This window comes from Streptomyces sp. NPDC030245, from assembly GCF_055572995.1.
Genome location: NZ_JBVICF010000019.1, coordinates 1 through 57,671 on the forward strand (window position 1 = coordinate 1; position 57,671 = coordinate 57,671).

The following is a 57,671-nucleotide window of genomic DNA, read 5'->3' on the forward strand; positions in this document are numbered from 1 at the left end:
ATGTGCGCGGGGGCGCGGCCCGGTTCGAGGCGCACGTAGTTGGCCCTGCCCCAGTGGTAGGTCTCGCCGGTGAGCTCGTCGCGCACCGGCACGGACTCGTGCCATTCCAGGCCGAGTTGCGGCATGTCCAACGAGACCGTGGCCTCCTGGGTGTGGTGCGGGTCGAGGTTCACGACCACCAGAACCGTGTTCGATCCGTGCTCGTCCGCGGCCGTCTTCGAGTACGCGATCACCGCGTCCTTGTCCGTGTCGTGGAAGTGCAGGTCGCGCAGTTGCCGGAGGGCGGGGCTGGTCCGCCGGAGCCGGTTCAGCGCGGTGATCAGCGGGGCGATGGTCTCGCCGCGGCGGGCGGCGCCTTCCCAGTCGCGGGGCCGGAGTTGGTACTTCTCCGAGTTCAGGTACTCCTCGCTGCCGCGCCGCACGGGGGTGTTCTCACACAGCTCGAATCCGCTGTAGACGCCCCACGTCGGTGACAGCGTGGCGGCGAGCACGGCCCGCACCTCGAAGGCGGGCCTGCCGCCCTCCTGGAGGTAGGCGTGCAGGATGTCCGGGGTGTTCACGAAGAAGTTAGGACGCAGGAAGTGTGCCGTCTCGCGCGACAACTCGGTGAGGTAGTCGGTGAGTTCGGCCTTGTCGTTGCGCCAGGTGAAGTAGGTGTACGACTGCTGGAAGCCGATGGCCGCGAGGGTGCGCATCATCGCGGGCCGCGTGAACGCCTCGGCGAGGAAGATGACGTCCGGGTCGGTGGCGTTGACCTCGGCGAGCACCCGCTCCCAGAACACGACCGGCTTGGTGTGCGGATTGTCGACGCGGAAGACGCGGACGCCGTGGGCCATCCAGAACCGCAGCAGCCGCACGGTCTCCGCGATCAGCCCCGGCATGTCCTTGTCGAAGGCGATCGGATAGATGTCCTGGTACTTCTTCGGCGGATTCTCGGCGTACGCGATCGAGCCGTCCGCCCGCCGGCGGAACCACTCGGGGTGCTTCTCCACCCACGGATGGTCCGGCGAGCACTGCAACGCGAAGTCCAGGGCGACTTCGAGACCGAGCTCACCGGCCCGGCGCACGAACGCGTCGAAATCGTCGAGCGTCCCGAGGTCCGGGTGGACCGCGTCGTGACCGCCCTCGGGGGAGCCGATCGCCCAGGGCACGCCGACGTCGTACGGCCCCACCGAGAGGGAGTTGTTGGGCCCTTTGCGGAAGGTGGAGCCGATGGGGTGGATCGGCGGGAGGTAGACGACGTCGAAGCCCATCGCGGCGATGGCGGGCAGCCGCTCGGCCGCGGTGCGGAACGTCCCGGAGACGGGCGCGGCGCCCTCCTCGACGACGGCACCCTCCGAGCGCGGGAAGAACTCGTACCAGGACCCGAAAAGAGCCCGCTCCCGCTCCACCAGGAGCGGCAAGTCCTCGGAGGACGTGACGAATTCGCGCAGCGGATACCGCGCGAGCACCGACCGCACCTGCGGGGTGAGGGCCGCAGCGAGACGGGCCGCCGGTGAGCGGCCCGTGTCGCGCAGCGCCCGTGCCGCGTCGAGGACGGCGGCCCGTTCGGCGCGGGGGACCCCGGAAGCGGCTCGCTCGTGGAGCCGGGCGCCCTCTTCAAGGATCAGGTCCGTGTCCTGGCCCGCGGGAATCTTGATCTGCGCGTGGTGGCGCCAGGTCGTGACCGGATCGCCCCACGCCTCCACCGCGTACGTCCAGCGCCCCTCGGCGTCCGGTGTGACGTCGGCGCCCCACCGGTCGGTGCCGGGCGCGAGCTCCCGCATGGGGGTCCACGGGCCGGGCCGCCCCCCGGGGTCGCGCAGGACGACATTGGCGGCGACCGCCTCATGCCCTTCACGGAAGACCGTGGCGGTGACCCGGAACGTTTCTCCAGGCACCGCCTTCGCCGGTTTTCGCCCGCCGTGGACGGCGGGTCGTACGTCCTGGACGGGGATCGTGGGCTGCGCTGACGTGTCTGGCGGGGGTGAGCCTAGAGGCATGTCCGAACGCTCCTGTCCGCGTGCACGGATACGTGGGTGTGGTGGCTTCCGCGGTGCGTGCCGGCCCGTGGGCCGAGTGCGTACCGGAGGAGCCTTCCCACAGCCTTCGGGTGCGCAATCCGGCGCTTTGTTAACTACTAGTGCGTAAGGGCGCATGCAAGACTGGTCCCACCATGAATGACGGGACCGGACCCAATTCGCATATGCCGTACGGGTCGTTGAGCCGGAACGGGTCGACGGCGCCGGTCGTCGCCACCGCTCACGGCCCCGTCCGCGGCGAGCGGCGCGCGAGCGGCGAGCGGTTCCTCGGCGTGCCGTACGCCGCGCCGCCCGTCGGCCACCTCCGCTTCGCGCCGCCCGTGCCGCCCGACCCGTGGACCGCGCCGCTGGACGCCACGGCCCACGGGCCGACCGCGCAGCGCCGCGGCTTCGGCGACGGAGCCACCATCCCCGAGCCGTCGGTCCCCGGCACGGACATCCTCAACCTGAACGTCTTCACGCCCGCCGCGGACCCGGCGGCCGCGCTGCCCGTCCTGGTCTGGATCCACGGCGGCGGCTACGTCGCCGGGTCCCCGGCGAGCCCCTGGTACGACGGGGCAGCGTTCAACCGCGACGGCGTCGTCCTCGTCTCCCTCGGTTACCGGCTCGGCATCGAGGGCTTCCTGCACCTGGCCGACGCCCCCGACAACCGCGGCGTACGCGACTGGCTCGCCGCCCTGGAGTGGGTGCGCGACAACATCGCGGCGTTCGGCGGCGACCCCGCCAAGGTGACGGTCGCCGGGCAGTCGGCGGGCGGCGGCGCCGTCCAGACGCTGCTCGCCACCCCCGCCGCCCGCGGCCTGTTCCGCGCGGCGATATCCATGTCGGGCTCGCTGATCGACCCCCAGGAGCGCTGGGTCGGCCCCGCCGTGGCCGAGCTCTTCACCCGGCGCACGGGCGTGCCCGCCACGGCGGCGGCCCTGTGCTCCCTGCCCGACGACCGGCTGCTCGCCCTCCAGGACGAGCTGACCGCGCCGGGCCCCGGCCGGGAGCGGCTGCCCGGCCCGCTGCTCGGGCCGGTCGCGGACGGCGACCTGATCCCGAGGCCGACGCTCACCGAGCTCACGGAGGGCACCCTCGCCGCCGAGGTGCCGCTGCTCCTCGGCCATACGCGGCACGAGTTCCACGCGTTCGGCGGGCAGCGGCTCACCGATCTCGTCTTCCGCGGCCCGACCCTCGCAATCGCGCGGGCGCGCGCCCGGCGCGCGCACCCCACCTGGCTGTACGAGTTCGCCTGGCCCACACCGGTGCCCGGCGACACACAGGGCCTCGCCTTCCACTGCCTCGACCTGCCCTTCGCCTTCGACCTGCTCGGCGCGGAGGGCGTCGCCGCCGCCGCGGGCGACTGCCCGCCGCAGCGCCTGGCCGACGCGATGCACGCCGCCTGGGTGAGTTTCGTCCGCGATCTCGACCCGGGCGGCGGATGGCCGCGTCACACGGCCGGGCGGCGCGCGGTCCGGATCTGGGACGCCGAACCGGCCCTCAGCCACCGCTGACCACGGCCGGAACCGGCCGCCCCGCACCCCGCGGGCCCCGCCCCGCACCCCGACTGCGCCCGTTCGCGCGCCGTAGTTGCCGAGGGCCGATCACCGCTACCGTCGAGGCGTAGGTCGATACGTGTCGTTACGTAAGGCATTCCCCGCAGAGGTGGAGTCGCAGTGAAGGCCATCCGTCGGTTCACCGTACGTCCCGTCCTTCCCGAGCCCCTCGGCCGGCTGGCCGAGCTGGCCCGCAATCTGCGCTGGTCCTGGCACCCGCGCACCCGTGACCTCTTCGCGTCCGTCGACCCCCGGCTGTGGGCGGCGTCCGGCTGCGACCCCGTGCGGCTCCTCGGCGAGGTGCCACCCGAGCGGCTCGCCGAGCTCGCCGCCGACGCGGAGTTCCTGCGGCGGCTCGACGAGGCCGCCGACGACTTGCGGGAGTACGTCTCCGGGGACCGCTGGTACCAGGAGCAGGCCAGGAACGACGGGCACCTGCCACGTGCCGTCGCCTACTTCTCGCCCGAGTTCGGCATCACGGCCGCCCTGCCCCAGTACTCCGGCGGCCTCGGCATCCTCGCCGGGGACCACCTGAAGGCCGCCAGCGACCTCGGCGTCCCCCTCATCGGCGTCGGCCTGCTCTACCGCCACGGCTACTTCCGCCAGTCCCTGTCCCGCGACGCCTGGCAGCAGGAGCACTACCCCGTCCTCGACCCGAACGAGCTCCCCCTCACCCTGCTCGGCGAGGACGACGGGACCCCCACGATCGTGGCGCTCGCCCTGCCCGGCGGCCGGCAGCTGCGCGCCCACGTCTGGCAGGCGCAGGTCGGACGCGTGCCGCTGCTCCTGCTCGACTCCGACGTCGAGGAGAACGACCCCGGCGAGCGCGACGTCACCGACCGGCTCTACGGCGGCGGCAGCGAGCACCGGCTGCTCCAGGAGATGCTCCTCGGCATCGGCGGAGTGCGCGCCGTCCGCGCGTACTGCCGCCTGACCGGCCACCCCGAGCCCGAGGTCTTCCACACGAACGAGGGCCACGCGGGCTTCCTCGGTTTGGAGCGCATCCATGAACTCGCCCTGCGAGACGTGGAGTTCGACGCGGCACTCGAAGCCGTCCGGGCCGGCACCGTCTTCACCACCCACACGCCCGTCCCCGCCGGCATCGACCGCTTCGACCGCGAGCTGGTCGCCCACCACTTCGGCCCCGGCGCCGAGCTGCCCCGCATCGACGCCGGCGACGTCCTGCGGCTCGGCATGGAGACCTACCCGGGCGGCGAGCCCAACCTCTTCAACATGGCGGTGATGGGCCTGCGGCTCGGCAGCCGCGCCAACGGCGTGAGCACCCTGCACGGCACGGTGAGCCGGGAGATGTTCGCGGGCCTGTGGCCGGGCTTCGACGCCGAGGAGGTGCCGATCGCCTCCGTCACCAACGGCGTGCACGCCCCGACCTGGGTGGCCCCCGAGGTCTTCCGGCTCGGCGCCCGCCAGATCGGCGAGCGCCGCACCGAGGACGCGCTCTCCGTCGGCGGCTCCGACCGGTGGGACGCGGTGGCCGACATCCAGGACGCCGACATCTGGGAGCTCCGCCGCACCCTGCGCGAACAGCTGGTCCACGAGGTCAGGCGGCGGCTTCACGACTCCTGGCGGCAGCGTGGCGCCGCCACCGCCGAGCTCGGCTGGATCGACGGGGTGCTCGACCCGGACGTCCTCACCATCGGCTTCGCCCGCCGCGTCCCCTCGTACAAGCGGCTCACGCTGATGCTGCGCGACCGCGACCGCCTCATGGAGCTGCTGCGCCACCCCGAGCGGCCCGTGCAGATCGTCGTCGCGGGCAAGGCGCACCCGGCGGACGACGGCGGAAAGCGGCTCATCCAGGAGCTGGTCAGGTTCACCGACGACCCGCGGGTGCGCCGGCACATCGTGTTCCTGCCGGACTACGGCATGGCGATGGCGCAGAAGCTCTACCCGGGCTGCGACGTCTGGCTGAACAATCCGCTCCGGCCCCTGGAGGCGTGCGGCACCTCCGGCATGAAGGCCGCGCTGAACGGCTGCCTGAACCTCTCCGTCCTCGACGGCTGGTGGGACGAATGGTTCGAGCCCGACTTCGGCTGGGCCATCCCCACCGCGGACGGCGCCGGCGGTGACGACGACCGCCGTGACGACCTGGAGGCCGCCGCCCTCTACGACCTCCTGGAGCACCGCATCGCGCCCCGCTTCTACGAACAGGGTCCCGGCGGTCTGCCCGACCGCTGGATCGAGATGGTCCGCAGGACCCTGACCCGGCTCGGCCCGAAGGTCCTCGCGGGCCGCATGGTCCGTGAGTACGTCGAGCAGCTGTACGCACCCGCCGCCCGCGCCCAGCGCACACTCGACGCGCGGGCCGCCGGTGAGCTGGCCGCCTGGAAGACCCGGGTCCGTGCGGCCTGGCCCCGGGTCGCCGTCGACCACGTGGAGGCGTCGGCGACCGGCTCCACCGCGGAGCTGGGCGCCACCTTCGCCCTGCGGGTGCGCGTGCATCTGGGCGAGCTGACGCCGGACGACGTGGAGGTGCAGGTCCTCGCGGGGCGCGTCGACCCGGAAGACCACATCGCCGACGCGTCCGCGGTGCCGCTGAAGCCGACGAGCGGGCCCGACGCGCAGGGCCGCCGGGTGTACGAGGGCCCCCTCGCGCTGGACCGCACGGGACCCTTCGGGTACACGGTGCGGATTCTGCCCGCGCACCGGCTGCTCGCCAGCGGCGCCGAGCTGGGGTTGGTGGCCGTGCCGTCGGAGGCGACGGGGGAGGAGGCGGGGGTGCTGATGCGCTGAGCGGAACGCGCCCTCGTGAAACCATGAGGCACGTGAGTGGCGTCAGGTTTTCAGACAACGTCGAACTGGGCCTGATCGTCAACCGCTGAACGCGGAGCGTGCGCAGCATGGCTGGTGTGCGCGATTTTTACCAGCACGGGGGAAACAAGCAATGTCGTACCGTCCGGCCGATTGGCACGTTCTCGACCTGGACAAGGATCCGACGCCGGGCGATCCGCACCGGGTGCGGTCCCTTGCCAAGAACCTGCACGACTTCGCCGACGACGTCGGCAAGGTGCTGCGGGACATCAAGGGGATGGCGGGCGAGGACGCGATCCTTCAGTGGGCGGGCAAGACGGCGGACGCGTTCACGGAGAAGTTCGAGCACGCGCCGGACAAGCTGAAGAAGCTCAAGAAGAGCTACGAGATGGCGGGCGACGCGCTGTCCGCGTACTGGCCGGAACTGGAGCGTGCCCAGAGCTTGGCCGACAAGGCTCTGGTCAAGGGCCGTGAGGCGCAGGCCGATCTCAGCAGCGCCAAGTCCCGCCTCTCCTCGGCCGATTCGTGGGTGGAGAAGGCGGGCAAGGAGGCCGACAAGTACAAGGACGGTGGCTCCAAGGGCAAGGACGTGCCCAAGCCGGACGAGGACAAGGTGCGGGCCGCCACCCGCAACGCGGCCTCGGCGGAGAAGGCGCAGAAGTCGGCGCAGGGTGATGTGGACTCCGCCAAGAGCGCGCTGGACGCGGCGAAGAAGATGGCCGAGGACGCGCGCAAGATGCGTCAGGAGGCTGCCGGGACCGCGAAGCGGAAGATCGACGAGGCGTCCGACGCGGGGATCCGGAACCGCAAGTGGTGGGAGGAGATCGGCGACTGGGTCACCGACAACTGGGACGCCATCGTCGCGGTCTGCAAGGTCGTCGTCGCCGTCGTCGGTGTCATCGCGATCATCATCGGCGGCCCGATCCTCGCCGCGATCGTCATCGTCGCCGGCGCCATCGTCCTCGCCGACACCCTCAACAAATACCGCAAAGGCCAAGCGAGCCTGACCGACGTGGCGTTCGCCGCCCTGGACTGCATTCCCGGCGCCAAGGGGCTCACCACCGCCGTCAAAGCGGCCAAAGGCCTCAAGGTCGCCGCCCGCGGCCTGCGTTCCGGTGGACTGCGCAACGCCCTCTCGGGCGGCATGAAGAAGGTGGCGGGCAAGGGCAAGCCGGCCAAGGGCCGCTGCAAGAACGGCGACCCCATCGACATGGTCTCCGGCGAAATGCTCATGGAGCACACCGACATCGAGCTGCCGGGCCTGCTCCCGCTCGTCCTGCGGCGCACACACCTGTCCACGTACCGCTGGGGCCACTGGTACGGCGACTCCTGGGCCTCGACGCTGGACGAGCGGGTCGAGATCGACGACAAGGGCCTGGTCCACGTCACCGAGGACGGCCAGCTGCTGTCCTACCCCCACCCCGAACCCGGTGGTGAACCGGTGCTGCCCGCCCACGGCCCCCGCTGGCCGCTCGGCATCGACGAGGCGGGCACGGTCACGGCCACCGACCCGTACACCGGCCGCGTCCGCCACTTCCTCCCGGCACCCGAGCTGACGGACCCGGTCGCCGGTGAACGACACGAGATCCTGCCCCTGCGAGCCGTCACCGACCGCAACGGCAACCGCATCGACATCGACCGCGACGCCACCGGCGCGCCCACGGCGGTACGCCACACCGGCGGCTACCACCTGAAGGTGGACACCGACGACCACCGCGTCACCGCGCTGCGTCTCCTCGCGCCCGGCACCGGAAATGAAACCGGAACCGAGGACCCCTCCGGCGGCACACTGGTGACCGCGTACCGCTACGACGAGGTCGGCAACCTCTCGGAGGTCCACAGCCCGGCCGGTGTCCGGCTGCGTCTGGAGTACGACGACCGGGCCCGCATCACGTCCTGGACCGACAGCAACCACACCTGGTACCGCTTCACCTACGACGACGAGGACCGCTGCGTCCGCGGCGAGAGCACCGCGGGCCACCTGGCCTGCGCCGTCGAGTACCGCCCCGACGAGCACGAGACCCGCTACACCGACGCGCTCGGCCGGACCACCGTCTACCGCTACAACGACCTCAGCCAGCTCCTCTCCGAGACGGACCCCCTGGGCGGCACCGTCCACACCGAGTGGGACAGCTGGAACAACCTGCTCGCCCGCACCGACGCGCTGGGGCACCGCACCGAGAACACGTGGGACGAGCACGGCAATCTCACCGCGACACGCGCCCCGGACGGCACATGCGCCAGCGCGGTGTACAACGACCTCAACCTGCCCGTCGAGATCGTCGGCCCGGACGGCACCGTGCAGCGTCAGACGTGGGACGAGCACGGCAACCGCGTCAGCGTCACCGACCGCGACGGCACGACGCACCACTTCACCCACGACAGCACCGGAGCCGTCACCACCATCACGGACCCCCTGGGCCACACCACCGTGCTGCGCTGCAACCCGGCGGGCCTGCCGCTGGAGATCACCGATCCGCTGGGCGCGGTGACCCGCTACGACCTCGACGCCTTCGGCCGCGTGCACACGATCACGGACCCGACGGGCGCGCCCACGCGTCTCGAGTGGACGGTCGAGGGCAGGCTCGCGCGGCGCACGGAGGCCGACGGTTCGTCGGAGTCGTGGACGTACGACGGCGAGGGGAACTGCGTCTCGCACACGGACGCCACGGGCGCGACCACGACGCACGAATACACCCACTTCGACCTGATCGCGGCCCGCACGGGCCCCGACGGCGCCCGCTACGAGTTCCACCACGACACCCAGCTCCAGCTCCGCTCGGTCACCAACCCGCAGGGCCTGGCCTGGAGTTACGAGTACGACCCGGCGGGCCGCCTGGTGGCGGAGACGGACTTCGACGGCCGCACCCTGGCGTACACCCATGACGCGGCGGGCCGCCTGGCGACCCGTACGACCGCGGCGGGCGACGAGATCACCTTCGAACGGGACGCGCTCGGCCGGACGGTCTCGCAGAGCGTGGCCGGCAGCGCGGTCACCCGGTTCGCCTACGACGCCACAGGCGACCTCATCGCGGCGGAGAGCCCGGACGTGACGTTGACCCTGGAGCGGGACAGGGTGGGCAGGATCCTCTCCGAGACGGTCAACGGCCGCACCCTGACGCACACCTACGACGCGCTGGGCCGCCGCACCGGCCGCACCACACCGTCCGGCGCGACGACCACCTGGACGTACGACGCGGCGGGCCGGGTGACCGAACTGGTCACGTCCGGGAAGAGGCTGTCGTTCACGCACGACGGGTCGGGCCGGGAGCTCACCCGCACGATCGGTGAGGCCCTGAAGCTGACGAACGTGTACGACGTCGTGGGCCGCCTGTCGGAACAGGAACTGACGGGCCCGGCCCGCACGCGCATCCAGCACCGTGCGTACACCTACCGTGCGGACCACCACCTGACGGGCATGGAGGACCGGCTCAACGGCGCGCGCCGCTTCGACCTGGACGTGACCGGCCGCGTCACCGCCGTCCGGGCGGCCGGCTGGACGGAGAGCTACGCCTACGACGAGGCGGGCAACCAGACCGAAGCGTCCTGGCCGGCTGCCATGCCGGGGCAGGAGGCGACCGGTGCCCGCGCCTACACCGGCACCCGTATCACCTCGGCGGGCGACGTCCGCTACGAGTACGACGCGGCGGGCCGCACCACCCTGCGCCGCAAGACCCGGCTCTCCCGCAAGCCCGACACCTGGCACTACGCATGGGACGCGGAGGACCGCCTCACCTCCGTGGTGACCCCCGACGGCACGAGGTGGCGCTACCTCTACGACCCCCTGGGCCGCCGGACGTCCAAACAGCGCGTCACGGACGAGGGCGGCGTGGCGGAACAGGTGGACTTCACCTGGGACGACATGACCCTCTGCGAGCAGACCAGCCGCACTCCGGGCGCACCGGAATCAGTGACCCTCACCTGGGTCCACGACGGCCTGTGCCCCCTGGCGCAGACAGAGCGCAAGCACCTCACCGACGAAGAAGTGGACGCCCGCTTCTACGCCATCGTCACCGACCTCGTCGGCACCCCGACCGAACTCCTTGACGAGCAGGGCGGCATCGCCTGGCGCACCAGGACCACCCTGTGGGGCACCACGGTCTGGAACCGGGGCGCCACCGCCTACACACCGCTGCGTTTCCCCGGCCAGTACTACGACCCCGAGACGGGGCTGCACTACAACTACTTCCGGCACTACGACCCCGAGACCGCCCGTTACCTCACTCCGGACCCCATCGGCCTCGCCGGCGGCTTCGCGCCGCACAGTTACGTGCCCAACCCGTTCACGTTCATCGACCCGCTCGGCCTCTCCCTCCTCGACGTCAGCAAGAACGGCGTGAAGATCGTCGTGCACGAGTACGACGTCGACAAGCCGGCGCACGCGCATGTCACCGGTGGCGGCGGCCGCGAGGTCAGGATCGGGGCCAACGGCAAACCCCTCCACAATCAGCCGGAGCTCTCCAGCAAGCAGCGACAGGCGGTGGAGCACTTCAAGCCGCAGATCCGGACGGCCGTCAGGAAGCTCGGCAGGCGGAGCCAGGCGGAGGAGCGGGCCGCCAAGGAGCAGCGTGATGCCGCCGAGGCCGCCAAGAAGGGCTGCAAGTGAGAATGGGGCGATGACACTGCGTACAGATGTGACCGAGCTGCTGGCGGAGGCCGGCATCGTCGACGTGGATGTGGACGAAGCTGTGGCGGACGACCACGCCCGGACGGCCGCGTACCTCCGCGTCGTCTCGGCGGTCGCCGCCTCGCCCGGCCGCGACCGCGACCGGGCGATCGTGGCCACGATCCTGCGCGACCCCGACGAGATGGGGGCCAAGACGGCGGTGGTCGCCCTCGTGGACGAGATCGCGATGCGGGCGGCCGGTCCCGAGGAGTTCCGGCGGTGGGCGGCCGGGCTGCTGCCGGAGATCGACCGGTTCAAGGTGGAGGCATTCCGCGAGTTCGTCCACGGCCGCATCCAGGACTGGCAGTTCTACCTGTCCGTCAAGGACGGCCACGTGCCGGCCCCGGCCGAGCTGGCGGAGGTCACGGACTGGATGCAGCGCCACCTCGCCGAGTATGCGACGTCGCCGGAGGTGCTCGCCGTGGTCGCCGAGTCGGCCCGTACGAAGAAGACGCGGAACATCGCGAGGAACCGGGCCAACAGCCGCGAGCTCAGGGCCGAGTGAACGCGAAGGCGGCACCCGGGGGAGGAAGGGACCCCGGGTGCCGCCGGTCGCGCGTCCTTATTCGCCGGCGACGCCGGTCACTTGACCGCGACGCCCGTCCAGGCCGCGCCCACGGCCTTGACCTCGGCCGAGTCCGCGCCGTACAGGTCCGTCGCCGCCTTCAGCGTGCCCTCGCGGGCCGCCTTGTAGTCGGTCGTCGAGGTGAAGTACGCCGTCAGGGCCTTGAACCAGATCTTCTCGGCCTTGTCGCGGCCGATGCCCTCGACCTTGGAGCCGTCGGCGGTCGGCGAGTCGTACTTGACGCCGTTGATCTCCTTCGCGCCGCTGCCCTCGGAGAGCAGGTAGAAGAAGTGGTTGGCGATGCCCGACGAGTAGTGCACGTCGACGTTGCCCGCGTCCGCGCTCCAGCTGTCCAGGGACGAGCCGTCCTTGCTGGGCTTGTCCATGTGGCGCAGCGGGGAGCCGTCGCCGTTGATGTCGATCTCCTCGCCGATGAGGTAGTCGCCGACGTCCTCGGGGTTCTTGGCGTTGAACTCGACGGAGGCGGCGAAGATGTCGGAGGTGGCTTCGTTGAGGCCGCCGGACTCGCCGCTGTACTCCATGTTGCCGGTGGCCGCGGTGACCCCGTGGGTCATCTCGTGGGCCGCGACGTCGATCGAGGTGAGGGGCTTCTTGTTGCCCTCGCCGTCGCCGTACGTCATGCAGAAGCAGCTGTCGTCCCAGAAGGCGTTGACGTAGTTGTTGCCGTAGTGGACGCGCGAGGTCGCGCCCTTGCCGTCGCCCTTGATGCCGCTGCGGCCGTGCACGGACTTGTAGTAGTCCCAGGTGAGCTGGGCGCCGTAGGCGGCGTCGACGGCGGCGGTCTGGGCGTCGTCCGCTGTGCCCGTGCCCCACGTGTCGTCGTCGTCCGTGACGAGCTTGCCCCCGCCGCTCTGGGCGTGGTTCAGGTCGAACGTGCCGTGGCCGCCGCGCGCGTCGTCGGTCAGCTCGAACCCGCTGCCGCCCTTCTTCGTGCCGAGCTCGACCTTGCCGCTGTACTGGCTGTTGCCGGTGCCGTTCTCGATGGCCTGGTACTGGTACAGCTTCTTGCCGGTCGCGGCGTCCGTGATGACGTGCAGTCTGCTGGGCGTGCCGTCCTTCTGGACGCCGGTGACGACGGTGTCGTACGCGAGGACGGGCTTGCCGGAGGCGGCCCAGATCACCTTGCGCGGCGACTGCGCGTCGGCCTTGGCGGTCTTCGCCTTGGCCGCGGTCGACTCGGCGGACCTGGCGACGGAGGACTTGCCGAGCTTCGCGTCCGTGGAGGCGACCTTCACCGTGGCCTTCGTGGCCTTGGTGACGCTCTTGACCTTGCCGCTCTTGGCGGTGTGCACGACGAGGTCGCCGCCGAGGACGGGCAGGCCGTCGTAGGTGCGCTCGTAGCGGGTGTGGGTGGTGCCGTCGGCGTCCTTGACGACGTCGCGGACGACCAGCTCCTCCTTGGCGCCGAGGCCGATCCGGTCGGCGGTGGCGGCCTTGTCGGCGTTCGCGTCCTGGAGGAGGTCCGCGCGGGCGTTCGCCGAGAGGCTGACGGGCGCGCCGGACGGGTCGACGGGCTGGGCGGAGGCGCCGGTGGTCAGTCCGGCGGTGAGGAGCGCTCCGGCGGCGACGGCGGTGGCGATCGTGAGCGTCGCACGCTTACGGGATATGTGGGGGGTCACGCGGTCTCCTTCTGTGGGGGGAGAGGGCCGGGTGGCGTGGGGGCTCACCCGGACGTGGGGGGAAGCGTGTCACCGGGAGCAGGTACATGTCAGGACCCCGCCATGATGTTGGCCGGAAATCGTCCGTTGAGCGATGGTCGACATACGCAATGCGAACGGACCGGGTACGCCCGCCCCGTCAACACGCGCGCCGCCCCGGGGAGTTGATCACCCGGGGCGGCGGCGTGTCGGTGCGGACTGTCCGGCTTACGGGAAGGTGAGCTTCCAGCTGTTGATGTAGCCGGTGTCCTGTCGGGCCACGTCCTGGACCCGCAGCTTCCAGGTGCCGTTGGCCACCTCGGAGGAGGCGTTGACCGTGTAGGTCTCCTTGACGTTGTCCGCCGAGTCGGAGGAGCTGGCCGGCTTCAGGGGGTAGACCGTCCCGTCGGGGGCGAGCAGGTCGACCTTGAGGTCACCGCGCCAGGTGTGCACGATGTCGACGCCGACCTTCAGGGCGCTCGGCGCGTTGCCGGTGCGGCCGGTGACGTTGACCGAGGAGGTGACCGCGGCGCCGGCGTCCGGAATGGCGACGTCCGTGGTGTTCTCGAAGTCGGTGCCGGGCGTCTCGCCGCCGGGGCGCGCGCCGACGTTCACGGCGGCCCAGGCGTGTGCGACGGCCGCGTACTCGGCGCTGCTGGTGCCGTAGAGCTCACCGGCCACCGCGAGCGTCCCGGTGCGGGCCGCCGCGTAGTTGGTCGTGGTCGTGAACTTCGTGGTGAGCGCCTTGAACCAGATCAGCGACGCCTTGTCCCGGCCGATGCCCGTGACCGGCAGGCCGTCGGAGGTCGGCGAGTCGTACTGGACGCCGTTGATCTCCTTCTTGCCGCTGCCCTCGCTCAGCAGGTAGTAGAAGTGGTTGGCGACACCCGACGAGTAGTGCACGTCGATGTTGCCGATGCCCGAGTACCACGAGTCCTTGGACGAACCGTCCTTGCTCGGCTTGTCCATGTAGCGCAGCGGGGTGCCGTCGCCGTTGATGTCGATCTTCTCGCCGACGTAGTAGTCGCCCTTGTCCTGGGCGTTGTTGGCGTTGAACTCGACGGCGGCCGCGAAGATGTCGGAGGTGGCCTCGTTCAGGCCGCCGGACTCGCCGCTGTAGGTCATGTTGCCGGTCGCGGCCGTCACACCGTGCGTCATCTCGTGCGCCGCGACGTCGATCGAGGTGAGCGGCTTGGCGTTGCCCGCGCCGTCGCCGTACGTCATGCAGAAGCAGGCGTCCGACCAGAAGGCGTTGACGTAGTTGTTGCCGTAGTGGACGCGCGAGTACGCGCCGACGCCGTCGCCGCGTATGCCGCTGCGGCCGTGCACGTTCTTGTAGTAGTCCCAGGTGAGCGCCGCGCCGTAGTGCGCGTCGGCGCCCGCGGTCTCCAGGTTGGCGGGCAGCCCGTTGCCCCACACGTCGTCGGGGCCCGAGAAGAGGGTTCCGGTGCCGGAGGTGCCGCGGTTCAGGTTGTACGTCTTGTGGTTGCCGCGGGTGGTGTCGGTCAGGGTGTAGTTGGACCCCGACTGGGCGGTGCCGAGCGGCACCTGGCCGCTGTACTGCGTGTTCCCTGTGCCGTTCTCGATGCCCTGCCACTGGAAGAGCTTCTTGCCGGTGGCGGCGTCCGTGATGACGTGCAGCTCGTTCGGCGTGCCGTCGTGCTGAAGGCCGCCGACCACGGTCTCGTACGCGAGGACCGGCTCGCCCTTGGCCATCCACACGACCTTGCGCGGCGCCCGGTCCGCGTCGGTCTTCTTCGAGCCCTCGGCCTTCGCGGCGCTCAGCGCCTGCTTCTCCGCGGCCGACGCCTTGACCTCGGCGCTCATGTCGACGCCCTTGAGCTGCGCCTTCGTGGCCTTGGTGACGCCCTCGGTCTTCCCCGACTTCGCGGTGTCGACCACCATGTCGCCGCCGAGGACGGGCAGGCCGTCGTAGGTGCGCTCGTAGCGGGTGTGGACGGTGCCGTCACGGTCCTTCGTGACGTCGCGGACGACGAGCTTCTCCTTGGCGCCGAGCCCCAGCTCCTTGGCGGTGTCCGCCTTGGTGGCGTTGGCGTCGCGGATGAGCTCCGCGCGCTGGGCGGGGGTGAGCTTGGCGGCGAGCGCGCCCGGGTCGACCTTGCCGAGCTTCTGGGCCTGGGCGGCGGGTGTCTTCACCGGGTCGTCGGCCGAGGCGGGACCCGCCTGGACGGCCACGGCCAGCAGAGCGGCGACGGCGGAGAGTGCGCCGGCTGCGGCGGCGCGTCTGTGGGGAGTGCTTCTCAACACGGACTCCTTCTGCGCGGCCGCGGGGGTGCGCGGCCAGAGCTACCGGACGGCTGGATCGCCGTCCGGGCAGAGCAAGGCGGAACGCAGAACTGGGCTGTGCACACGGGGTGTTGCGTGTAGCGGGTTGCGTGTGAGGAACCGTTGACCACCGAGTTGTTGAATATCGCGTGGTGGTCGAGGGGAAGAGTGACACCGGAGCGGCGCCTCTGTCAGGGGCGCGTCAATAGTTGGCCGGAAATAGTCCGTTGGCCGGTTGAGGGGGTTCGGTATGCGGAGCGGTCAGCTCACCACGCTCTCCCGCCACGCCCGATGCAGATCCGCGAACGAGCCCGAACCCGCGATGAGCTCGCCGGGGCTGCCGTCCTCCACCACCCGGCCGTGTTCCATGACCAGCACCCGGTCCGCGATCTCCACCGTGGAGAGGCGGTGGGCGATCACCACGGCCGTGCGGCCGCGCAGCACCGTGTGCATGGCGCGCTGCACGGCCCGCTCGCCCGGGATGTCCAGCGAGCTGGTCGCCTCGTCGAGGATCAGGACCGCGGGGTCGGCGAGCAGGGCGCGGGCGAAGGCCACCAGCTGGCGCTGGCCCGCCGAGATGCGGCCGCCCCGTTTGCGTACGTCGGTGTCGTAGCCGTCGGGCAGCGAGGCGATGAAGTCGTGGGCGCCGATGGCCCTCGCGGCGCGCTCGATGTCCTCGCGGGTGGCGTCGGGGCGGCCGATCGCGATGTTCTCGGCGACGGTGCCGGAGAACAGGAACGCCTCCTGGGTCACCATCACCACGCCGCGCCGCAGCTCCGTGCCCGACAGCTCCCGCAGGTCGACGCCGTCCAGGAGGACGCGGCCCTCCGTCGGGTCGTAGAAGCGGGCGAGCAGCTTGGCCAGCGTGGACTTGCCCGCGCCGGTGGAGCCGACCACGGCCACGGTCTGCCCGGCGGGCAGCGTCAGGTCGAAGCGGGGCAGGACCTCGCCGCCCGTGCGGTACGCGAACCGCACCCCGTCGAAGCGGACCTCGCGGCCCGGGTGGTCCGACTCCAGGGCGGGCAGGGGGCGGGTGGCCGAGGCCTCCGGCTCGGGCACCGTCGGGGTCTGGGCGAGCAGGCCCGCGATCTTCTCCAGCGAGGCGGCCGCCGACTGGTAGGAGTTGAGGAACATGCCGAGCCGGTCGATCGGGTCGTACAGGCGCCGCAGGTACAGCACGGCGGCGGCCAGCACGCCGAGCGCGAGCCCGCCGTCCGCGACGCGCTGGGCGCCCCACAGGACGATGGCGGCCACGGCCGTGTTGGCGACCAGCCGGGAGCCGACCACATAGCGCGCCATCTCCAGGATCGCGGCGCCGTTGGTCCGCTCGTGCCGCTGGTTGAGCGCGGCGAAGTCCGCGTCGTTCGCCCGCTCCCTGCGGAAGGCCCGCACCGGCCGGATGCCGTTCATGGTCTCCGCGAACTTCACGATGACGGCGGCGATCGCGGTCGACCGGTCGCGGAACAGGACCGCGGCGCGCCGCTGGTAGAGGCGTATGAGGAGGTAGAGCGGGACGAACGACGCCACGGCCAGCGCGCCGAGGCCGAGATCCAGCCAGAGCAGCATCGCCGAGATGTAGACGAAGGACAGCAGGACCGTGAGCAACTCCTGCAAGCCCTCGCTGAGCAGCTCGCGCAGGGACTCGACGTCGGTGGTGGAGCGGGAGATGAGCCGGCCCGAGGTGTACCGCTCGTGGAAGTCGACGCTGAGCGCCTGCGCGTGCCGGAAGATGCGGCCGCGCAGGTCGAGCAGTACGTCCTGGTTCACGCGCGCGGAGGCGACGATGAACGCGTACTGGAGGGCGCCGGAGGCGGCCGCGCAGCACAGATAGCCGACGCCGACCGCGATCAGCGGGCCGTAGTCGTCGGCGCGCACGGCGGGCACGCCGCGGTCGATGGCGTACGCGACGAGCAGCGGTCCCGCCTGCACCACGGCCTGCTGCACCAGGAGCAGCACGGCGGCCAGCGTGACGCGGCCGCGCAGCGGCGAGAGCAGGGAGAGGAGCAGGGTGCGGGTGGCGCCCGGCGGCGCGGGCAGCTCGTCCTTGTCGAAGGGATCGTCCGGCGCGGGACTGCCCGCCGCGACGTGCGGTTCCTCCGGGTCGGGTCCGGCAGGCTTCTCCCGGACGGGTGTCGACGAGGTCATCGGGGGGCCTCCTCGGAGGAGTGGGCAAGGGGAGCGGTGCTGCCGGGGGAGTGGGCGGTGTCCTCGTCCGGGCCGGGTGTGTCGGCTCCCGACATCAGCCACGCGTACTCCGCGTTCTCCCGGAGCAGCTCCTGGTGGGTGCCGACGGCGGCGACGCGGCCGCCCGACAGCAGGGCGACCCGGTCGGCGAGCAGCACCGTGGAGGGGCGGTGGGCGACGACCAGGGCGGTGGTGTCCGCGAGGACCCGCCGCAGGGCCGCCTCCACCAGCGCCTCCGTGTGCACGTCGAGCGCGGACAGCGGGTCGTCGAGGACCAGGAAGCGGGGGCGGCCCACCACCGCGCGGGCCAGGGCGAGACGCTGGCGCTGACCGCCGGAGAGGCTCAGGCCCTGCTCGCCGACCTGCGTGTCGGTGCCGTGCGGCAGCGCGTACGCGAAGTCGGCCTGCGCCACGTCGAGCGCGCGGGCCAACTCCGCCTCACCGGCACTCTTTTCGGCGCCCATCAGGACGTTCTCACCGACCGTCGCGGAGAACAGTGTGGGCTCTTCGAAGGCGACGGCGACCAGCGTACGCAGGCGCTCGCGGTCCATCGCCGTGATGTCCTCGCCGTCCAGGGTGATGCGGCCCCCGGTCACCTCGTGCAGCCGGGGCACCAGCGCGGTCAGCGTCGTCTTGCCGCTGCCGGTCGCGCCGACGAGCGCCATGGTCTCGCCGGAGCGGATGTGCAGATCGATGCGGGCGAGGACAGGGGGCGCGTCCGGCGCCGCGTCGGGATAACGGAACTCCACACCGTGGAACCGCAGACCACCGCTGTCCCCGTCCGCGGCGGGCACCTCGGGACGGGTGCCGGCGCCCGCCGGAGAAACAGCCCCCTCCGGCTCCGCATCCATCACCTCGAAGTACCGCTCCGTGGCCGTCGCCGACTCCTGGCTCATTGCGAGCAGGAAACCGATCGACTCCACCGGCCAGCGCAGCGCAAGCGCCGTCGACAGGAACGCGACCAGCGTGCCCGCCGACAGACCGCCGTCCGCGACCCGCACCGTGCCGATCACCAGCGCCGCCCCGATCGCGACCTCCGGCAGCGTCATGATCACCGCGTAGATCGCGGCGAGGATCCGCGCCTTGACCAGCTCCGTGCCGCGCAGCGTGTGCGAGAGCTCGCGGAACGCCCGCGCCTGGCTGCGGTGGCGGCCGAAGCCCTTGATGATGCGGATGCCGAGCACGCTCTCCTCGACGACCGTCGTCAGGTCCCCGACCTGGTCCTGCGCGCGCCGCGCGACGGCCGTGTACCGCCCCTCGTAGTACGCGAGGGCGATCACCATCGGGGCCACGGGGGCGAGCAGCACAAGCCCGAGCGTGAAGTCCTGCCCGAGCAGGATGATCACGCCGACCACGATGGTCGCGCCGTTGACCAGCAGGAACGTCAGCGGGAAGGCGAGGAACATGCGCAGCAGCATCAGATCCGTCGTACCGCGCGACAGCAGCTGCCCGGACGCCCACCGGTCGTGGAACGCCACCGGCAGCCGCTGGAGATGGCGGTAGAGGTCGGCCCGCATCGCCGCCTCGACGCCCGCGAGGGGCCGGGCCACCAGCCACCTCCGCAGGCCGAAGAGCAGGGCTTCCGCGACACCGAGCAAGAGAAGCAGAAGCGCCCCGAACCACACCCCCGCCCCGTCCCGGTCGGCCACCGGCCCGTCCACCATCCACTTCAGTACGAGGGGGAAGACGAGACCCGTACAGGAGGCGACGACCGCGACGACCGCCGCGATGATCAGGCGGGTCCGGACCGGCCGTACGTACGGCCACAGGCGCAGCAGTGTCCGTACGGTGGACCGATTCCCGGCGGAAGCAGCTGATTTGGGAGGGGCATCTGGTGTGGACATCAGTGGCGAGCCTACGGATCGCCACTGACAGAACCCACCGAGTTTTGGACGGTCCGGGGTGGGCCGTTGGGCCTAGGACCGGGGGCCCCGGGGCCGCCGCCCCGGAGCCCCCGGCCGAGCCTTACGCCTGCTGCCAGAGCGCGGGCGCGTTCGGCGGCTCCCAGCCCTGCTGGGCCTGGTGCGGCTGGAGGCAGCGGTAGGTGGACCCGCCGTAGGTGACCGTGTCACCCGCGGCGTACACCTTGCCCGCCGCCCACGTGCCGCCCGGCTCGGGCTCGCCCGGGTCCGGGTCGCCGCCGCCGGTCGTGGTCTTCAGCGTCAGACCGAACTGCTGGAGCAGCGGATTGATCGGCTGGTGGTACGTCGTACCGCCGCTGCGGCAGTTGCCCGAGCCGCCCGAGGTGACGCCCTGTGCCTGGCTGCCCGATATGTAGGAGCCGCCCGAGTCGCCGGGCTCCGCGCAGACCGTCGTCCTGGTCACACCGCTGATGGTGCCCTCGGGGTAGGTGACGCTGGTGTTGTGCTGCGAGATCGTGCCGCAGTGCCACCCCGTAGTGGAGCCGGAGCGGCAGATCGACGCACCCACCGGGGACTGCGTGGAGCCCCCGACGCCGACCCGCTGCCCGCCCTGGCCCTTCACGTACGGGGTGGCGGTCCATTGGGAGTTCGTGGCGACCCAGGCCATGTCCCTGCCGGGGAAGATGGACGCCTGGAACGTGCCCTGGGCCACCCGGTTGTAGCCGGTGGTCGCCGTGCCCGCGCGCCCGCAGTGGCCCGCCGTCGCGAAGCCCTGCTGGGTGCCCTTGGTGATGGGGAAGCCGATGGAGCAGCGGCCGCCGCCCATGTAGTACGGGTCGCCGCCCACGAGGTCGTACAGCGGCCGCGGCCGCTCCGCCGTCTTCGTCGTGCGTACGAGGGAGGAGTCCACGTCCGCCGCGGCGACGAGGGACTTGGCGGCACCGGCCTTCACGGCACCCACCACGACGGCGTTGGACCGCACGTCGACGTACCAGACGGGCGCGTCACGCGTCGCGACCTGCTTCGCCGCGCGGTCCAGCTCGGCCTTCGCCGCGTCCAGTTGCGCCAGCGAGTGGTCGACGACGCGGGCCTGCGCGCCCCGGGCCTCGATCACGGGGACGTCGGCGGGGTCCGTGGTGGCCACGGTGAGCTTCGCGGACGTGGCGCCGTGCACCCAGGCGCCCGCGAAGTCCCGGCCGAGCGCGTTCCGCAGGCGTCCCGCGTCGGCGCCGGCCTCGGCCTCGTTGACCAGACGGGCCTCGGCCTGCGCCGACGTGAGGCCGAGGTCGCGCTGCATGGCCTTCAAGACTCCGGGAGAGGTCTTGTCGACGGCGGCGCTCTCGGCGGGGGAGAGCGAGGAGGGCGCGGCCGGGGAGGCGGACGCGGCGCCGGGCAGTCCTGCGAGGACGAGCGCGCCGGCCGCGGTGACCGCGGCACAGGCGGCAGCGAGACGTCTGTGATGGGTGGGGAGCATGCGGGGGACTCCTCGGTGTTCGAGGGATGAGCGGGGATCGCCCACACCGTAGAAGCCTCAACAGCCCCCCAATAGCTGTCACTCGACCCCCGTACCCGACGTTATGGAAGCAGCACCGGCACCGGCACCATCTTCGGCACCGGGCCCGGCGCCGGCGTCACGGCCGGGGCGGCGAAGGGTCCGCGAGCCACGCCGTGTAGCTGTCGCTGCGGGCGGCGGCCTCCGCATGGGCCGCGCGGGCGTGGGCGAAGACCGCCGCCGCCGTGTCGTGGGCCGGGGCCGCAGGATGCCAGCCGAGCAGATGCCGCCAGTACAGCGGCGCCCCCGACAGCGGCCTCGTCACCAGACCCGGGGTGGGCGGGAACGTCGCCCGGCACAGCCCCACCGCCCGCCCCACCTGCACCAGATGCACGCAGGACGCCACATCCGTCTCGTACACGCGCGACGGCGTGAACCCCGCCCGCGCGCACGCCGCGGAGAAGCAGTCCGCGAAACAGCCGTCGCCCGGCACGTCCGTCCACGCCTCGTCGGCGAGCCGCGCCAGGTCGATCTCCTGGTGGCCGGCGAGCGGGTGGCCGGTCGCCAGCATGACGAAGACCGGGTCACGGGCCACCTCGCGCCACACCAGCAGGTCGCTCTCCGGCGGGGCGCTCGCCCCGCACGTGCCGACCAGCGCGAAGTCGAGGCGTCCCGCCGCCGTGCGCGACGCGATCTCCCGCTCCGACCAGGAGGTGTGGGTGGTCACCCGCACCCCCGGATACGCGGCGGCGAGCCGGTCCACCAGCGCGCCGAGCAACGGCCCGTGAATGCCGCCGAGCTGGAACCCCGCCCCGCCCTCCCAGTCCCGCGCGAACCGTTGCGCCTCCTCCCGCAGCCCGGTCACCGCGGGCAGCACCACCCGCGCCCGCGCCAGCACGAACTCGCCGAGCGCGGTGGCCCGCACCCCGTGCCGCCCCCTCTCGAAGAGCTCACCGCCCAGGGCGCGCTCGATCCGCTTCAACTGCGCGCTGAGAGCGGGCTGCGCGAGCCCGAGCGCCGTGGCGGCCTTGGTCAGGCTGCCCGCGTCGGCGATCGCCCGGATCGTCTTCAGGTGCCGCAACTCCAGGTCCATAAGGCGAGCTTGGGGTCCCCCGTGGGCCGGGGCAATACTCAGGTACGGACCAGAACTGACCATGTTCGCGTCAGCTGTCGGACACCCTCAGGAGCACCACCGACCGCTCCGCCACCGTGACCGTGTCACCCGCCCGGTGCACGGCCCCCGGCGCGGCGGCCTGGTCCTCCAGGGACGTGTCCACCACCACCTCGTACGCCTCGGCCCACGGCGGCCCCGGCAGCACGAAGGACGCCGGCTCCGCCGCCGCGTGCAGCACCGCGAGGAAGCTGTCGTCCACGACCGGCGCGCCCCTGGCGTCGCGGCCGGGGATGTCGCGCCCCGACAGATACATGCCGAGCGTCGCCGTGGGCGCGTACCAGTCGGCCTCCGTCATCTCCGTGCCGCCCGCCGTGAACCACGCCAGGTCCCGCAGCCCGTCCGCCGAGTGGGCGCGCCCCGAGAAGAACGACCGGCGCCGCAGCACCGGATGCCGCAGCCGCAGCTCGATCAGCCGCGCCGTCAGCGCGCACAGCTCCCGCCACCCCGGCTCCTCCCTGAGCTTCCAGTCGACCCAGCTGACCTCGTTGTCCTGGCAGTACGCGTTGTTGGAGCCGCGCTGCGTACGCCCCATCTCGTCGCCCGCGACCAGCATCGGCACCCCGGTCGACAGCAGCAGCGTCGTCATCAGGTTGCGCAGCTGGCGCCGCCGCAGCGCCGCGATGTCCGCGTCGTCCGTTTCGCCCTCGGCGCCGCAGTTCCACGACCGGTTGTCGTCGGAGCCGTCCCGGTTCCCCTCGCCGTTGGCCTCGTTGTGCTTCCTCTCGTACGTCACGAGGTCCCGCAGCGTGAAACCGTCGTGCGCCGTCACGAAGTTCACCGACGCGTACGGCCTGCGCCCGCCCCACGCGTACAGGTCGCTCGACCCCGAAAGCCGGTACCCCAGATCGCGTACGTCCGGCAGCGCGCCCCGCCAGAAGTCCCGCACCGCACCCCGGTAGCGGTCGTTCCACTCCGTCCACAGCGGCGGGAACGCCCCCACCTGATAGCCGCCCGAGCCCACGTCCCACGGCTCGGCGATCAGCTTCACGCGCCGCAGCACCGGATCCTGCGCGATCACCGCGAGGAACGGCGAGAGCATGTCGACGTCGTGGAACGAGCGCGCGAGCGCCGCCGCCAGATCGAAGCGGAAGCCGTCCACCCCCATCTCCGTCACCCAGTACCGCAGCGAGTCCGTGATGAGGCGCAGCACGTGCGGCTGGACGACCTGGAGCGTGTTCCCGCAGCCCGTGTAGTCCGCGTACCGGCGCGCGTCGCCCGGCTGGAGCCGGTAGTAGCCGCGGTTGTCGATGCCCTTCAGGGACAGCATCGGACCGAGCTCGCCGGCCTCCGCCGTGTGGTTGTAGACCACGTCGAGGATCACCTCGATCCCGGCCTCGTGCAGCGCCCGCACCATCCGCTTGAACTCGCCGACCTGCTGGCCCGTCGTACCCGACGCCGCGTACGCCGCGTGCGGGGCGAAGTAGCCGATCGAGTTGTAGCCCCAGTAGTTGCGCAGCCCCCGCCGCAGCAGATGGTCCTCGTGCGCGAACTGGTGCACCGGCAGCAGCTCGACGGCCGTCACCCCGAGCCGGACGAGATGGTCGAGCGCGGCGGGGTGCGCGAGGCCCGCGTACGTCCCCCGCAGCTCCCGCGGCACCCCCGGGTGCAGCTTCGTGAAGCCGCGCACGTGCAGCTCATAGATGACCGAGTCCGCCCACGGCGTCTTCGGGCGCCGGTCGTCCGCCCACTCGTCGTCCGGCGCGTCGTCGTGCACGACCACGCCCTTCGGGACGTACGGCGCCGAGTCCCTGTCGTCGCGGACCGTGTCCGCCACATGCTGCTGGGGCCAGTCCCGCACGTGCCCGTACACCTCGGGGGGCAGCCGGCCGTAGTCGTTGCCCGGGCCGCCGTCCACCGCGCGCGCGTACGGATCGAGGAGCAGCTTCGCCGGGTTCCAGCGGGCGCCCGTCCACGGGTCCCAGCGGCCGTGCACGCGGTACCCGTACCGCTGCCCCGGACGCACGCCCGGCACGAAACCGTGCCAGATCTCGTGCGTCAGCTCGGTCAGCGGACAGCGCGTCTCGACGGCCCTGCCGCCCGCCGAGTCGAACAGACACAGCTCCACCGCCTCCGCCCCGCCCGCCCACAGCGCGAAGTTGGTGCCCGCGACCCCGTCGGGCCCGACCCGGAACCGGGCCCCGAGCGGCGTCGGCGCCCCCGGCCACACCGGCCGGCCCGGCGCGGCACGCGGCGCCGCCCGCCTCCCCCCGTTCGCCGAGGGGGCGGACCGCTGGGCCGTGCCACGCCCCGTCTTCCGCGCTGCCCGCTCTGCCTCCTGCACTGCCTCTTGCTCGGCTGCGCTCGACACCTGTCGGCCTCCCGGCGGCTCCGTCGGTCGACGTGCGAAAAGGGCGTGCGGCGTCCCGGCCGCGGCTCCCCATGCGTCGTCCTCTCCATGGTTCTGCCCACCGTGCGCGTCGCACTCACGTTTCCCCGGCAGGGGGACGGTCGTTGGGACCCACGTGAGACAGGATGCGAGGCGCGCACGGCGCGCAGGGGCCGTGCTGGCCGCGGTAGTGACATGGGCGGGCCTGCTGGCCGGGGCGACGGGCTGCTCCACCGGGGCACCCGACGGATTCATGGGGAAGCCGCGCTCGCCCGCGGACGCGATCCGGGTGTCACCGGGCGACCGCAGCAAGGGGGTCGAGCCGGACGAACGCATCAAGGTCGAGGTCCCCAGCGGCCGCCTGGAGTCGGTGAAGGTGGTCCGGACGCAGGACGCGCAGAAGTTCGACGTGCCGGGGCGCATCGAGGAGGACGGCATGACCTGGCGGCCCCTCGACGAAGGACCGCTCGCGCTCGCCGCCACGTACCAGGTCGACGCCGTCGCCCTGGACGGCCACGGCCGCCGCTCCGCCCGGCACACCACCTTCCGCACGTACGTCCCCGACGAGCGCTTCACCGCATACGTCGCGCCGGAGAACCGCGCCACCGTCGGCACCGGCATGATCGTCTCTTTGGAGTTCAACCGGGAGATCGAGAACCGCGCGGCCGTCCAGCGCGCCATCCGGGTCACCGCCAGCCCGCCCGTCGACATCCGCCCGCACTGGTTCGGCAAGACCCGCGTCGACTTCCGCCCCGAGAAGTACTGGAAGCCGGGCACCAAGGTCACCGTCGGCCTGCACCTGCGGGACGTCGAGGCCGCCCCCGGCGTCTACGGCCTCCAGGACAAGACCTTCACCTTCACGGTCGGCCGCCATCAGGAGTCCCTCGTCGACGCCGCCGAGCACACCATGGAGGTACGCCGCGACGGCGAGCTGATCTCCACCGTGCCGATCACCGCGGGCGCCCCCAAGACCACCACGTACAACGGAAAGATGGTGGTGACGGAGATGCTGGAGGTGACCCGCATGAACAGCCGCACCGTCGGCTTCGGCGGCGAGTACGACATCCCCGACGTGCCGCACGCCATCCGCCTGACCACCTCCGGCACCTTCCTGCACGGCAACTACTGGGCGCCGGACGCCCCCGGCAACACGAACGTCAGCCACGGCTGCGTGGGCCTGCGCGACGTGAAGGGCGGCAGTTCGAGCACCCCCGCCGGCTGGTTCTTCGACCGGACCCTCATCGGTGACGTCGTCGAGGTGGTCAACAGCAATGACAAGAAAGTCGCTCCCGACAACGGCCTCGGTGGCTGGAACATGGAGTGGAAGGACTGGGTCAAGAACGGCTGATCCCCGGGTGGTCGACCGGGTGACCACCAGGTGACCGGCCGGCGACCACCAGGTGATCATGGACCGCCCGCACCCCACGGGCAGTTGGAACGGAACGGTGACATTGGCGGGGAGTCATCGCCCGGAACCGTGTGATTATCTATCGCTGCGCGTGTCTGAAACGCGCTGGTGCACTGGGGTGCGGGCCTGGATCCAGGCCGTGCGAGGGGAGACACATCTTGAACGGGCGACCGATATCGGGGACGTCGGTTGGCGCGCGTCTGCGCGCGCGGCGGCGGGGCGCCAGGGGAGTGACGGCGGTGGTGTCGGGGGCGGCGCTGCTGTTCGTCGCGGCATGCGGCGGGGGCGGCTCGGACTCGGGCGGCGACGGCAAGGACGAGGCGGACAAGAACGCCCCCTCGACGGCCGTCGTGACGATAGCCCCGAAGAACGGTGCGAAGTCGGTGGCCACCAGCGGCGCCCTCAAGATAGGCGCCGACAAGGGCAAGCTCTCCGAGGTCGAGGTCGAGGACAGCAAGGGCAATCCGGTGCCCGGCAGGATAACCGGGGGCGGCACCAGCTGGACGCCCGCGCACCACCTCGCGGCTGCCACGAAGTACAAGGTCCACGCGGTGGCGAAGGACTCCGAGGGCCGCGCCTCCGCCAAGGACACCTCCTTCACGACGCTGACGCCGAAGAACACCTTCATCGGCCAGTTCACTCCGGAGGACGGCTCGAAGGTCGGCGTCGGAATGCCGTTCTCCGTCAACTTCACGCGCGGCATCACCGACCCGGACGCGGTCGAGAAGGCCATCCAGATCAAGACCGAGCCGTCCGTGCCGGTCGAGGGCCACTGGTTCGGCAACGACCGGCTCGACTTCCGCCCGGAGAAGTACTGGAAGGCCGGCACGAAGGTCACCGTCAAGCTCAACCTCGACGGCGTCGAGGGCCGCCCGGGTGTCTACGGCAAGCAGGCCAAGACGCTGAGCTTCACCATCGGCCGCAGCCAGGTCTCCACCGTCGACGCCAAGACGCACCAGATGACGGTCGTCCGCGACGGCAAGCAGATCAAGAAGATCCCGATCACCGCGGGCGCCCCCGGCACCACCACGTACAACGGCGAGATGGTCATCAGCGAGAAGCTGAAGGTGACCCGGATGAACGGAGAGACCGTCGGCTTCGGCGGCGAGTACGACATCAAGGACGTCCCGCACGCGATGCGCCTGTCGACCTCCGGCACGTTCATCCACGGCAACTACTGGGCAGGCGGCGTCTTCGGCAACACCAACGCCAGCCACGGCTGCATCGGCCTGAGCGACGTGCGCGGCGGCTACAGCAAGAAGACGCCCGCCGGCTGGTTCTTCGAGAACTCGATGATCGGCGACCTCGTCGTCGTGAAGAACTCCGCCGACAAGAAGATCCAGCCGGACAACGGCTACAACGGCTGGAACATGTCGTGGGAGAAGTGGAAGGCATAAGCCCCACCCCTTCCGTACCGGGGGCCCGGCGCACTGTGACCAAGTGCACCGGGCCCCTCGGCGTTAACCCCCGCTAACGTGCCTGTCATGACTGCACACCTCGAAGTCGCCGAAGGCGTCGGCACGATCCGACTCGACCGTCCCCCGATGAACGCCCTGGACATCGCCACCCAGGACCGCCTCAAGGAACTCGCCGAAGAGGCCACGCGGCGCGACGACGTACGCGCCGTGGTGATCTACGGCGGCGAGAAGGTGTTCGCGGCGGGCGCGGACATCAAGGAGATGCAGGCCATGGACCACGCCGCCATGGTCGTGCGCTCCGGCGCACTCCAGGACTCCTTCACCGCCGTGGCCCGCATCCCCAAGCCCGTCGTCGCCGCCGTCACCGGCTACGCGCTGGGCGGCGGCTGCGAGCTGGCGCTCTGCGCCGACTTCCGCATCGCCGCCGACAACGCCAAGCTCGGCCAGCCGGAGATCCTGCTCGGCCTCATCCCCGGCGCGGGCGGCACCCAGCGCCTGTCCCGCCTGGTCGGCCCGTCCAAGGCCAAGGACCTCATCTTCACCGGCCGCCACGTGAAGGCCGAGGAGGCGCTCACCATCGGCCTGGTGGACCGCGTCGTGCCCGCCGCCGAGGTCTACGAGCAGGCGCACGCGTGGGCCGCGCGCCTCGCGCAGGGCCCGGCCATCGCGCTGCGCGCCGCCAAGGAGTCCATCGACGCGGGCCTACAGACCGACATCGACACCGGCCTCGCCATCGAACGCACGTGGTTCGCGGCCCTGTTCGCCACCGAGGACCGCGAGCGGGGCATGCGGAGCTTCGTCGAGGAGGGCCCGGGCAAGGCCAAGTTCGTCTGAACCAGGCCTGTTCGTAGATGAGTTGAACGTACGTCAGTGCAAGGGTCCCCCGAAGGGGCGGATTGTGGACGGCTCGACGGGGCGCTGCGGGCGTACGCCGCGCGGCGTTAAGTGATCATGCGTAAGCAGGAAGTCGTCGCAGGTCACAGCGGATTCGCAGCCACTTAACTGCCACTGGCATATGTCAAGCGAACCCCCCGGAATGGATGGTTCCGGGGGGCTTATTCCGCCGGAACGGCCCCGGAAGGCGCTCTGGGCGGCCATGATGGGGGCATGGCGGGGCTGGAGGGTAACGAACGGCCGCGGCGGCAGGGCGGTGCGACCGCGGCACGCTGGTCGCCGGCGGTGGAGGACGAACACGCGCTGAAGGCGCTCGAGTTGTTCGGCAATCCGACGGACGCGGAGGTGCCGCTGCCGTCGCGCCCGGAGTCCGCCGCCATCGCGCGCCGCCTCGCCCAGGTCGTCGTCCTGCGCCACTGGGGACTCTCCCCGAAGCTCACCGAGGACGTCGTCCTCCTCGTCTCGGAACTCGTCGGGAACGCCGTGCGGCACACCGGCGCCCGCGTCTTCGGCCTGCGCATGCAGCGGCGCCGCGGCTGGATCCGCGTCGAGGTCCGCGACCCCTCGCGCGGGCTGCCCTGCCTGCTGCCCGTGCACGAGATGGACCTGAGCGGCCGGGGCCTCTTCCTCGTCGACAAGCTCTCCGACCGGTGGGGCGTGGATCTGCTGCCGCGCGGCAAGACGACGTGGTTCGAGATGCGGGCCGCCGACCGCTGACGGTCGACCGCGGACAGCCGAGCGCTGGATACGCGAAAGCCCCCGGCGGCCGTGGTCGGCGTCGTGGGGGCCTTCGTGAAGGGCCGTGAATGTATGGGGTGTGATCCACGGCCTGATGACGACCTGAGCCCGGGTCAATGGGGGTCGTGTCTCCGACTATGGCAGATGGGCGCCAGTGAGCCAAAAGGTCATAACCAGTCTTAGGTGGGCAAACCATGACAGTTTAGAGGTGAATCCTTGGTGAGATGGGACACCTGCCTGGTAAACGCTGGTTAAGCGGAGGCTGTGACAGGCGATACGTAAGGGCCGCCAGGGCGGCGCCGGGCCCCCCGCTCCGACCCGTACCGGCCGCGAAGCGGGCAATCAACAACATTTCCTTCTTTTCGCCATTAAATGGTCGCGTGATCGAGACCGACCGCCGCAGCGTCCTGCGCGCGGGCACACGCCTGGCCGCCGCGGGCGCGCTCGCCACCGGGTGCGCCGCGACCGGCTGCGCCGCCCCCGCGCACGACCGCCGGCCCGCCCCCGAGCCCCGCCGCCTCCCCGGCCTGCCCGCCCAGATCACCCACGGCCCCCGCACCCGCCCCCGGGTCGCCCTCACCTTCCACGGCCAGGGCGACCCCGCCACCGCGAAGGCGCTGCTCGGCCAGGCGGAGCAGGCCGGCGCCAAGGTCACCGTGCTCGCCGTCGGCAGCTGGCTCGACGCCCACCCCGGACTGGCCCGCCGCATCCTCGACGGCGGCCACGACCTGGGCAACCACACCCAGCGCCACCTCGACATCAACGACATGTCCGAGGCCGACGCCTACGCCGAGATCACCGGCTGCGCGGACCGCCTGCGCCGCCTCACCGGCTCCATCGGCACCTGGTTCCGCCCCTCGCGCACCCGCACGGCGACCCCCCTCGTCACACGCCTCGCCCGCCGCGCGGGCTACCCGCACGTCCTCTCGTACGACGTCGACTCCCTCGACTTCACGTCGGCGGGCGCCCCGGCCGTCACCCGGGCGATCACCGGCGAGATCCGCGCGGGATCCGTCGTGAGCCTGCACTTCGGGTACGCGGACACGGTCGCCGCGCTGCCCGCCGTCCTGAAAGAACTGGAACGCCGCGGCCTGCGCGCGGTCACGACCACGGAGCTACTGACCTGATGCCCCACAAGAACCCCTTGCCTCACACGAACGTCCTGCCCCACAAGAAACTGAACCTGAACCTGACCAAGCGCACCGCGGCCGTACTCGCCGCCGGCGCCGTGTTCGCCGCCCTCGCGGGCTGCGGCAGCGACAAGCGGTCCGACGAAGCCATCGGCGCCGACGGCGTCCGCAAGCCCGCGAAGCCCAAGGTGGCCCCCGGGCTGCCCGGCATGCCGCCGGTCCTCGACCCCAAGGACGCCTACGCCGCCGACCGGCCGAACGCCCTCCAGCCCGTCGCCAAGAAGTTCCTGGACCGCGTCTACGTCCCCAACACCGAGTCCAACACGGTGTCGGTCATCGACCCCAAGAAGTACGAGGTCATCGAGACCATCGAGGTCGGCAACCAGCCGCAGCACGTCGTCCCCTCCTGGGACATGAAGACGCTCTGGGTCAACAACGACCTCGGCGACACCCTCACCGCCATCGACCCGGTGACGGGCAAAACGGGTCGCACGGTCGAGGTCTCGGACCCCTACAACCTCTACTTCACGCCGAACGGCAAGCACGCCGTCGTCATGGCCTCCATGGACCGCGAACTCGTCTTCCGCGACCCCGAGACCATGAAGCGCGTCAAGACCGTCCCCGTCACCTGCGCCGGCGTCAACCACGCCGACTTCTCCATGGACGGCCGCTACTTCATCGTCTCCTGCGAGTTCTCCGGCGAACTCCTCAAGGTCGACACGGAGAAGATGAAGATCGTCGGCCAGCAGAAGATCCCCTTCAAGGGAGCCATGCCGCAGGACGTGAAGATGTCCCCCGACGGCAAGACCTTCTACATCGCCGACATGATGGCGCACGGCATGTGGGTCCTGGACGGGAAGAAGTTCACGAAACCGAAGCTGCTGCGCACCGGCAAGGGCTGCCACGGCCTGTACGTCAGCCGCGACTCCAAGGAGATGTACATCTCCAACCGCGGCGAGGGGACGGTCTCCGTCTTCGACTTCCCGAAGAACAGACTCACCAAGAAGTGGAAGCTCCCGGACGGCGGCAGCCCCGACATGGGCGGCGTCTCCGCGGACGGCAACACCCTCTGGCTCTCCGGGCGTTACGACTCCGAGGTGTACGCCATCGACACCCGCACCGGAGTCCAGGTGGCCCGCATCCCGGTCGGCGACGGCCCGCACGGACTCGCGGTCTACCCGCAGCCCGGCCGCTACTCGCTCGGGCACACCGGGATCTTCCGTTGAACAATTGAAGGTTGACGGTTGGCCGCAGCTGACAACGGGCACCAAACGGGCAGTTCAGATACCCGCCTTCCCCCACTTGGAGGCGCCCGTGATCCGAGGCATCGATGTCAGCTCACACCAGTCGACCTTCGATACGGACGGCCTCTCCTTCGTCATCATAAAGGCGACAGAGGGCCGTTCGTACGTCAATCCGAAGCTCTCCGCCCAGACCAAGCGCGCTCGCGACGCGGGCTGCGTGGTCGGCTACTACCACTTCCTGTGGCCGAGGAACATCACGGCCCAGGCGGAGTACTTCGTGAGCAAGGCCCCCGAGAAGGAAGGGGACTTGCTGGCGGTGGACTGGGAGTGGACGGGTGACCACACGGCCGCGTCGAACGCGGAGAAGGACCGGTTCATCCGCGAGGTGAAGCGACTGCGCCCCGACCACAGGGTGATCCTCTACTGCAACCGCGATTTCTGGTTGAACCGGGACAGCACGTCCTACGCGGGCGACGGCCTGTGGATCGCCGACTACGTCAGGGCGGGCAAGCCCCGCATCCAGGCGCAGTGGACGTTCCACCAGTACACGTCGTCGCCGATAGACAAGAACGTGGCCGCCTTCGCCAGCGAGGACGAGCTGCGCGAGTGGGCCGCTCCTCAGTAGGAGCGGCCACTTCCCAGCAGGGCAGGCCCTAGGCGCGCCACTCCGCCGTGCGCTCCGGCGACGCCGCGTCCAGGGCCTTGCGGATCTCGTCCACGCCACCGACGTTGCCGTACACGGGAGTTCCGGGCTGCTGGCGCCACGACTCGTCCTGGCCGCCGTTGTCGACGGTGTCGAAGCCGAGCTCGTCGATCAGGTCGCGTACGACCTTCTTGGCGGCCTCGTCGTCACCGGACACCGGCAGCGCGACCCGGCCGGGCGCGCCCTTCGGCAGGGGCTTGTCGAGGATGTCCTGGGCGTACGTGCCGTTGAAGGCCTTGATCACGGGGTGGCCGATCTGCCGCTCCGTCCAGCGGCTCTCGGTGAGGCCGTCCTCGATCTCGGCGATCTTCCCGTCGCGCTGCTGCGGGTAGTAGTTGCCGGTGTCGATGACGGCGACGTCCTCGGCCGCGCCGTCGAGGAAGCCGGCGGGCAGGTCGGGGACGGCCTTGAGCGGGACGGTCACGACGACGACCTGCGCGCCGCGCGCGGCCTCGCCGACGGTGACGGGCTTCGCGCCGGTCTCCTCGGCGAGGGCGGTCAGGGTGTGCGGGCCGCGCGAGTTGGCGACGGAGACCTCGTGGCCGAGGGCGGTGAGGCGGCGGGTGAGGTTGCCGCCGATGTTGCCCGCCCCGATGATGCCGATCTTCATGACTGCGCCTTCCGGAGATCCACTGTTGTTCGGTCGTAACGGAGGTAACCTCCGGATCGGCTGGGGTATTCCGGCGGGAGGCCCTAGTCCACGAGCCCCGCATGGTGCGCCAGGATCGCCGCCTGGACGCGGTTGGTGAGGGAGAGCTTCGACAGGATCCGGCTGATGTGGGTCTTCGCGGTGGCCTCGCTCATGTGCAGGGCCGCGGCGATGTCGGTGTTGGAGAGGCCGCCGCTCAGGGCGATCAGGACCTCGCGCTCCTTCTCCGTCAGGGCCTCCAGGCGGCCGCGGGCCTCGGCGCGGCGGCGCTGCCGCTCGGTGGAGTGGCCGGCGTCGTACTCCGTGAAGCGGCGGATGAGGCGGCGGGTCACCTTCGGGGAGAGCATCGCGTCGCCGCGGGCCGCGCTGCGCACCGCGGCGATCATGTCATCGGCTGTGGCGTCCTTCAGCAGGAAGCCGACGGCCCCGTGACGCAGCGCCGTCTGGACGTATTCGTCGAGGTCGAAGGTGGTCAGGACGACGACGTGCGGCGGGCGGGGCGAGCGGGTGAGGAGCTCTGTGGCGGTCAGGCCGTCGGAGCGGGGCATCCGGATGTCCATCAGGACGACGTCCGGTTCGAGGGCGGCGGCCATCGACACCGCCGCGCTGCCGTCCGATGCCTCGCCCACCACTTCGATGTCGGGGGCGGACGCCATGATGGTGCTGAGCATGGAGCGCACCATCCATTCGTCGTCCACGATCAGGACCCGGGTCTTCGTCTCGCTCATCGTGTGGCTTCCCTGTGGGTGGGCTGCTGTCGGGGCACGTCGTCCAGCGGGATCTCGGCGGCGATCTCGAAGCCGCCGTCCGGGGTGGGGCCCGCGGTGAGTTCACCGCCGACGAGCCGTATCCGTTCGGCGATGCCGAGCAGGCCGTGGCCGCCGCTGGGCAGAGCGGAGGGGCTGCCGTCGGCGCCGCGCTGGTTGACCACCGTGAGGTACAACTGGCGGCGCGTGCACTGGACTCGGACGTGGGTCGCGGCGTCGGCGGCGTGTTTGTGGACGTTGGTCAGGGCTTCCTGCACCACCCGGTAGACGGCATGCTCGATCAGGGCCGGCAGCTCGGGTGGGCGGGTGGTGCCGTGCTCTCCGGTCAGCTCCAGGGTGACCGGTGTCCCCAGGCCGCGGGAGTCGGCGACCAGTGTCTCCAGCTCGGCCAGGCCGGGCTGCGGGGCGAGCGGGGCATCGGACTCGGTGTGCAGGACCTCCACCAGCGAGCGGAGCTCGGTCAGCGCCTCGCGGCCGACGGCGCCGATCTGCTTGCCGATGTCGACGGCGGACGCGCCCTTGGCCGCCTCGAGCGCGGTCGCGTGCAGCACCATCAGGGCTACCCGGTGGGTGACGATGTCGTGCATGTCCCGGGCGATCTGGGCGCGTTCGTCGCTGCGGGCCCGCAGCACCCGCTGCCGCTGTTCGCGCTCGGCCCGCTCGGCGCGCTCCCGCAGCTCGGCCGTGAGGCGGCGGCGGGCGCCCGTGTAGAGGCCGAGCAGGATGGGGAAGACGCAGATGCCCACGCTCATGAGCGCCGCGTCGAAGCCGCCGCCCCGCCAGATCGGCAGGGCGACCACCGCGACGGCGACCGTGGAGGCGACGGCGACCCGACGCCAGGAGGCGACCCGGTCGGCCAGGGTGTACTGCGCGAACACCACGGCGAACCAGGCCGAAAGCACCACATAGGCACCGAGTGCGGCCAGCAGGAGCAGCACGGGGCGGCGGTGGCGGAACCAGGTCGCGAGACCCACGAGCAGCCCGACCGGGACCGCCACGAAGAGCGGCGGGTTCGCGGGCAGGTAGTCGAACCTCGCGGAGATCCCGTCGCTGGCGGCCGTGGTCACGGCGAGGAGCACCGCCACGAGGGCGCCCTCCGCGGGACGCAGGCGTTCCCGGTGGCCGGCGAGGCGACTGTGCCAAGTCATGGCCGCAGGTTAGCCGCGGTGCCAACGGGCGGGCGTCGATCGATAGTTGTACGCGGCGTCGAGGGGTCTGCAACCTTCCGCCGAGCAGGGGAGCGCGGATCGGCGGATGCCCGGCCGGTGCGGTGCTCGGCACGCTGAGGGCATGCCTGAAATCACCGAACGCACCACAGCGGGGCACAGCCGTCCGCCACAGCCCGTGCCGTCCGCGGCCCGTCGGTCGCAGGGCCGGGGGTGACGGCCATGTACGTCGCCGCAGCCGGACTCGAACTCGGCCTCAGCCTCGTCCTGTTCCCCGCCTGGCTGATCGCCGCCGTCGCGACGGGCCTGCAACCGGGCCGCCGCACCGCGGGCCGCATGCGGCGGATGTCCCGTATCGCCCTGGCGCTGGTCTGCGTCGCCCTGCTGCTCACCGCGGCGCGGCTCGTCGTGTACGGGCTGCTCGCCCGCCAGGGGTGGGTGTTCGTCGGTGACCGGCGGCTGTTCACCACCTTCGTCATGCTGCTCCCCGCCGTGGTCGCCACCGTCGTCTGGACGGTGCCGTGGCTCGTGTCCGCGGCCCGCACGCGGCTGCCCGACCCGGCTGCGCCGGTGCCGCCGGACGAGCAGGCGCGTGCCCGGTCCCCGCGCCATGTCGTGCCGCCCCGGCTCGCGGCCTTCGGCGGCCTCGGCTGCTTCGCGCAGCTGGCCCTGCCGCCGGACCGGTCGTTCTGGCTCGGCCTCGGCGCGTACGGGTCGATCACCGCCGCGGTCGCCGGGCTGCTGGTGTGGCGCGCCGACGCGCGACTGCGGCGCCTGGTCACCGGCCGCGGGACCACGCGGCGACGGGCGGTGGCGGTCCGGCTCGGCACGGCCGTGGTGGTGCTCGGCACCGTGCCGGGCCTTGTCGGGCAAGGGATCGCCGGCAGCCGGCTCCCGCACACCTTCTCCATGATGAAGGGTGAGGCCGACTGGGGCGGCGGTGACACCGGGCAGCACCACGAGATGGCCGAGGGCCACCACATGGCCCCCGGAACCGGCGGTCCCGCCGAGGTCTCCACCGACCAGCTCCGCGGTCCCGCGAGTGACACACCGGACCGGCGCTTCTCCCTCACCGCCCGGGCCGAGAAGGTGCGGCTGGCCTCCGGCAGGACGGTCGACGCCTGGACGTACAACGGCCAGGCGCCCGGCCCTCAACTGCGGGTCACCGAGGGCGATCTCGTCGAGGTCGAGCTGCGCAACGAACTGCCCGGTAAGACTCCCGTCACCCTGCACTGGCACGGCGTCGACGTCCCCAACGGCGAGGACGGCGTGGCCGGTGCCACGCAGGACGCGGTGCTGCCCGGCAAGTCCTTCACCTACCGCTTCCGCGTGGAGGAGTCCGGCACCCGCTGGTACCACTCGCACCAGGCCGCCTCCGAGCAGGTCGACCGCGGTCTCTTCGGCGCCCTGGTCATCGAGCCGAAGAAGCACAGCCGCCCGGTGGACAACGACGTCAGCGTCCTCGCCCACGACTGGCGGACCGACGAGGGCACGGTGTCCGCGATGGGCGTCTCGGACGAGTTGGAGCGGCGGCGCGCCGAGCCGGGCGAGAAGATGCGTATACGGCTCAGCAACACCAGCGGTCACACCCGAGAGTTCGCCGTCGACGGAGTCCCGTACAAGGTCACCGCCCTGGACGGCACGGACGTGCACAGGCCGACCGCGCTCAAGGGCGAGAAGCTGGTGCTCGGCGGCGGCAACCGGATGGACGTCGAATTCACCATGCCCGACGGGCCGGTACGGGTGACCGACGGCAGCGCGCCGGACGCGGGCATCGTCTACTCGCCCGACGGCAAGGGGCAATTGAAGGCGGACCTGAGCGGTGCCGCGTTCGATCCGTACAGCTACGGCAGTCCGAAGAAGACGGAGTTCGGCCCGGACAGCGACTTCGACCGCGACTACAAACTCGTCTTCGACGAGTGGCTTGGCTTCTACGACGGCAGCTTCGGCCTGAAGCAGACCATCAACGGCAAGGTCTTCCCGGACACCCCGATGCTGATGATCAAAGAGGGTGACCTGGCCCGCACCACGTTCGTCAACCGTGGGAGCGAGGACCATCCGATGCATCTGCACGGTCACCACATGCTGGTGCTGAGCAAGAACGGCAAGCGCGCCTCCGGCAGCCCCATCTGGCAGGACACCGTGCTCGTCCGGCCGGGCGAGGAGGTCCAGGTCGCCTTCGAGGCCGACAACCCCGGTATCTGGATGGACCACTGCCACAACTTCTGGCACAGCAAGCTCGGCATGGTCATGCACCTCGCATACGACAACGTCACCACGCCGTACGAGATCGGCGGCCCCGTCGGCAACAAGCCCGAGTGAGCAGTTCATAAGCCCTCCGGCAGCACCGAAGCCAGCACGCCACCAGACCACCATCACCCTCGAACGCCCTCGAACGGAGTGTCCTCACCATGAACCGGAAGCTCGTCAAGCGCGTCGCCATCGCCTCCACGCTCGTCCTCGCCCTCGGCGCGGGCGGGGCCTACCTCTATCTCGACGCCACCTCCGACGTGCGGCGCACCGGCGCCGAAACCTGCGGCGAGGTGATCCCGGCCGACGCCGACCGCCGCGACGGCAAGGCCGTCTGCGCCACCATCGACGCCCTCGCCGACGCCTGGGAGCGCGGTGACGCGGAGGCGTACGGCCGCCGGTTCACCGAGGACGGCACGTACACGACGTACATAGGGAGCCACTACGAGGGGCGCGCCGACATCACCGCGAGCCACCGCGTGCTCTTCAAGGGCTTCCTCAAGGACAGCAAGCTCGCCGCCAGATACCTCGACATGCGGTTCCTGACCAAGGACGTCGCCGTCCTCACCAGCCGCGGCGCCGACTGCACCGGTGACGAGCCCGGCGCGGACGACCTCTCGAAGGTGACGACCTTCACCCTGGTCCGCGACACCGACGACGCCTGGCGGATCGGGGCCTTCCACAACACTGAGCGCAGCAACGTCATGGAGCGCTTCTCGTTCCTCTGGGCCCCCGACACCGCTCCGAAGGCGGAGAAGTGACGCTCGGCGGAGGGGCTAGTCGTTGGCCCGCAGGAGGTCGAGTGTCGACTGGAGCTCCCGCTGGGTCACCAGGGCCGCCGTGTCCGGGTCCCCCGACTCGACCGCGCGGACGAGCGCCGTGTGTGCGGCGTCCCCGTGGTTGCGTTCCTCGGCCCGTACGTCGGTGAGTTCGAGCAGGTCGATCAGGCCCTGGCGGAGTGCGGGGGTGAACTCCGCGAAGAGGTCGGTCAGTACGGGGTTGTGTGCCGCCGCCACGACCGCCGCGTGCAGGGCGATGTCGGCGTCCACGAACTCCGGGTCGGCCGCGGCGGCCGCCACCTTGCGGCCGGCGAGCGCGGCCGCCATCGCCGCGATGTCCTCGTCGGTGCGGCGCAGCGCCGCCAGCCGGGCCGCCTGCACCTCCACCAGCATCCGCACCTCGTACACGTCGGTGACCGCCGCGCGCCGCAGCCGCGTCGGCCAGTCCGCGACCGGTTCCGTCGCGGTCACGAAGACTCCGGCGCCCTGGCGCGGCTGCACGAGGCCGGCGCCGGCGAGGGCGCGCAGGGCCTCGCGGAGGGTGGAGCGGCCCACGCCGAGCTCCTTGGCGAGGGTCGTCTCGCCGGGGAGCCTGGTGCCGACGGGCCAGGTGCCGTCGGTGATCTGCTCGCGGAGCCGGGCGGCGGCCTGTTCCACGAGAGGGCTGGGGCGTACGGGACCTAGCGGCATGGGGGGCCTTTTCGGGAGGGGCGGGCGCGTGGGGGTCGGCGACTTGTCTGAGGAGTACTTGTCTGAGGAGCTGACGTGTGGCTAGTGTACCGGCATGATCTTCCGCGGTCTCCTTCTTCTCGGCTGCCGCGGCGGGGCCTGAAACGACCGGCACCCCGCCGCGGGGTGCCGTGCTGCCGGTCTTCCCACGACCGAGTTCAGGAGCAGACCCCGTGACCACTGCCACGTATGGCACGGACCCCACGTACGACTGGAATCCGCAGCGGCCCGGTCCCATGCCGCACCACCGCTACCGGCCCCACCAGCGGCGCGTCGACGTCCCCGCCGCGGAGCGGAGCTGGCCGAGTGCCCGGATCGAGCGGGCGCCCCTGTGGGTGCCCGTCGACCTGCGGGACGGGAACCAGGCGCTCGCCGAGCCCATGGACACCGACCGCAAACGGCGCTTCTTCGACCTGCTGGTGTCGATGGGGTTCAAGGAGATCGAGGTCGGCTATCCGTCGGCCAGCCGGACGGACTTCGAGTTCGTGCGGTACCTGGCCGGGCGTGCCGCCCGCGGCGGGCTGCCCGACGACGTGACCGTCGTCGTGTTCACACCCGCGAGGCCCGAGCTGATCGACCGCACCTTCGAGTCGATCGAGGGGCTGCCGCGCGCCGTCGTCCATCTCTACATCCCCACCTCGCCCGTCTGGCGCGACGTCGTCCTCGGGCGGTCGCGCGACGAGGTGTACGGCGTCGTGCGGGAGGCCGCGGCGCACATGGCGCGGCTCGCCGACGCGCGGCCGCACGCCGACATCCGCTTCCAGTTCGCGCCGGAGACCTTCAACCTCACTGAGCCCGACTTCGTGCTCGAAGTCTGCGACGGCCTCACCGAGCTGTGGGACGCGAGCCCCGACCGGCCCGTCACGCACAACCTGCCGGCGACCGTGGAGATCGCGACCCCGAACGTGTACGCCGACCAGATCGAGTACATGCACCGGCACCTGGCGCGCCGGGACTCCGTCATCCTCTCCGTCCACCCGCACAACGACCGCGGCACCGGCGTCGCCTGCGCCGAGCTCGCCGTCCTCGCCGGGGCCCAGCGCGTCGAGGGCTGCCTCTTCGGCAACGGGGAGCGGACCGGCAACGTCGACTTGGTCACCCTCGCCCTGAACCTGTACGCCCAGGGCGTCGACCCCATGGTCGACTTCTCCGACATCGACGCCGTCCGCGAAGTCGTCGAGCACTGCAACCGGCTGCCCGTGCACCCCCGCCACCCCTACGCGGGCGACCTCGTGCACACCGCGTTCTCCGGCACCCACCAGGACGCCATCAGCAAGGGGTTCGCCGAACACGCCCGGCGCGCCGCCGAGTTGGGCGTCCCGGAGCGTGAGGCGCCGTGGGACGTCCCGTACCTGCCCATCGACCCCGCCGACATCGGCCGCACCTACGAAGCCGTCATCCGCGTCAACTCCCAGTCGGGGAAGGGCGGCATGGCGTATCTGCTGCGTGACAGGTACGGCCTGGACCTGCCACAGGGCCTGCGGCCCGACTTCTCGCGCGTCGTCCAGGAGGCCACCGACGACAGCGGGCAGGAGGCGACCGCGAAGGAGCTGTACGAGCTGTTCCGCGCCACGTATGTCGCGCCGGGGCTCGACGGAGAGGTGGCGCTGAGCTCGTGGACCACCGACCGGGCACCGGACGGCGCGCACCGCTTCATCTGCACGCTCCAGGTGGGGGAGCGGGCCGGTGACTTCGAGGGCGCGGGCAACGGTCCGCTCTCCGCCTTCGTCGACGCGCTGGCCGCCGCGGGGATCACCGTCGGCATCCTCGACTACGCCGAACACGCCGTCACGGAGGGCGGCGGCAGCGAGGCCGTCGCGTACGTGCGGTGCCGGGTCGGGGACGCCGAGTGCTGGGGCGCGGGCCTGGACACGTCGGTCCTGACCGCCTCCGTGCAGGCCGTGCTCGCCGCCGTGAACCGGGCGGGGGCGGCGCGGTGACCCTGCCGGACCCCGCCCCGCCCGTCCTGCGCGCGGACGGCGTCACCGTGGTCCGCGCGGGCCGGCCCATCCTCGACGAGGTCAGTCTCACCGTCCGCCCCGGCGAGCACTGGGCGCTGCTCGGCGCGAACGGCGCGGGCAAGTCGACCCTGCTCGGCCTCTGCGGCGCCGTCACCCACCCCACGCACGGCACGGTCGAGGTGCTCGGCCGCCGCCTCGGCACCGTCGACCTGCGCGAGCTGCGGGCGTACGTCGGACATGTGAACCCGCGCCATCCGCTGCGCTCACCGCTGCCGGTGCGCGACGTCGTCCTGACCGGGCTCACCAACAGCATCGAGCCGGTACCGCGCCGGCGCCCCACACCGGAGCAGGAGGAGCGGGCCGACCACCTGATCGGCCTGCTGGGCCTCGCCCACCGTGCCGACGCGCGCTGGCCCACGCTGTCCCAGGGCGAGCGCGGCCGCACGCTGATCGCCCGCTCCCTGATGCCGAGGCCCTGCCTCGTCCTGCTCGACGAGCCGGCCACCGGCCTCGACCTCGCCGGGCGCGAACGTCTCCTCGACAGCCTGGACACCCTGCGCGAGGCGCACCCGGAGCTGGCCACCGTGCTGGTCACGCACCACCTGGAGGAGCTGCCCGCCGGGACGACGCACGCCCTGCTCCTGCGCGACGGACGCACGCTCGCCTCCGGCACCGTCGGCGACGTACTCACGAGCGACCGGGTCGGCAAGTGCTTCGACCACCCGGTGCGGCTGGAGCGCACCGACGGCCGGTGGAGCGTGCGCACCCGGCGCTGAGGACGCGGGAGGGGCCCGGCGCACCTGATGCGCCGGGCCCCTCCACTGCCCGTACTGGGCCTGCTTGTTCTACTGGGCCTGCTTGTTCAGGCTCGCCCAGAACTCGTCGAACGACAGGCGCTTGTCCGCGTTGGTGTCCTTCGTGCCGATCACGGCCTCGGCCACCGTCTCGGTCACGTAGAAGTCGCCCATCCTGGCCATGGCGCTCTTCCACTCGGCCGCCGTTATGAAGCCGTCGCCGTCCGCGTCGAACTGCTCGAACGTCTTGCGTGCTTCCTCGATGTCCGCCACCGGATCCACCCCTTCTTGGTGCACTACTGACGGGGGTCAGAGTAACGGCCGGGCGCCTTCGTTCCCGAAATGAGATCTTCGCTCGCTTCTTGTTCACGAACTGAGATCCGGGCCCGCGTCCGGCGTGGGACGGGTGAGGTAGAACGTCACCGAGGGGGCCGCGTGTCCCCGTGAGGGGGACGTGGTGGAGAAGTTCGTGGGCAGGGCCCCTGACCTGGGCCGCCTCGAAGCGCTTCTGGGTGCGGGTGGCGCGGTCGTCGACGTGGTCGGGGAGCCCGGGATCGGCAAGAGCAGGCTGCTCATCGAGTTCGCGGCGCGGGCCCGCGCCCGGGGCGTGACCGTGCTGCGGGGGCGGGCGTCGGAGCGGGCGCGGACACGCCCCCTGCGGCCGTTCACCGATGCCTTCGCCGAGCTGGACCCGCGGGCCCGGCGGGCGCTCCCCTCGCTGGCGGGGCTGCCCGCGGCCGTGCGGGGCGACGGACCCCTGGACGCGGACGGCGGGGACCTCTTCGGCCTCTGCCGGGCCACCGCCGAGGCCCTCGGCGGACTGACCGGCCCCGGACTCGTCGTCGTCCTCGACGAGATGCACTGGGCGGACGAGGCGTCCCTCGAACTCCTCGACCATCTCGTACGCCACCCCGTCCGCGCCCCCTTCCTGCTCGCCGTCGCCCGGCGCGAGCGGCAGTCGCCCGCGGCGCTCGGCGCCGCGCTCACCCGGGGCCTCGACACCGGTGCCGTGCTGCGGATCGCGCTCGGCCCGCTCGGCAGGCGGGAGGTGACCGACGCGTTCGCCACCGCGGAGCTGCCGCGCGAGCGGGCCGAGGAGATGCACGCGGCGAGCGCAGGCAACCCCCTGTACCTCCTCGCACTCCTCCAAGGGCGCCCCACTCCGCTGCCGCTCGACGAACTGGCCGCGCTCACCCCGCCGGAACGTGCCACCGCCGAGGCCGTCGCGGTGCTCGGCGACCACGCGACCACCGACCTCATCGGCGCCGTCACCGGCACAGCCCGCCCCGAACTCGTGGCCGCCCTGGGCCAGTTGTTACGACGCGACCTGCTCAGACCGCACCCCGACGGCTGCCGCCTGGTGTTCCGCCACCCGCTCCTGCGGGCCCGGATGCGCGAGGCCGTCGACCCCTGGCGGCGCCACGAGCTGCACCGCGCGGCCGCCGCCGAGCTCACCCGCTCCCGCGCGCCCCTCGCCGACCGCGCCCACCACATCGAACAGTCCCTGACCGGCTGGGACCCCCGGGCGGCCGCGGTCCTGACGGAGGCCGCCGGGCAGGTGGCCGCCACCGCCCCCGCGGTCTGCGCCCGGCTCCTCGGCGCCGTCCTGCGCGTCCTGCCCGACGACGCCGAACACCTCGACGCGCGGCGCGAGTTGACGCTCCGGCGCGCGACCGCGCTCGGCATGACCGGCGCGGTGCGGGAGAGCAGGGACCTGCTGCACCGCCTCGTCGGCATGTGCGGCCCGGACCCTTCGGGCGGCGACCCGCTGCGTACGGCCGCCGTCGTGCAGTGCGCCTTCATGGAGCGCCACCTGGGGCGGTACGCGGCGGCGGGCGCGCTCCTCCGGCGCGAACTCGACCGGCGCCCGGGACCCCCGCCGGACCGGCGCACCGGCCTCGTCGTCGAGTGGGGCAACAACGCCCTGTTCGCCACCCGCTACCCCGAAGTGCGCGACGAGCTCACGAGGACCCTCGCCGACGCGCGGGCGCGCGGCGACGAACTCGGCGCGCTGGAGGCCCTGACGGTGGCCGCGCTCGGAGAGGTGTACGAGGGGAACACCGCGGCGGCCCGCCGCCACGCCGCCGAGGCCGCCGCGCTCACCGACGTGACCACCGACGCCGACCTCGCCGGGCGCTGCGAGTCGCTGGTGCGTCTCGCCTGGAGCGAGGCGTTCCTCGACGACAGCGCCGCCGCGCTGCGCCACGCGGAACGCGGCGTCGACATCGCCCGGCGCACCGGACTGCCCTTCACGCTGTCGCAGCTGCTGCTCTGCGGCGCGTACGTCCGCTGCGCGGCGGGCCGGGTGACCGAGGCGCTGGAGCGGGCCGACGAGTCCGTGGCGGTCGCGCGGGCGCTCGGCGGCGCCGAACTCCTCGGCTTCGGCCGGGCCCTGCGCGCCATGATCCTCGCGCAGACGCGCCCGGCGGGCGACCCGGAGGCCCTCGCCGCGGCCGAGGAGGCGGCCGCCACGGTGGGCACGGTGGACGGCTGGTCGGCGACGGTGTCCCGGTGCCTGCTCGCGTACGCGGCGCTCGGCGCGGGCGACCCGTACCGCGTGCGGGACGTCCTCCTCGACGCGGGCGGCGGCCGCGACCTGCCCCGCGTACAGCCCTCCATCCGGCCCGCCTTCCTCGAACTCCTCGTCACCTCGGCGCTGGACACGGGGGACGTCGCCGACGCGGAGCGGTGGGCGGCACGCGCGCTCCAGGAGGCGGACCGCCTCGACCTGCCCGTCCAGCGGGGCGCCGCGCTGCGGAGCGCCGGCCTCGTCGCGGCCCGGCGCGGCGAACAGGAGGCGGCGGCGCGGGCGTTCACCGAGGCGGCGCGGGAGAGCGCGCGGGCCGGGGCGGCGCTGGCCGAGGCGCGGAGCCTGCTGCTCGGCGCGCCCTTCGTGGCGGCGGCGGGCGAAGGCTCCCGGGCCGCCGCGATGGCCCGCCGCGGGCGGCGCCTCGCGGAGGAGGGCGGCGCGCTTCTGCTCCTCGACGGGGACGGCTCTCCCGGCCGGCGGCCCGTCTGCGTGCGGCCCTCCGGCGTGCCGGACACCCACCGGGCGCTGAAGGCCACCCAGCCACCGAAGGCGCCCCGGCCACCCGTGGCCCCCGCGCCCCACCCTGCGCCGCATCCCGCCCCCGCCGGACCCTTCGCGGCCCTGACGCCGCGTGAGCGGGAGATCTCCGCACTGGTCGCCGAGGGCCTCACCAACCAGGCGGTCGCCGCGAGGCTCTGCCTGAGCACGCGCACGGTCGAGAGCCACGTCGGCCGCATCTACCGCAAGACGGGTGTGGCATCGCGCGCGGCCCTGGCCTCCCTGGTGGCACGCGGCTCCGGCGGCCGGGCTCAGCTCTCGCGCGGGTAGGGACCCGGGCCGCCGCCCGCTCCGGCCAGCAGGTCGCACTCCTCGGCGAGGGACGCCAGCGTGCCGTCGGGGTCGGGGCGTTCGCGTACGGCGGCGCCCACGCGCCGTGCCCGGTCCGCCGCCGCACCGCGCCTGCCGAGCACGAACTCCAGGCGCGCCGCCAGGAGTTCGGTGAGGTGCAGATCGGCCAGGCCGGGCCCGCCGCAGGCGCGCAGCGCCTCGACCGCCCGTTCCGCGTGGCCGAGGGCCGTCTCGAAGACGCGTACGTCGGCGGCGTACCGCTCCGGGGTGCCCCGCCCTTCGACCGGCGGGCCGTCGGCGTGCTCAAGGACCAGGCGGCCCAACTGCGCGTGCGTGCGGCCCAGTTCGACGCGCAGCTCGGTGCGCTCCGGGTCCTGGTCCGCCTCCTCCGCGCGACGCCGGTTGGCGTCCAGGGCCTCGGCCATGACGTCCTCGGCGGCCGCGGGACCCTGCGCGGCCAGCGTCTCCCAGGCGCGGGCCCGTACCGCGCGCACCAGGGCCCCGTGCTCACCGAGGGAGCGCCACACCTCCTCGGCCCGCAGGTAGGCCAGGACGGCCTCCGCGTGCAGTCCGGCCCAGCCCCACGCCTGTGCTGCCCGCTGGGCCAGGGACGCCTCGTGGTGCCCGTCGCAGCCGTCCCGTGCGGCGTCGGCGGCGAGGGTGAACTGCTCGGCCGCCAGGCGGTGTGCGCCGGTGAGGAGATAGCTGCGGGCGAGCCAGGTGCGGGCCTGCGTGCGGTCGTGCGGGGCGTACCCGTCGCCGAGGTCGGGCAGCACCGCCTCCAGGACGGCCACCGCCTCCTCGTGGCGGCCCGCCTCGCAGTAGAGCCCGCCGAGCCGCAGCCGGGCCTGCGCACCGATGTGCGCGCTCTCCCCGGCCAGGTCGGCGTAGTGCGCGGCGTCGATCAGGAGCCGTTCCGTCCGGGCGCCGGGCCCGGCTCCTGCGCCGGCCCCGTCGTCGGCGTGCGGCAGGTTCCGCGCGAGCGTGAGACAGAGGCGGGCCCGGTCGCGCGCGGCCAGGCGCCCGGCGTGCGGGAGCCCGGCAAGAGCGCTCTCAGAACCCGCGGGCGGGGGAGTGCCCTCGGGGTCCTTCGGCCGCGGTCCCAGCGGCAGCGGGGTGTCGCGCAGGGGGCGGGCCGCCAGGCGGGCGCGGACGCGCTCGGAGACCGCCGTGGTGCCGTTGCGCCGGTCGAAGCGGCCTGCGAGGTCCAGGGCCGTGTCCCGGGCGTGGCCGAGGAGGGACGCCGCGGTCCACGCGCCGTCGGGCGGCCCCGGCACCGGCCGGTCGCCCCGGCCGAGCTCCACCAGGCGGCCCAGCAGCAGGGCCGCGCCCACCAGCCACTCCACGTGGGCCGACGGGTCGCCGGTCGCCGCCCAGCGCCGGCTCTGCTCGGCGAGGATGCGCAGGCCGTGCGGTTCGTTGCCGGTAAGAGCGCAGAACTCCAGGTGCAGGCCGACGGCGGGGCCGGACATGTCGTCGGAGCGCACCATCCGATAGCCGCGCAGATGATGGGCGCGTGCCTGGTCCGTGCGGCCGACGCGCACCAGGGGAAGCAGCGAACGGGCGAGGGTCTCGTGCGGCTCGCGGTGGCAGCCGTGCGCGCCGTCCAGGACGGGCTCCCAGCCCTCCAGGGCCGCGCGGTCGTCGCCGCGGTCCAGCTGCCGGATGCCCTCCGTCGCGTACTCGCAGGCGAGGCAGTCGGCCATGGCGTCGCGGGCGGCCGCGGTCCACGCGGCGTACGCGCGGGAGGCGCGCCCGGTGTCGCCCAGCTGCCGGGCGAGCCGGAACTCGGCGCCGTGCACGGCCCGTTCGGAGTACCCGGCGGCGCGGTAGCGGAGCCGCATCCGGTCCAGCCACTCCTCGACCTCGGCGAGCGGCACGTCGGGCCGCCGCCGCGCGTCGGCCACCACCCACCTGAACATCCAGTGCAACCCGCGGACGTCGTCGTCGCCGAAGTCCGCCGGGCCCTCGTCGTACATGCGCAGCAGCCGCGTGAAGGGCGCGGACGTCCTGTCGCACGCGCCGCCGAAGCTGTAGGAGTGGACGAGGAGGGAGAGCGCCGCCACGAGCAGCGGCCGGTCGCCGGTGGCTTCCGCCTCGGTGGCGAGCGCCTCGGCGCGGGCGTTCCGCGCCCCGCCGTACGGCTCGGTGCCGAGCCGGCGGATGTCGGCCAGGATGTCGCGGCGGGGCCGGGCGGGCGCCGGGGCTTCCCGGGAGACGGAGCGGTTCCTGGTCGCGTCCAGCGGGCCCATGTGTGTTCCTAGGTCGGGGTGCGGTCGAGGGTGCGGTCGGCGGGAGGGCGGAAGCGGTGTGGCGGCAGCGGTGCGGCGGCTCGGGGCCGGTGCTTCATGGATGCGTGTACATCGTGACCGAGCCTGTCAAAACACCCCGGGCCCCGGCATCCGTAGAACTACGCAATCCGCTACGCAATCCACCGCGCGAACCCCGAGCCAACCCCGATCGACTCCCGCGGGAATCCCGCGCGCACCCCGTGCGTGAGCCGCCGCGCCGACCGGGCAAGCTGGGGGGAGCCGATCTGGGGAGAATCCCGTTGCACCGCGCCTGCCAGCACCGACGCCGACCCGTCCGCCTCGCCCTCGCGGCCCTTGCCGCGCTCTCGCTCGCCGGGTGTACGGCGACGGGCGGGGCGGACGGTGCGGGCGGCGACAAGCCGGGGAGCGGCCGGGCCGAGCTCGCGCGGTTCTACGGGCAGGAGCTGAAGTGGAAGGCGTGCGGTGAGCTCAGCTGCGCGCGGCTCACCGTCCCCATGGACTACGCGCACCCGGAGAACGGCAGGACGTTCGTCCTGCCGGTGGCCAGGGCGGCGACGGCCGAGCCGGACCGGCGCATCGGCTCGCTCGTCTACAACCCCGGCGGTCCGGGCGCCTCGGGCGTGAGCGACATGGAGGCGGACGGCAGCGACTCCTTCAGCGCGGAGGTGCGGGCCCGCTTCGACATCGTCTCCTTCGACCCGAGGGGGGTCGGGGGCAGCAAGCCCGCGGTGAAGTGCGCGGCGACGGACGAGGCGGCGGACGAGCGCCCCGAACCGCTCGCTCCGCGCGGCGGTGCCGACCGGGCCCGCGCCCTCGCGGGCGCCGACGAGCAGGCCGCCGCGTGCGTGCGGGGCAGCCGCGCCATCCTGCCCCACATCGGCACCGAGGACGCGGCCCGCGACCTGGACGTCCTGCGGGCCGCCCTGGGCGACCGGAAGCTGACCTACCTCGGCTGGTCGTACGGCACGAGCCTCGGCACGTCGTACGCCGAACAGTTCCCCGGGCGCGTGCGCGCCCTCGCGCTGGACGGCGCCGTCGACCCGGCACTGGACTGGCGGCAGCGCGCGATCGGCCAGGGGAAAGGGTTCCGCGGCGCTGTCGACGACTACGCCGAGTACTGCGCCGACATCGTGGGCGACAGCTGCCCCGGCTCGACACCGCAGGAGACGGCGGAGCTGATCGACGGGCTGTACGAACGGGCGGCGCGCGAGCCGTTGCCGGTCACCGGCGAGGACGCGTACGACGTGGACGCCAGGACACTGCTCGACGTGGTCACGGCCGCGATGTACACCCCGGAGGACGACTGGGAGGACCTGTCCGAGGCGCTGAGCGCGGCGGAGGAGGGGGACGCGACCGGACTCGCCGAACTGGCCGAGGCCGAGGAGCCGGCCGGCGGGAGCCGTCGCGCGCGGGGCCCGGAGAACGACGACGACGCCATCATCGCCGTCAGCTGCCTGGACGTGCCCCACCCCCACACGCCCGGCCCCTACTGGAGCGCCCTCGACGCCGCGGAGAAGGCCGCGGGTGTGTACGGCACGTCGAGCGTCGTCGACGAACTCACCTGCAAGGACTGGCCCGCGGGCACCCAGCGCCCCCACCGCGTCGAGGCCGACGGCGTGCCGCCGGTCCTGGTGGTCGGCACGACGGGCGACCCCGCCACCCCGTACGAGGAGGCCGAGAGCCTCGCCGGGCAGTTCCCCGGCGGCATGCTCCTGACGTACGAGGGTCTCGGCCACACCGCGTACGGCCGCGGTGACTCCTGCGTCACTGACGCAGTCGACGCATACCTCATCGACCTCGAACCGGTCCGCGCGGGCACCACCTGCTGAGCGGGCCGACCGCGCGACGCCTCAGCACTCGATGATGTTGACCGCGAGCCCGCCCCGCGCCGTCTCCTTGTACTTCACGCTCATGTCGGCGCCCGTCTCCTTCATGGTCTTGATGACCTTGTCGAGGGAGACCTTGTGGGAGCCGTCGCCGCGCATCGCCATCTTCGCGGCCGTGACGGCCTTCACGGCCGCCATGCCGTTGCGCTCGATGCAGGGGATCTGGACGAGGCCGCCGACCGGGTCGCAGGTCAGGCCGAGGTTGTGCTCCATGCCGATCTCGGCGGCGTTCTCGACCTTGGAGGGGGAGCCGCCCATGACCTCGGCGAGCGCGCCCGCCGCCATCGAGCAGGCGGAGCCGACCTCGCCCTGGCAGCCGACCTCGGCGCCGGAGATCGACGCGTTCTCCTTGAAGAGCATGCCGATCGCGCCGGCCGCCAGCAGGAAGCGGACCACGCCGTCCTCGTCGGCGCCGGGCACGAAGTTCATGTAGTAGTGCAGGACGGCCGGGATGATGCCCGCGGCGCCGTTGGTGGGGGCGGTGACCACGCGGCCGCCCGCCGCGTTCTCCTCGTTCACCGCCATCGCGTAGAGCGTGATCCACTCCATGGCGCGGGCCTGCGGGTCGCCCTCCGCGCGCAGCTGACGTGCCGAGTTCGCGGCCCGGCGGCGCACCTTGAGGCCGCCCGGCAGGATGCCCTCGCGGGACATGCCGCGGGAGACGCAGGACTGCATGACCCGCCAGATGTCGAGGAGCCCCGCACGGATCTCCTCCTCCGTGCGCCAGGCCTTCTCGTTCTCCAGCATCATCGCGGAGATGGACAGGCCGGTCTCCTCGGCGAGACGGAGCAGCTCGTCACCGGTGCGGAAGGGGTACTTGAGCACGGTGTCGTCCGGCACGATCGGGTTCTCGCCCGCCACCGCGTCCTCGTCGACGACGAAGCCGCCGCCCACCGAGTAGTACGTCTTCTCCAGGACGAGGGCGCCCTCGCGGTCGTACGCGAAGACCGTCATGCCATTGGCGTGGTACGGCAGCGCCTTGCGGCGGTGCAGGATCAGGTCCTCGTCGAAGTCGAAGTCGATCTCGTGCATGCCGAGCAGGTTGAGGCGGCCGCCGCTCTTGATCTTCTCCACGCGGTCGTCGGCGCTCTCCACGTCCACCGTGCGGGGCGACTCGCCCTCCAGGCCGAGCAGGACGGCCTTGGGGGTGCCGTGGCCGTGGCCGGTGGCGCCGAGCGAGCCGTACAGCTCCGCCCGTATCGCGGCGGTGTGGGCCATCAGGCCCTCGTTCTTGAGGCGGCTCGCGAACATGCGGGCCGCGCGCATCGGACCGACCGTGTGGGAGCTGGACGGGCCGATGCCGATCGAGAACAGGTCGAAGACCGAGATGGCCACGGAGAACTCCAAAAGGTGGTTGGTGGACGCCGTTGTCTGCCGGGGTGGTGCAGAGAGCGGGGCGTGAGCCGGGGCATGAGCCGGGGCACCGCACTCACTGTGTTCACTTCCAGTGTGCGCGGTGCCCCGTCGTTTCGTACGAAGGAAAGCGTACGAAAATGCTACAGGTTGGGGTACAGCGGGTGCTTGTCGGCCAGAGCGGTCACCCGGGCCTTGAGGGCGTCCGCGTCGAAGCCCGGCTTGAGGGCCTCGGCGATGATGTCGGCGACCTCGCGGAAGTCCTCCTCCTGGAAGCCGCGCGTGGCGAGCGCCGGGGTGCCGATCCGCAGACCCGAGGTGACCATCGGGGGGCGCGGGTCGTTCGGGACGGCGTTGCGGTTGACCGTGATGCCGACCTCGTGGAGGCGGTCCTCGGCCTGCTGGCCGTCCAGCTCGCTGTCGCGCAGGTCGACGAGGACCAGGTGCACGTCCGTGCCACCGGACAGGACGTCGACGCCGACGCCCTTCGCGTCGTCCTGGACCAGGCGCTCGGCGAGGATGCGGGCGCCGTCCAGCGTGCGCTGCTGGCGCTCCTTGAACTCCTCCGAGGCGGCGACCTTGAAGGAGACGGCCTTGGCCGCGATCACGTGCTCCAGCGGGCCGCCCTGGAAGCCGGGAAAGACCGCGGAGTTCAGCTTTTTCGCGAAGTCCTTGCTGCGGGCCAGGATGATGCCGCCGCGCGGGCCGCCGAGCGTCTTGTGTGTGGTGGAGGTCACCACGTCCGCGTACGGCACCGGGTTCGGGTGCAGACCCGCGGCGACGAGCCCGGCGAAGTGCGCCATGTCGACCCACAGCTTCGCGCCGACCTCGTCGGCGATCCGGCGGAACTCGGCGAAGTCCAGGTGGCGCGGGTAGGCCGACCAGCCCGCGATGATCACCTTCGGGTTGTTCTCCTTGGCCAGGCGCTCGACCTCGGCCATGTCGATCAGACCGGCCTCGTCGACGTGGTAGGGGACCACGTTGAACTGCTTGCCGGAGAAGTTCAGGCGCATGCCGTGGGTGAGGTGGCCGCCGTGCGCCAGGTCGAGGCCGAGGATCGTGTCGCCGGGCTGGGCGATCGCGAAGAGGGCGGCCTGGTTCGCGGAGGCGCCGGAGTGCGGCTGGACGTTGGCGTACTCGGCGCCGAACAGCTCCTTGAGCCGGTCGATCGCGATCTGCTCGGCGACGTCCACGTGCTCACAGCCGCCGTAGTAGCGGCGGCCGGGGTAGCCCTCGGCGTACTTGTTGGTGAGGACGGTGCCCTGGGCCTCCATGACGGCGACCGGAGCGAAGTTCTCCGAGGCGATCATTTCCAGGGTGGACTGCTGGCGGTGGAGCTCGGCGTCGACGGCGGCGGCGACGTCCGGGTCCAGCTCGTGGAGAGGGGTGTTCAGAAGCGACATCACACGATCCCTATCGGTATGGGTCAGCCGGCGGTGAAGGCGGTGTACTCATCGGCGGAGAGCAGATCGGCCGGCTCGTCCGTGATGCGCACCTTGAACAGCCAACCGCCCTCGAACGGGGCGGAGTTGACCAGCGAGGGGTCGTCGACGACGTCCTGGTTGGCGGCGACGACCTCGCCGTTGACCGGGGAGTAGAGGTCGCTGACCGACTTGGTCGACTCCAGCTCGCCGCAGGACTCGCCCGCGGTCACCGTGTCACCGACCTCGGGGAGCTGGGCGAAGACGACGTCACCGAGCGCGTTGGCCGCGTGCTCGGTGATGCCGACCGTCGCCACGCCGTCCTCGGTGGCCGACAGCCACTCGTGCTCCTTGCTGTAACGCAGCTGCTGGGGGTTGCTCATGAGTCGAATTCTCCTGTACGCGGGTGGATGCTGCGGAACGGGGACGATGTGCGGGGGGTCACTTCTGGCGCTTGTAGAACGGCAGGGCCACGACCTCGTAGGGCTCGTGCGTACCGCGGATGTCCACACCGACACCCTGCGTGCCCGGAGCGGCGTGCTCGGCGTCGACGTACGCCATCGCGATCGGCCTGCCCAGCGTCGGGGACGGGGCGCCGGAGGTGACCTCGCCGATGACCTTGCCGTCGGCCACCACGGAGAAGCCCGCGCGCGGGACGCGGCGGCCCTCGGCGATCAGGCCGACGAGCTTGCGCGGCGGGGCGGTCTCGGCGCGCTCGGCGGCGGCGGCAAGCGCCGCGCGGCCCACGAAGGACTCCGACTGCGACGTCTTCTCGAACTTGACGACCCGGCCCAGGCCCGCGTCGAACGGCGTCAGCCCCGCGGTCAGCTCGTGCCCGTACAGCGGCATGCCCGCCTCCAGGCGCAGCGTGTCGCGGCAGGAGAGGCCGGCCGGCACCATGCCGACGGGCGTGCCCGCCTCCATCAGCGCGTTCCACAGCTTCTCCGCGTCACCGGGGGAGACGAAGAGCTCGAAGCCGTCCTCGCCGGTGTAGCCCGTGCGGGCGATCAGCGCGGAGACACCCGCGACGGTGCCCGGCAGGCCCGCGTAGTACTTCAGGCCGTCCAGGTCCGCGTCCGTGAGTGACTTCAGGATGCCGGGGGACTCGGGGCCCTGGACGGCGAGGAGCGCGTACGCCTCGCGGTCGTCGCGGACCTCGGCGTCGAACTCCTCGACGCGATTGCTCAGCTCGTCCAGCACGGTCTGGGCGTTGGAGGCGTTGGCGACCACCAGGTACTCGGTCTCACCGAGGCGGTAGACGATCAGGTCGTCCAGGATCCCGCCGTCCTCGGCGACGATCATCGTGTAGCGGGCACGGCCGACACCGACGGAGCCGATGTTGCCGACCAGCGAGAAGTTCAGGAAGTCCACGGCCTCCGGTCCGGTGACCGTGATCTCGCCCATGTGGGAGAGGTCGAAGAGACCGGCCTTGGTGCGCACGGCGTTGTGCTCGTCGCGCTCGCTGCCGTACCGCAGCGGCATGTCCCAGCCCGCGAAGTCGGTCATGGTCGCGCCGAGCGCACGATGCACGGCATCGAGGGCTGTCAGACGGGGGGCAGTGCTCATGAAGGGAACTCCCAGGGCATGACGGGCGAGGTCGATCCTCCCCATCTGTCATCGGAACCTGAGAGGTTCGCCGAGCGTGTCCCGACATGCGGGACGCCCGGCTTGCACCTTGGGTGGGGCCACCGGGGGCGGCCCGCTTTTCAGATGTGCCTCGCCCGCGCGGTACGGGGCCTGAGAGATTCAAGGGAGGGACTTGCTCCTTCGGCGCCCCGGGCACACGTGCGTGCCTTCCGGGGACTCTCCCGCGCGGATTCAAACGGCCGGTATGGAGTTGGCGGGCACATCATTGCACGCGACCCCGTCCACCGGGAGCCGTGCCCGGATACGGAGCGCATCGCCCGGAATGCTCTTGTGCCGCATTACCTTCTCTTTACACTTGCTGGGGAAAGCAGTACGTGACCGCTACGGGGAGGCCGATCACGGTGCGCACCAGGACCAGTGTCTTTGCCACTACCACGGGAGTGGCGCTGCCCAAGCAGGCCGCCACCCCCGCCGCGGAGAGCTGCGGCCCGCTCCCCGTGGCCGTCGTCCGCGACCTGCGGCAGCGGGCCGGCCACAGCCCCCGCCGCCTCACCTTCGGCGAGGGTGACCTCGTCGTCGTCTCCGGACTGCCCGGTGGCGGAAAGTCGACGCTGATGCGGCAGGCCGTCACGGGCCCGCGCATCGACTCCCAGGACACCCGAGACCGCTGGGCCCGCCGCATGCCGCGCCTGCTGCCCTACGCGGTCTACCGCCCCCTGGTCCGCCTCGCGCACTACGCGGGCCTGCGCCGAGCCCTGCGCACCGGCGCCGGCGTCGTCGTGCACGACTGCGGCACCCAGGTGTGGGTGCGCCGCTGGCTCGCCCGCGAGGCCGCCCGCCGCGGCGCGGCCCTGCACCTGCTGCTGCTCGACGTCCCGGTGGACACGGCGCTCCAGGGCCAGCGCGAGCGCGGCAGAGGCGTCTCGCGGTACGCGTTCACGCGCCACCGCAGGACGGTCGGCCGCCTCGTCGGCGCCACCGAGCGCGGCGACCTGCCGCGCGGCTGCCACTCCGCGGTGCTGCTCGACCGGGCGGCGGCGCAGGCACTGCGGACGATCGCCTTCGACCGGTGAGCGCACCGACGCTAGGGTTCGAGCCGCAGGCAGAGCGGTCGCGAGCAGGGGTTGGACAGATGGACTTTCCGGCGCAGGCACATCCCCATCCGTACGGCGGATGGCCGGGCAACGAACTGGAGGAGGTCCTCGCCGCCTCCCTCGGCGCCGACGCGTCGGCGGGCGGCCGGATCGTCGAGGTGCTGGGCCGCAGCCACATCTGGATCCCGCTGCCGAACGGCGGCGGTCCCGACAGCGGCACCCTGGACCTGCCGACCCTGGAGATCGACGGCCAGGCGTACGTCCCCGTCTTCAGCTCCGAACAGCAGTTCCGGCAGGCCCTCGGCGACGCGGCCGACCGGATGGGCGGCACCGTGGCGCCCGCCGTGGAGTTCGCCCGCGGCCTCCCCCCGCAGCTGGGCATCGCGCTCAACCCGGACGGCACCGTCGGCGTCCCGCTGCCGCCGCCCGCCGTCGCCGAGCTCTGCCGGGCCGGCCGCACCCCGCTGGACGGGCCCGCCACCGGCGGCCGGGTGCGGCTGTACGAACCGGACTGGCAGCACGACCCGGTCGACTTCCTCGCCGCCGCGGGCCGCGCGTTCGAGGCGGCCGGCGTGGTGCTCACCGCGCGCCGCTGCCTGGCCGAGATCGAGACGGACGACCCGGTCCTCTTCGTCGGCGTCGAACTCTCCACCTGGGACGGCGACGCCCGCGAGCTCCCCATGGAGGCACTCGGCCGCGCCCTCGGACAGGCCCCCGTCCCGTGGCCGGTGAACCTCGTGCTGCTCGACGTGGCGCAGGACCCGGTGGGCGACTGGCTGCGTGCGAAGGTGCGGCCGTTCTACCACCGGATCGCCGCTTAAGCTGGTTCCATTCCATGGGCCCGTCCGACGGGCCCAGCCCTCGGGTCCACCGAGTTCGTCACGAAGGAGCGGTTACGGGTGAGTGCGTCGGGCACGGCCGGGCAGTTGGAGCAGCTGCTGCGCCAGGTGACGCCGGGGCGTTACGACGCGTACGAGGCACTGCTGCGCGCCCTCGCCGCCGACCGGGTGTGGATGCTGCTCTGGCACGGCCAGGCCGGCTCCCCCGACGCCCAGTACGGGAACATGGAGGTCGAGGGGGTCGGCTACGCACCCTGTGTGACCTCCGCCCAGGAGCTCTCCGCCAGTGGCTGGAACCGCAGCTATGAAGTGGTGCGCGGAACCGACATCGCCCGCACCCTCTACCCCGACCACTACGGCATCTGGCTCAACCCGCACGCGCCCGGCGGCGGCGTCGGCGTCCCCTGGCTCGACCTGCGCCGCATCGCCACCGGCCTCGACCTGCTGCCCGCGGGCCCGCTCCGGCTCACCGAGCCGAGCATCGAAATCCCCCAGTTCTACGCCCTGTTGACGCAGAACGCGCACCGCACCCCCGCGGTGCGCTCGCTGCGCCGCGCCTGGGTGCAGCCCGCGCTCGGGGCGCCCTATCTGGCCATCGGCCTGGATGTGTACGACACGTCGCCGCCGTCGGTCGACGCGGTCCGGGCGATGATGCAGCAGTCCATCCCCGCCGTCCCCGAGGGCCTGCCCGTCTCGACCGTCGCGATGTCCGACGACTACGACCCGGTCGCGATGTGGCTGCGCGCCAACGCCCGTCCGTTCTACGACCGCGAGGCGCAGGCGGCGCCCGCCCAGGCCGGCGGTTACGGCTACCCCGCGCAGTACTGAGCGGCGCGAACCGGCCACCGAGCAGCCACGACGGACGCGATGTCCGTTCTGGTGCCGGTGGAGCCCTATGGGCTCCGGTGACACCTTGCACCCCAACTGCCCCGTGTTCGGCCCTCGTTCACCCGCGTCCGGATAACGGAACACCCCGATCAGCATCACGGTTGCGCATCCTTTCCCCGTCAAGTCTGGTAACAGATCGCGACGTGGATGAAGACTCCCGCTCCAGGGGCCTTCGCCCCCTGTGTACGACGGACTGATCACGTCGCTACAGCGGCAAGTGCGGGCCGGTCACCACCGGTTGAGAGGGGTCCCTGCCACGATGACGGCACCATTGCATGACACACCTGCGGACGCGGACCCGACCGAGGACGTCGCCCCCGCAGTTGATGCAGGGGTGAAAAAGGTCGAGGGCCGGTCCCTCAAGCAGATCGCCTGGAACCGCCTGAAGCGCGACAAGGTCGCCCTGGCCGGCGGCATCACGGTGCTGTTCCTGGTGCTGGTCGCCATCTTCGCGCCCCTGATCGTGAGCCTCCTCGGTCATCCGCCCAACGACTTCCACCAGGAGGAGCTCGACGAGCTGACCAACCTCCCCAAGGGCGCGTTCGGCGGGGTCAGCGGCGACTTCCTCTTCGGCGTCGAGCCCAACAAGGGCCGCGACGTCTTCAGCCGGATCGTCTACGGGGCACGCATCTCGCTGCTCGTGGCCTTCCTGGCGGCCGTGGTCGCCGTCGCCCTCGGCACGCTCTTCGGCATCATCGCCGGCTACTTCGGCGGCTGGGTCGACGCGCTGATCAGCCGTGTGATGGACGTACTGCTCTCGTTCCCGCAGCTGCTCTTCATCATCTCGCTGGTCTCCGTCCTGCCGGACGACCTGCTCGGGCTCACCGGCAGCGGGGTGCGGGTCGGCATCCTCGTGCTGGTCATCGGCTTCTTCGGCTGGCCCTACGTCGGCCGGATCGTGCGCGGCCAGACGCTCTCGCTCCGGGAGCGCGAGTACGTGGAGGCGGCCCGCAGCCTCGGCGGCGGCAAGCGCCACATCCTCTTCCGCGAGCTGCTGCCCAACCTGGTCGCCCCCATCACCGTCTACGCGACGCTGATGATCCCGACCAACATCCTCACGGAGGCGGCCCTGAGCTTCCTCGGCGCCGGTGTGAAGCCGCCGACGGCCTCCTGGGGCGGCATGCTGCGGGACGCGCTCGAGACGTACGAGCACGACCCGATGTTCATGGTCTTCCCGGGCGTCACGATCTTCATCACCGTGCTGGCCTTCAACCTCTTCGGCGACGGGCTGCGGGACGCGCTCGACCCGAAGGGGACGCGCTAGAAGCGCCCAACCGGCTTGCCCCTGCCGCATGTCAGGTGGCTCTAACCATGGTTCTCCGGCAGCTCATGGCCAAGGACCGCGAATCTCGGAGGTTACGAGAAAATGCCCACAGTTTCCTCGAAACGACGGCTCACCAGCGGTGCGGCCCTCGTCGTCGCGGCGCTGGTGACCACCACGGCGTGCGGCGGCGGTGACGGTGGCGACGGCGACTCGAAGGGGGCCGGCTACAACGCCGCGCTCGACAAGGTCGCCAACCCGTCCAAGAAGAAGGGGGGGACGCTGAAGATGGTCGGCAAGCAGGACCTCGACTCGGCCGACCCCCAGCGCGCCTACTACGGCATGTCGTGGGACTTCATGCGCTTCTACACCCGGCAGCTGGTGTCCTACGACACCAAGCCGGGCAAGGCGGGCACGAAGCTGGTCCCGGACCTCGCCACCTCCACCGCGAAGATCTCGGACGACGGCAAGACCTACACGTACAAGCTGCGTGACGGCGTCACGTGGGAGGACGGCTCCAAG

General features: G+C 72.0%; 40 protein-coding genes and 2 riboswitches (1 of these 42 running past the window's edge). Of the genes, 22 read left to right on the forward strand and 18 right to left on the reverse strand.

The window, feature by feature from the left end; all coding sequences use genetic code 11:
• Positions 1-1,982 (reverse strand): alpha-1,4-glucan--maltose-1-phosphate maltosyltransferase (locus ACZ4Z4_RS36845; RefSeq protein WP_468337746.1); only part of this gene is annotated, 1,982 nt, incomplete at its 3' end.
• A 218-nt stretch (positions 1,983-2,200) separates the two neighbouring features.
• Between ACZ4Z4_RS36845 and ACZ4Z4_RS36850 the strand changes: the two genes are divergently transcribed.
• From ACZ4Z4_RS36850 to ACZ4Z4_RS36865, 4 genes are all read left to right on the forward strand, one after another.
• The gene (locus ACZ4Z4_RS36850; RefSeq protein ID WP_468337749.1) at positions 2,201-3,517 is read left to right on the forward strand and encodes a carboxylesterase/lipase family protein; all 1,317 of its coding nucleotides are present in this window, start codon (positions 2,201-2,203) and stop codon (positions 3,515-3,517) included.
• A 162-nt stretch (positions 3,518-3,679) separates the two neighbouring features.
• Positions 3,680-6,307 carry an alpha-glucan family phosphorylase gene (gene glgP, locus ACZ4Z4_RS36855; protein ID WP_468337752.1) on the forward strand — a complete coding sequence of 876 codons (2,628 nt, stop codon included), beginning with the start codon at positions 3,680-3,682 and terminating at the stop codon, positions 6,305-6,307.
• Positions 6,308-6,458: 151 nt separating this feature from the next.
• The gene (locus tag ACZ4Z4_RS36860; RefSeq protein WP_468337755.1) at positions 6,459-10,931 is read left to right on the forward strand and encodes an RHS repeat-associated core domain-containing protein; all 4,473 of its coding nucleotides are present in this window, start codon (positions 6,459-6,461) and stop codon (positions 10,929-10,931) included.
• 10 nt (positions 10,932-10,941) lie between these two features.
• Positions 10,942-11,496 carry a hypothetical protein gene (locus ACZ4Z4_RS36865; RefSeq protein ID WP_468337758.1) on the forward strand — a complete coding sequence of 185 codons (555 nt, stop codon included), beginning with the start codon at positions 10,942-10,944 and terminating at the stop codon, positions 11,494-11,496.
• 77 nt (positions 11,497-11,573) lie between these two features.
• Here ACZ4Z4_RS36865 and ACZ4Z4_RS36870 read toward each other — a convergent pair whose 3' ends face one another.
• The 7 genes from ACZ4Z4_RS36870 to glgX form a co-directional block, all read right to left on the reverse strand.
• Positions 11,574-13,196, reverse strand: a complete 1,623-nt coding sequence (locus tag ACZ4Z4_RS36870) for a M4 family metallopeptidase (protein WP_468337761.1) — start codon at positions 13,194-13,196, stop codon at positions 11,574-11,576.
• Positions 13,197-13,442: 246 nt separating this feature from the next.
• Entirely contained in the window at positions 13,443-15,479 is a 2,037-nt protein-coding gene (locus ACZ4Z4_RS36875) for a M4 family metallopeptidase (RefSeq protein WP_468337764.1), read from the reverse strand.
• 282 nt (positions 15,480-15,761) lie between these two features.
• Positions 15,762-17,645 (reverse strand): ABC transporter ATP-binding protein, encoded by a 1,884-nt coding sequence (locus ACZ4Z4_RS36880; protein ID WP_468337767.1) that lies wholly within the window; start codon positions 17,643-17,645, stop codon positions 15,762-15,764.
• Positions 17,642-19,528, reverse strand: coding sequence for an ABC transporter ATP-binding protein (locus ACZ4Z4_RS36885; protein WP_468337770.1), 1,887 nt, complete (start codon positions 19,526-19,528; stop codon positions 17,642-17,644). Before ACZ4Z4_RS36885 ends, ACZ4Z4_RS36880 begins: the two co-directional genes overlap by 4 nt.
• 121 nt (positions 19,529-19,649) lie before the next feature.
• A complete protein-coding gene (locus tag ACZ4Z4_RS36890) occupies positions 19,650-21,020 on the reverse strand; it encodes a carbohydrate-binding protein (RefSeq protein ID WP_468337773.1) in 1,371 nt (456 codons plus the stop codon).
• Between the two features lie 157 nt (positions 21,021-21,177).
• A complete protein-coding gene (locus ACZ4Z4_RS36895) occupies positions 21,178-22,131 on the reverse strand; it encodes a LysR family transcriptional regulator (protein WP_468337776.1) in 954 nt (317 codons plus the stop codon).
• A 70-nt stretch (positions 22,132-22,201) separates the two neighbouring features.
• Complete coding sequence (gene glgX, locus ACZ4Z4_RS36900; RefSeq protein ID WP_468337779.1) at positions 22,202-24,520, reverse strand: glycogen debranching protein GlgX; 2,319 nt, start codon at positions 24,518-24,520, stop codon at positions 22,202-22,204.
• Positions 24,521-24,716: 196 nt separating this feature from the next.
• Between glgX and ACZ4Z4_RS36905 the strand changes: the two genes are divergently transcribed.
• The 7 genes from ACZ4Z4_RS36905 to ACZ4Z4_RS36935 all read left to right on the forward strand — a co-directional run bounded on the left by ACZ4Z4_RS36905 (position 24,717) and on the right by ACZ4Z4_RS36935 (position 31,995).
• Positions 24,717-25,886, forward strand: coding sequence for a L,D-transpeptidase (locus ACZ4Z4_RS36905; RefSeq protein ID WP_468338017.1), 1,170 nt, complete (start codon positions 24,717-24,719; stop codon positions 25,884-25,886).
• 218 nt (positions 25,887-26,104) lie between these two features.
• Positions 26,105-27,343, forward strand: a complete 1,239-nt coding sequence (locus ACZ4Z4_RS36910; RefSeq protein ID WP_468337781.1) for a L,D-transpeptidase — start codon at positions 26,105-26,107, stop codon at positions 27,341-27,343.
• An 87-nt stretch (positions 27,344-27,430) separates the two neighbouring features.
• Entirely contained in the window at positions 27,431-28,198 is a 768-nt protein-coding gene (locus ACZ4Z4_RS36915) for an enoyl-CoA hydratase/isomerase family protein (RefSeq protein ID WP_468337784.1), read from the forward strand.
• A 168-nt stretch (positions 28,199-28,366) separates the two neighbouring features.
• The gene (locus tag ACZ4Z4_RS36920; protein ID WP_468338020.1) at positions 28,367-28,975 is read left to right on the forward strand and encodes an ATP-binding protein; all 609 of its coding nucleotides are present in this window, start codon (positions 28,367-28,369) and stop codon (positions 28,973-28,975) included.
• A 401-nt stretch (positions 28,976-29,376) separates the two neighbouring features.
• Positions 29,377-30,123 (forward strand): polysaccharide deacetylase family protein, encoded by a 747-nt coding sequence (locus tag ACZ4Z4_RS36925; RefSeq protein WP_468337786.1) that lies wholly within the window; start codon positions 29,377-29,379, stop codon positions 30,121-30,123.
• Complete coding sequence (locus tag ACZ4Z4_RS36930) at positions 30,123-31,352, forward strand: YVTN family beta-propeller repeat protein (protein ID WP_468337789.1); 1,230 nt, start codon at positions 30,123-30,125, stop codon at positions 31,350-31,352. The genes ACZ4Z4_RS36925 and ACZ4Z4_RS36930 overlap by 1 nt, the downstream gene beginning before the upstream one ends.
• A gap of 88 nt (positions 31,353-31,440) precedes the next feature.
• Positions 31,441-31,995, forward strand: a complete 555-nt coding sequence (locus ACZ4Z4_RS36935; protein WP_468337792.1) for a glycoside hydrolase family 25 protein — start codon at positions 31,441-31,443, stop codon at positions 31,993-31,995.
• Positions 31,996-32,023: 28 nt separating this feature from the next.
• Here ACZ4Z4_RS36935 and ACZ4Z4_RS36940 read toward each other — a convergent pair whose 3' ends face one another.
• The 3 genes from ACZ4Z4_RS36940 to ACZ4Z4_RS36950 form a co-directional block, all read right to left on the reverse strand.
• Positions 32,024-32,683, reverse strand: coding sequence for an NADPH-dependent F420 reductase (locus ACZ4Z4_RS36940; RefSeq protein ID WP_468337795.1), 660 nt, complete (start codon positions 32,681-32,683; stop codon positions 32,024-32,026).
• A gap of 83 nt (positions 32,684-32,766) precedes the next feature.
• Positions 32,767-33,450, reverse strand: coding sequence for a response regulator (locus ACZ4Z4_RS36945; protein WP_468337798.1), 684 nt, complete (start codon positions 33,448-33,450; stop codon positions 32,767-32,769).
• Positions 33,447-34,637, reverse strand: coding sequence for a sensor histidine kinase (locus tag ACZ4Z4_RS36950; RefSeq protein ID WP_468337801.1), 1,191 nt, complete (start codon positions 34,635-34,637; stop codon positions 33,447-33,449). The genes ACZ4Z4_RS36945 and ACZ4Z4_RS36950 overlap by 4 nt, the downstream gene beginning before the upstream one ends.
• A gap of 240 nt (positions 34,638-34,877) precedes the next feature.
• Here ACZ4Z4_RS36950 and ACZ4Z4_RS36955 point away from each other — a divergent pair, with 240 nt between their 5' ends.
• Both ACZ4Z4_RS36955 and ACZ4Z4_RS36960 read left to right on the forward strand, forming a co-directional pair.
• On the forward strand, positions 34,878-36,977 hold the full coding sequence (locus ACZ4Z4_RS36955; protein ID WP_468337804.1) for a multicopper oxidase family protein: 2,100 nt from the start codon (positions 34,878-34,880) through the stop codon (positions 36,975-36,977).
• An 89-nt stretch (positions 36,978-37,066) separates the two neighbouring features.
• Complete coding sequence (locus tag ACZ4Z4_RS36960) at positions 37,067-37,666, forward strand: SgcJ/EcaC family oxidoreductase (protein ID WP_468337807.1); 600 nt, start codon at positions 37,067-37,069, stop codon at positions 37,664-37,666.
• A gap of 15 nt (positions 37,667-37,681) precedes the next feature.
• Here the strand turns inward: ACZ4Z4_RS36960 and ACZ4Z4_RS36965 are convergent, their stop codons facing one another.
• The gene (locus ACZ4Z4_RS36965) at positions 37,682-38,374 is read right to left on the reverse strand and encodes a FadR/GntR family transcriptional regulator (protein WP_468337810.1); all 693 of its coding nucleotides are present in this window, start codon (positions 38,372-38,374) and stop codon (positions 37,682-37,684) included.
• Between the two features lie 275 nt (positions 38,375-38,649).
• Here ACZ4Z4_RS36965 and leuA point away from each other — a divergent pair, with 275 nt between their 5' ends.
• Positions 38,650-40,353, forward strand: a complete 1,704-nt coding sequence (gene leuA / locus ACZ4Z4_RS36970) for a 2-isopropylmalate synthase (RefSeq protein WP_468338024.1) — start codon at positions 38,650-38,652, stop codon at positions 40,351-40,353.
• A 2-nt stretch (positions 40,354-40,355) separates the two neighbouring features.
• Positions 40,356-41,150, forward strand: coding sequence for an ABC transporter ATP-binding protein (locus ACZ4Z4_RS36975; RefSeq protein WP_468338028.1), 795 nt, complete (start codon positions 40,356-40,358; stop codon positions 41,148-41,150).
• Between the two features lie 69 nt (positions 41,151-41,219).
• Here the strand turns inward: ACZ4Z4_RS36975 and ACZ4Z4_RS36980 are convergent, their stop codons facing one another.
• The gene (locus ACZ4Z4_RS36980) at positions 41,220-41,441 is read right to left on the reverse strand and encodes an EF-hand domain-containing protein (RefSeq protein WP_468337812.1); all 222 of its coding nucleotides are present in this window, start codon (positions 41,439-41,441) and stop codon (positions 41,220-41,222) included.
• Positions 41,442-41,637: 196 nt separating this feature from the next.
• Here ACZ4Z4_RS36980 and ACZ4Z4_RS36985 point away from each other — a divergent pair, with 196 nt between their 5' ends.
• Complete coding sequence (locus ACZ4Z4_RS36985) at positions 41,638-44,526, forward strand: helix-turn-helix transcriptional regulator (protein WP_468337814.1); 2,889 nt, start codon at positions 41,638-41,640, stop codon at positions 44,524-44,526.
• Here the strand turns inward: ACZ4Z4_RS36985 and ACZ4Z4_RS36990 are convergent.
• Positions 44,508-46,799, reverse strand: coding sequence for a hypothetical protein (locus ACZ4Z4_RS36990; protein WP_468337817.1), 2,292 nt, complete (start codon positions 46,797-46,799; stop codon positions 44,508-44,510). The two genes, ACZ4Z4_RS36985 and ACZ4Z4_RS36990, sit on opposite strands and share 19 nt — an antisense overlap.
• 299 nt (positions 46,800-47,098) lie before the next feature.
• On the opposite strand from ACZ4Z4_RS36990, the gene ACZ4Z4_RS36995 reads away from it, so the two are divergent.
• Positions 47,099-48,649, forward strand: coding sequence for an alpha/beta hydrolase (locus ACZ4Z4_RS36995; RefSeq protein ID WP_468337820.1), 1,551 nt, complete (start codon positions 47,099-47,101; stop codon positions 48,647-48,649).
• Positions 48,650-48,670: 21 nt separating this feature from the next.
• On the opposite strand, the gene ACZ4Z4_RS37000 is transcribed toward ACZ4Z4_RS36995, so the two are convergent.
• The 4 genes from ACZ4Z4_RS37000 to gcvT all read right to left on the reverse strand — a co-directional run bounded on the left by ACZ4Z4_RS37000 (position 48,671) and on the right by gcvT (position 53,046).
• Positions 48,671-50,041: an L-serine ammonia-lyase gene (locus ACZ4Z4_RS37000; RefSeq protein ID WP_468337823.1), complete on the reverse strand. Its 1,371-nt coding sequence runs from the start codon at positions 50,039-50,041 to the stop codon at positions 48,671-48,673.
• Positions 50,042-50,202: 161 nt separating this feature from the next.
• Positions 50,203-51,462 (reverse strand): serine hydroxymethyltransferase, encoded by a 1,260-nt coding sequence (gene glyA / locus ACZ4Z4_RS37005; protein WP_468337826.1) that lies wholly within the window; start codon positions 51,460-51,462, stop codon positions 50,203-50,205.
• 23 nt (positions 51,463-51,485) lie between these two features.
• Complete coding sequence (gene gcvH / locus ACZ4Z4_RS37010; RefSeq protein ID WP_468337828.1) at positions 51,486-51,863, reverse strand: glycine cleavage system protein GcvH; 378 nt, start codon at positions 51,861-51,863, stop codon at positions 51,486-51,488.
• Positions 51,864-51,921: 58 nt separating this feature from the next.
• The gene (gene gcvT, locus ACZ4Z4_RS37015) at positions 51,922-53,046 is read right to left on the reverse strand and encodes a glycine cleavage system aminomethyltransferase GcvT (protein WP_468337830.1); all 1,125 of its coding nucleotides are present in this window, start codon (positions 53,044-53,046) and stop codon (positions 51,922-51,924) included.
• A gap of 35 nt (positions 53,047-53,081) precedes the next feature.
• A riboswitch (glycine riboswitch) is annotated at positions 53,082-53,196 on the reverse strand.
• Positions 53,197-53,301: riboswitch (glycine riboswitch) on the reverse strand.
• A gap of 161 nt (positions 53,302-53,462) precedes the next feature.
• Between gcvT and ACZ4Z4_RS37020 the strand changes: the two genes are divergently transcribed.
• The 5 genes from ACZ4Z4_RS37020 to ACZ4Z4_RS37040 form a co-directional block, all read left to right on the forward strand.
• Complete coding sequence (locus tag ACZ4Z4_RS37020) at positions 53,463-54,140, forward strand: AAA family ATPase (RefSeq protein ID WP_468338031.1); 678 nt, start codon at positions 53,463-53,465, stop codon at positions 54,138-54,140.
• A gap of 59 nt (positions 54,141-54,199) precedes the next feature.
• Positions 54,200-54,982: an enhanced serine sensitivity protein SseB gene (locus ACZ4Z4_RS37025; protein ID WP_468337833.1), complete on the forward strand. Its 783-nt coding sequence runs from the start codon at positions 54,200-54,202 to the stop codon at positions 54,980-54,982.
• A 78-nt stretch (positions 54,983-55,060) separates the two neighbouring features.
• A complete protein-coding gene (locus ACZ4Z4_RS37030; protein ID WP_468337836.1) occupies positions 55,061-55,828 on the forward strand; it encodes an enhanced serine sensitivity protein SseB C-terminal domain-containing protein in 768 nt (255 codons plus the stop codon).
• A 319-nt stretch (positions 55,829-56,147) separates the two neighbouring features.
• Complete coding sequence (locus ACZ4Z4_RS37035) at positions 56,148-57,152, forward strand: ABC transporter permease (RefSeq protein ID WP_468337839.1); 1,005 nt, start codon at positions 56,148-56,150, stop codon at positions 57,150-57,152.
• A gap of 102 nt (positions 57,153-57,254) precedes the next feature.
• A protein-coding gene (locus tag ACZ4Z4_RS37040; protein WP_468337842.1) for an ABC transporter substrate-binding protein crosses the window boundary here: on the forward strand, positions 57,255-57,671 show its 5' portion. Its footprint extends 1,338 nt past the window's final position; the window shows 417 of its 1,755 coding nt (coding positions 1-417); it begins with the start codon at positions 57,255-57,257; its stop codon lies off the right edge, out of view.

What these genes read in the sequence shown, in the direction of transcription:
- leuA (WP_468338024.1), top strand. Translation starts at nt 38,650, where the DNA reads ATGCCGCACCACCGCTACCGGCCCCACCAGCGGCGCGTCGACGTCCCC.
- gcvH (WP_468337828.1), bottom strand. Translation starts at nt 51,863, where the DNA reads ATGAGCAACCCCCAGCAGCTGCGTTACAGCAAGGAGCACGAGTGGCTG.
- ACZ4Z4_RS36990 (WP_468337817.1), bottom strand. Translation starts at nt 46,799, where the DNA reads ATGGGCCCGCTGGACGCGACCAGGAACCGCTCCGTCTCCCGGGAAGCC.
- ACZ4Z4_RS36865 (WP_468337758.1), top strand. Translation starts at nt 10,942, where the DNA reads ATGACACTGCGTACAGATGTGACCGAGCTGCTGGCGGAGGCCGGCATC.
- ACZ4Z4_RS36890 (WP_468337773.1), bottom strand. Translation starts at nt 21,020, where the DNA reads ATGCTCCCCACCCATCACAGACGTCTCGCTGCCGCCTGTGCCGCGGTC.
- ACZ4Z4_RS36950 (WP_468337801.1), bottom strand. Translation starts at nt 34,637, where the DNA reads ATGACTTGGCACAGTCGCCTCGCCGGCCACCGGGAACGCCTGCGTCCC.
- ACZ4Z4_RS37025 (WP_468337833.1), top strand. Translation starts at nt 54,200, where the DNA reads ATGGACTTTCCGGCGCAGGCACATCCCCATCCGTACGGCGGATGGCCG.
- ACZ4Z4_RS36965 (WP_468337810.1), bottom strand. Translation starts at nt 38,374, where the DNA reads ATGCCGCTAGGTCCCGTACGCCCCAGCCCTCTCGTGGAACAGGCCGCC.
- ACZ4Z4_RS36945 (WP_468337798.1), bottom strand. Translation starts at nt 33,450, where the DNA reads ATGAGCGAGACGAAGACCCGGGTCCTGATCGTGGACGACGAATGGATG.
- ACZ4Z4_RS36930 (WP_468337789.1), top strand. Translation starts at nt 30,123, where the DNA reads ATGCCCCACAAGAACCCCTTGCCTCACACGAACGTCCTGCCCCACAAG.
- ACZ4Z4_RS36915 (WP_468337784.1), top strand. Translation starts at nt 27,431, where the DNA reads ATGACTGCACACCTCGAAGTCGCCGAAGGCGTCGGCACGATCCGACTC.
- ACZ4Z4_RS37035 (WP_468337839.1), top strand. Translation starts at nt 56,148, where the DNA reads ATGACGGCACCATTGCATGACACACCTGCGGACGCGGACCCGACCGAG.
- ACZ4Z4_RS36960 (WP_468337807.1), top strand. Translation starts at nt 37,067, where the DNA reads ATGAACCGGAAGCTCGTCAAGCGCGTCGCCATCGCCTCCACGCTCGTC.
- gcvT (WP_468337830.1), bottom strand. Translation starts at nt 53,046, where the DNA reads ATGAGCACTGCCCCCCGTCTGACAGCCCTCGATGCCGTGCATCGTGCG.
- ACZ4Z4_RS36955 (WP_468337804.1), top strand. Translation starts at nt 34,878, where the DNA reads ATGTACGTCGCCGCAGCCGGACTCGAACTCGGCCTCAGCCTCGTCCTG.
- ACZ4Z4_RS36880 (WP_468337767.1), bottom strand. Translation starts at nt 17,645, where the DNA reads ATGACCTCGTCGACACCCGTCCGGGAGAAGCCTGCCGGACCCGACCCG.
- ACZ4Z4_RS36895 (WP_468337776.1), bottom strand. Translation starts at nt 22,131, where the DNA reads ATGGACCTGGAGTTGCGGCACCTGAAGACGATCCGGGCGATCGCCGAC.
- ACZ4Z4_RS36885 (WP_468337770.1), bottom strand. Translation starts at nt 19,528, where the DNA reads ATGTCCACACCAGATGCCCCTCCCAAATCAGCTGCTTCCGCCGGGAAT.
- ACZ4Z4_RS36940 (WP_468337795.1), bottom strand. Translation starts at nt 32,683, where the DNA reads ATGAAGATCGGCATCATCGGGGCGGGCAACATCGGCGGCAACCTCACC.
- glyA (WP_468337826.1), bottom strand. Translation starts at nt 51,462, where the DNA reads ATGTCGCTTCTGAACACCCCTCTCCACGAGCTGGACCCGGACGTCGCC.
- ACZ4Z4_RS36860 (WP_468337755.1), top strand. Translation starts at nt 6,459, where the DNA reads ATGTCGTACCGTCCGGCCGATTGGCACGTTCTCGACCTGGACAAGGAT.